Here is a 57,671-nt window from a genome sequence, read left to right on the forward strand (position 1 = left end):
GGTCAGTTCCCCGCTGCTGTTATGGCTGGCGTGGAGTCTGGCGAAACCGGCGCGTAAGCTGAAAAACGCCGCCGACGAAGTGGCGCAGGGTAACCTGCGACAGCACCCTGAGCTGGAAGCCGGACCGCAGGAGTTTCTTGCCGCCGGGGCCAGTTTCAACCAGATGATCACCGCTCTTGAGCGCATGATGACCACACAGCAGCGGCTGCTGTCGGATATCTCGCACGAACTGCGTACGCCACTCACGCGACTCCAGCTTGGCACCGCACTGCTGCGTCGCCGCAGCGGTGAGAGCAAAGAGCTGGAACGTATCGAAACCGAAGCCCAGCGTCTGGACAGCATGATCAACGATCTGCTGGTGATGTCGCGCAATCAGCAGAAAAACGCGCTGGTGAGCGAAACGGTGAAAGCCAATCAGCTGTGGCATGAAGTGTTAGACAACGCGGCGTTCGAAGCGGAACAGATGGGTAAATCGTTCACCGTCAACTTCCCGCCGGGGCCATGGCCGCTGTACGGTAACCCAAACACGCTGGAGAGCGCGCTGGAGAATATCGTGCGTAACGCCCTGCGCTATTCGCATACGAAGATTGAGGTGGCCTTCTCGGTGGATAAAGACGGTATCACCATCATTGTGGATGACGATGGTCCAGGCGTAAGCCCGGAAGATCGCGAACAGATTTTCCGTCCGTTCTACCGCACCGACGAGGCGCGGGACCGTGAATCTGGCGGTACCGGGCTGGGTCTGGCGATTGTTGAAACCGCTATGCAGCAGCATCGCGGCTGGGTGAAAGCCGACGACAGTCCGTTGGGCGGGCTGCGGTTAACGCTGTGGCTGCCGTTGTATAAGCGTTCGTAGTTTCCCTCTGGCACTGTATTGTAGGCCCGGTAAGCGCAGCGCCACCGGGCAATAACAGGCGCAGAGGCAAAAATGCCGGGTGGCGGCTTCGCCTTACCCGGCCTACTCTCTACGGGGACTATTTTCCCCACAATCTCCGCGAACTACTCTCGATCTTCCCGCTATTACGCCGCTTCTGCATCGTTCTTGTCCAGCTGGTGGATAACCCTGCCGCCGACAGCAGCCGATGATATTGCTCGTCATCAAACGGCATATGCCAGGCAATGGCACAAGCGTCATACACCGACACATCGCTCAGGCGCGACACCAGCTCCAGCGGCGCATCCGCAGACACCTGCCCCGCCAGCACCACCCGGTACAGCCAGCCGGTTTTGCCCGCGCTCTGCAGCCGTGCGGACATGTCGTTAATGCCGAAATGGAAGTTAAGCTTGAAGCATGGCGAGCGCGGTTGCGTTACCTGAATCAGGGCATCACCCCAGCGGAAAATATCACCGATGAAGACGTTCTTCTCCGTCAGCCCTTCGGTGGAGAGATTCTCACCGAACGCGGGGGCGACGAACAGGTCCGCCTGTTCAGGGAATTCGGTTATCCAGTATTGATAATGCTCGCGCGGATAGTGGCACAGCGCGCGTTCGGGCCCGCCGTGGATTTTCTTCTCGGCCTGCTCGTCGCCCGCAAGCCCGAGCTCGGTTAACGTCAGCTCTCCGTCGACCTGCATTTTGGCGATGGCGCTCGGGCGGCTGCCGTCGTATTCCCTTACCTTGCCTGTAAACACATTCACCGGGTAATGCATCTCTACTCCTTCAGATACAAAAAAAGCGAGTCAACAGACTCGCTTCTCACAGGCGTCAATGCAACCTTATTTTTTCGCGGCGAAACGCGCTGCAGCTTCGTCCCAGTTCACCACATCCCAGAAGGCTTTGATGTAGTCCGGGCGACGGTTCTGGAACTTCAGGTAGTAAGCATGTTCCCACACGTCCAGACCCAGAATTGGGAAACCGGATGCGCCAGAGATCGCTTCACCCATCAGCGGGGAGTCCTGGTTTGCGGTAGAAACGACCGCCAGTTTGTCACCTTTCAGAACCAGCCACGCCCAGCCAGAGCCGAAACGGGTCGCAGCCGCTTTTTCGAATTCCGCTTTGAAGTTATCAACAGAACCGAAGTCGCGCTCGATAGCCGCTTTCAGGTCGCCCTGCAGGGTGGTACCGGTTTTCAGGCCTTTCCAGAACAGGCTGTGGTTTGCGTGGCCGCCCGCGTTGTTACGCAGTACGGTTTTCTTGTCCGCTGGCAGCTGGTCCAGTTTGGTGATCAGCTCTTCAACAGGCAGGTTAGCGAACTCTGGCAGGCTTTCCAGCGCAGCATTCGCGTTGTTCACATAGGTCTGGTGGTGTTTAGTGTGATGGATTTCCATCGTCTGCTTGTCGAAATGCGGTTCCAGTGCGTCATAGGCATACGGCAGGGATGGCAGTGTATAACTCATAATCCTCTCCATTAGTGTCGGGCGGCACAGCTGTTAATGCCGCGTAAGCAGTTGGTTCATTATAGTTAATTAAATGATATTGAAAATGATTATCAATGCCGTAGTTTTTATAAGGTTATTCGGGTTTTGCCAAATGACAAAATTGTGAGTCTGCTCACCCGGTTAACGTGCTGATTGCCATCCAGAACCAAAGTGCGGCAACCTTCTGAAGGTTCCTGAACCGCCTAATTTTTACACTCATCAAGTCGGGGGGAAGCCACCGGCTATAAAAACGATGAGGACGTAAAAATGAATCATGCGATTACGATGGGTATCTTCTGGCATTTGATAGGCGCAGCCAGTGCAGCCTGTTTCTATGCCCCGTTCAAAAAGGTGAAAGGGTGGTCGTGGGAAACCATGTGGTCGGTTGGCGGTACCGTCTCCTGGCTGATTTTGCCCTGGACCATTAGCGCCATGCTGCTCCCGGATTTCTGGGGCTACTTCACCTCCTTCAGTGCCTCCACCCTGCTGCCGGTGTTTCTGTTCGGTGCGATGTGGGGCATCGGCAACATCAACTATGGCCTGACCATGCGCTACCTCGGGATGTCGATGGGTATCGGCATCGCAATTGGCATTACCCTGATCGTCGGCACGCTGATGACGCCCATTCTTAACGGCAATGTCGATGTGTTGCTCAACACCAAAGGCGGGCAGATGACGCTGCTGGGCGTGCTTGTCGCGGTGATCGGCGTGGGTATCGTCACCCGTGCGGGTCAGCTGAAAGAGCGCAAGATGGGCATCAAAGCCGAGGACTTTAACCTGAAGAAAGGGCTGCTGCTGGCAGTGATGTGCGGCATCTTCTCGGCGGGCATGTCGTTCGCCATGAACGCCGCAAAACCTATGCACGAAGCGGCCGCCGCGCTGGGCGTCGACCCGCTGTACGTGGCGCTGCCAAGCTACGTGGTGATCATGGGCGGCGGCGCGCTGGTAAACCTCGGCTTCTGCTTCATTCGTCTGGCAAAAGTGAAGGATCTGTCGGTAAAAGCCGATTTCTCACTGGCAAAATCCTTAATCATCACCAATGTGCTGCTGTCGATGCTGGGCGGCCTCATGTGGTATCTGCAGTTCTTTTTCTACGCCTGGGGTCACGCCAGCATTCCACCGCAGTACGACTACATAAGCTGGATGCTGCACATGAGCTTCTACGTACTGTGTGGCGGACTGGTTGGGCTGGTACTGAAGGAGTGGAATAACGCCGGGCGTCGTCCGGTGGGCGTCCTGAGCCTGGGCTGCGTGGTGATCATCATTGCCGCTAACATTGTCGGCCTCGGCATGGCGAACTGATTACGCTGCCTTTCGACTGCGATGACGCCACTGAACCGGCGTCATCCCCACCTCGCGGTTAAACACCACCGAAAAGTAATTACTGTCCTCAAACCCGCAGCGCATCGCCACCTCACTGACCATCAGCTCCGTATGCTGCAACAGATACTGGGCGTGGCAGATGCGCAGCTGGCGCAGGTAGTGGTTCACCGTCATCCCCGTCTGGGTGCGGAACTGCTGGCGCAGCGCGCGCTCGCTGCACTGCTCCTGCTTGCAGAACTTTTCCAGCACAAAACTTTTGTTCAGGCTGCCCGCAAGCCGGGCGATCAGCTTGTCCAGCAGCGCTTCCTGAACGGTCGCGGAGGGGTTATCGGTAGCGTAACGATGGCGTTTGAGGGTCATGACCAGCTGGGCGAACAGCAGTTCCGCCATCGGGTTTGCCACCGGATCGTGCTTCTGGCTCTCCTGCTCCAGCTGGGAGATCGTCTGGCGCACCTGTGCCATGCCGCTGCTGCTCAAGCGCCAGTGGGGTTCGCCTCTGGCATTGAGAAAACCGGGGATATGGGCCGCCCAGTCGACGTTCAGTTTGAGCCTGTCCGGGCAGTAGATCACGTTCTGCAACACCAGATCGTTAACCGAGGCGTAGGCGTGTTTGTCTTCGGCGCGGATATAAAACAGATCGCCACGCGTAATGCGGTAGGGCCTGTCATTGAGGATGTGTAAGCCGTTGCCGCGCCACACCAGCACCAGCTCGCAAAATTCATGGGTATGCTCGGCAAAGACATTTTGCGGGTAGCGGTCGGCCACCGCGACGGCCTGACTCGCGGAGGCAAAAAAATCATCTTTGCGAAGAATTAACTGAGCGGCCACACCACAACCTCTACGGTGAATAACCGGACATTATTAGCCTTTTTGCGGCAATAAAACGGTGATTGCCTTCGCGTTACTGGAGTGAAGCATCCTTCCCCTGACGGATATCGCGCGGCGACCAGCTAAACTCGCGGCGAAAAAGGGTCGAAAAGTGATTACTGTCGCCGAAACCGCAGCGATAGGCGATATCCGTGACGCTTTCATCGGTATGACGTAAAAGATGACGCGCTTTAATCAGGCGCAGGCGATTGAGGTAGCGCTGGGGCGTCAGCCCGGTGTGTTGCTTGAGCTGACGATGGAGCGTGCGTAACGACAGCGAAAACTCATCCGCCAGCGTTTCCCAGCACACATCCTCGGCGAAATGGTCCTCCAGCCAGGCCATCAGTTGGTTCAGCCGCGCGTCGTTATTTGCCAGCCCTTCCACCAGAGAGCTGCGACGCAGCAGCACCAGCAGCTGCATAAACAGCAGCTCGCGGGTGGCAATGGCATGGGTCTCCTGCCCGTCCTCGCTCTGCTCCAGTTGATTCACCAGCTGGCGCACCTGCTGCAGCGTGGACTGATTCACCCGCCAGTGAGACGGGTAGTGCCCATCCTGCTCCTGAGGCAGGAGCTTATTCAACCCCGACAGAAACTGGAACGCGTCCGGCGAACGATAGAGCACGTTGGTCAGACACAGGTTGTCGGTGTGTTCATACAAATGCCTGTCGTGATCGCGCACGAAGCACACCATACCGCCGCTGATGGTGTACGGCTGACCGTTAAAGACATGAATGCCTGTCCCATGCTCGACAATCACAATTTCATGAAAATCATGATGATGTTCAGGAAACGCAGCCTGCGGGAGCCGTGGCTCAATCGCGACCGGAGACGTTCCCGACGGGAAAAAATCGACGCTGTGCAGTACGGTCATAACGGCCCCCACCAATGAGAAAAGTTCTCAAAATAGTAATTAAGGCCTTCCACACTCACCTTAAATTTTTGACAGCAAACGTCGCAAAAGCTGTCCATTTTTCAAGAAACAGACGGAAAAATCGGGAAATGCGGTCAGCGTCACATTGCCCGAAAACCCCGCCCTGACTGGAAATTGTGAACTCCCTCACGTTCATCTTTGCTTTCTTGCCAGCGCGAGATTCGGGCTGTCAGTGACGAGAAGGTGGTCTTTTCTTCCCTTTTTTACACTCAACACCAATGACTTAAGAAGGGACCTGACCATGACTTTTCGCCATTGTGTGGCTGTCGATTTAGGCGCATCCAGCGGCCGCGTAATGCTCGCCACCTGGGACTGCGGCCAGCACACACTTACGCTTCGCGAAATGCACCGTTTCGCCAACTGCCTGCAAAAACAGGACGGTTTTGATACCTGGGATATTGATGCCCTGGAAGCGGAGATCCGCACCGGGCTGAACAACGTCTGCAATGACGGGATACGCATCGACAGCATCGGCATTGATACCTGGGGGGTGGACTACGTTTTGCTCGACAGCCACGGCGACCGCGTCGGCCTGCCCGTCTCGTATCGCGACAGCCGCACCGACGGGCTGATGGCACACGCCATCGCGCAGCTTGGCAAGGACAACATCTATGGCCGCAGCGGCATTCAGTTTCTGCCCTTTAACACCCTGTATCAGCTGCGCGCGCTGGTTGAGCAGCAGCCGGAGCTGGTCAAAAAGGTGGCGCACGCGCTGCTGATCCCGGACTACTTAAGCTACCGGCTGACCGGCAACATGAACTGGGAATACACCAACGCCACCACCACGCAACTGGTCAACATCAACACCGACAGCTGGGATGAAACCCTGCTGGCCTGGACAGGCGCCTCATCTTCCTGGTTCGGCACGCCTACCCATCCGGGTAACGTGATCGGTTACTGGATTTGCCCACAGGGAAATGAAATCCCGGTGGTCGCTGTCGCCAGTCACGACACCGCCAGCGCGGTGATTGCCTCCCCGCTGGTCAGCAAAGATGCGGCTTACCTCTCTTCCGGCACCTGGTCGCTGATGGGCTTTGAGAGCAAAACGCCCTACACCAGCGACGCGGCAATGGCGGCGAACATCACTAACGAAGGCGGTGCCGAAGGCCGCTACCGCGTGCTGAAGAACATCATGGGCCTGTGGCTGCTCCAGCGAATGCTGAAAGAGCAGCACATTTCCGACCTGCCGGCGCTTATCGCAGAAACCGAAAAGCTGAAGGCCTGTACGTTCCTGATCAACCCGAACGACGACCGCTTTATTAATCCGGTGCATATGAGCGCTGAAATCCAGGCCGCCTGTTTTGAAGCCGGGCAGCCGGTGCCGTCCAGTCCTGCCGAGCTGGCGCGCTGCATTTTTGACAGCCTGGCCCTGCTCTACGCGGATGTTCTGAGCGAGCTGGCGAGCCTTCGCGGCAAACCGTTCAGCCAGCTGCATATCGTGGGCGGCGGCTGCCAGAACCAGCTGCTGAACCAGCTCTGCGCCGATGCCTGCGGCATCACCGTGGTGGCGGGTCCGGTGGAGGCCTCAACGCTCGGCAACATCGGTATTCAACTGATGACTCTGGACGAACTTTCAGACGTCGACGAATTCCGTTCGGTGGTCACCGCGAATACCCGCCTGACCACCTTTACCCCTAATCCCTGCCATGAAATTGCCCGCTACCGGGCGCAGTTTCAGCAAAAACGACTGACTAAGGAGCTTTGCGCATGACCACTCAACTTGAACAAGCCTGGGACCTGGCTAAACAGCGTTTCGCCGCCGTCGGCGTGGATGTCGACGCGGCGCTGCGCCAGCTCGACCGTCTGCCTGTCTCCATGCACTGCTGGCAGGGCGATGACGTCGCCGGCTTCGAGAACCCGGGCGGTTCTCTGACGGGTGGCATTCAGGCGACGGGTAACTACCCGGGCAAAGCGCGCAACGCCACCGAACTTCGTGCGGATCTGGAACTGGCGCTGAGCCTGATCCCGGGGCCAAAACGCCTGAACCTGCACGCGATCTATCTGGAGTCCGACGAGCCGGTAGCGCGCAACGCAATCAAACCGGAGCACTTTAAAAACTGGGTGGAATGGGCCAAAGCCAACAAGCTGGGTCTGGACTTTAACCCGTCCTGCTTCTCGCACCCGCTGAGCGCAGACGGGTTTACCCTTGCGCATGCCAACGACGAGATCCGTCAGTTCTGGATCGACCACGTTAAAGCCTGCCGGCGCGTCTCGGCCTGGTTTGGCGAGCAGCTTGGCACGCCGTCGGTGATGAACATCTGGATCCCGGACGGCATGAAAGACATCACCGTCGACCGTCTCGCCCCGCGTCAGCGCCTGCTGGCCGCGCTGGATGAGGCCATCAGCGAAAAACTCAACCCGGCGCACCACATCGACGCGGTGGAGAGCAAGCTGTTCGGCATTGGCGCGGAGAGCTACACCGTCGGCTCGAACGAGTTCTACATGGGTTACGCCACCAGCCGTCAGACCGCGTTGTGCCTGGACGCCGGTCACTTCCACCCCACAGAAGTGATCTCCGACAAAATCTCCGCCGCCATGCTCTTCGTGCCGCGCCTGCTGCTGCACGTCAGCCGTCCGGTGCGCTGGGACAGCGACCACGTGGTGCTGCTGGATGACGAAACCCAGGCGATTGCCAGCGAAATCATCCGTCATGACCTCTTCGACCGCGTGCACATTGGCCTCGACTTCTTCGATGCCTCTATCAACCGCATCGCGGCATGGGTGATCGGCACCCGCAATATGAAAAAAGCCCTGCTGCGCGCGCTGCTGGAGCCAACCGCAGCGCTGAAACAGCTGGAAGCAAACGGTGACTACACCGCGCGCCTGGCGCTACTGGAAGAGCAGAAATCCCTGCCGTGGCAGGCCGTGTGGGAGATGTACTGCCAGCGTAACGACACGCCGGCAGGCAGCCAGTGGCTGGAAAACGTGCGGGCGTATGAGAAAGACGTGCTGAGTCAGCGCGGGTAACTGCCCCCTCACCCCTGCCCTCTCCCCAAAGGGGAGAGGGAGCAAACCATCCCCTCTCCCCTTTGGGGAGAGGGTTAGGGTGAGGGGTTCAACCTCACCGCGATAACTGGAAAAGAAAACTATGCAGACCATCACCACCTCCTGGTTCGTCCAGGGCATGATCAAAGCCACCTCCGATGCCTGGCTGAAGGGCTGGGACGAGCGTAACGGCGGCAACCTGACGCTGCGCCTGGACGACGCGGATATCGAACCCTACACCGCCGATTTCCACCAGAAGCCGCGCTATATTGCCCTGAGCCAGCCCATGCCGCTGCTCGCCAACACGCCGTTTATCGTCACTGGCTCCGGCAAGTTCTTCCGTAACGTCCAGCTTGATCCTGAGGCCAACCTTGGCGTGGTGAAAGTGGACAGCGACGGCGCGGGCTACCACATCCTGTGGGGCCTGACCGATGAGGCGGTACCCACATCTGAACTGCCGGCACACTTCCTCTCCCACTGCGAGCGCATCAGGGCGACTGACGGCAAAGACCGCGTGATCATGCACTGCCACGCCACCAACCTGATCGCCCTGACCTATGTGCTGGAAAACAGCTCTGACTTCATCACCCGCAAGCTGTGGGAAGGCAGCACCGAGTGTCTGGTGGTCTTCCCGGACGGGGTCGGCATTCTGCCGTGGATGGTACCGGGCACCGACGAAATCGGCCAGGCGACCGCCAGAGATATGCAAAAACATTCGCTGGTGCTGTGGCCGTTCCACGGCGTCTTCGGCAGCGGCCCTACGCTTGATGAAACCTTCGGCCTGATCGACACCGCCGAGAAATCCGCTGAAGTGCTGGTAAAGGTTTATTCCATGGGCGGTATGAAGCAAACCATTACCCGCGAAGAACTTATTGCGCTCGGCAAGCGCTTCGGCGTAACCCCGCTCCGTTCAGCGCTGGAAATATATGCATAAACCCTCGCTGACCGGACGGTCCGGGCGATAGTTAAGGAGAATTATCATGAGCTTTATGTTGGCACTGCCAAAAATCAGCCTGCACGGCGCAGGCGCTATTGGCGACATGGTCAAGCTGGTGGCGAACAAACGGTGGGGCAAAGCGTTGATTGTCACCGACGGCCAGCTGGTGAAGCTGGGCCTGCTGGACAGTCTGTTTACCGCGCTGGATGCGCACCAGATGTCATATCAGCTGTTTGACGCGGTCTTTCCCAACCCGACGGAAGCGCTGGTGCAAAAAGGCTATGCAGCATACCGGGACGCGGAATGTGATTATCTTATCGCCTTTGGTGGCGGCAGCCCGATTGATACCGCCAAAGCGATTAAAATCCTCACCGCCAATCCGGGTCCGTCCACCGATTATTCCGGCGTCGGCAAGGTGAAAAACCCGGGCGTGCCGCTGGTGGCGATCAACACCACCGCAGGCACGGCGGCGGAGATGACCAGCAACGCGGTGATTATTGACTCCGCGCGTCAGGTGAAAGAGGTGATCATCGACCCGAACATCATTCCGGATATCGCCGTGGATGATGCCAGCGTGATGCTGGATATTCCTGCGTCCGTCACTGCCGCAACGGGAATGGATGCGTTAACGCACGCCATTGAAGCCTATGTGTCCGTTGGCGCGCACCCGCTGACCGATGCCAACGCGCTGGAAGCAATTCGCCTGATTAACCTCTGGCTGCCCAAAGCGGTCGACGACGGTCATAACCTGGAAGCACGCGAGCAGATGGCGTTTGGTCAGTATCTGGCGGGCATGGCGTTTAACAGTGCTGGCCTCGGCCTCGTACATGCCCTGGCGCACCAGCCGGGTGCGACGCACAATCTGCCGCACGGCGTGTGTAACGCCATCCTGCTGCCGATCATCGAAAACTTTAACCGCCCGAACGCCGTAGCACGGTTTGCTCGCGTGGCGCAGGCGATGGGCGTCGACACGCGCGGCATGAGCGACGAAGCGGCCAGTCTGTCAGCGATTCAGGCGATTCGCGACCTGAGCGCCCGCGTCGGCATTCCGTCCGGCTTCAGCCAGCTTGGTGTCACCAAAGCCGATATCGAAGGCTGGCTGGATAAAGCCCTCGCCGACCCGTGCGCGCCATGCAACCCGCGCACCGCCAGCCGCGACGAGGTGCGTGAGCTGTATCTGGAGGCATTATGATCCGCAAAGCCTTTGTGATGCAGGTAAACCCGGACGCGCACGAGGAGTACGCGCGTCGCCACAACCCCATCTGGCCCGAACTGGAAGCGGTGCTGAAGGACCACGGCGCGCACCACTACGCCATTTATCTCGACCGGGAACGTAACCTGCTGTTTGCCACCGTAGAGATTGAATCGGAGGAGCGCTGGAACGCGGTCGCGAATACCGATGTCTGCCAGCGCTGGTGGAAACACATGCGTGATGTAATGCCGTCGAACCCGGACAACAGCCCGGTGAGTACCGGGCTGGAAGAGGTGTTTTATCTGGACTGACTGGTTAACGCTGCCGCGCCCGCGGCAGCGGCTATCTCCTGCCTGCTGCTCAGCGTAAACGCCGACACCATCGTGATCGCCAGCACGAAGCAGCCCAGCATCAGATACGTCTCCTGGAAGCCGATCCGGTCATACATATTTCCGGCAAAGGCGGAGAGGAAAATGGCCGCTGATTGTTTGGCAAACTGAAAGCCAATCAGATAGATAGTGGCCGAGAGTCGCGTATCAAACACGCCGGTGATGTACTTGAATGCCCCCACCAGCAGGAACGGGACTTCCAGCGCGTGCAGCATTTTCAGGGCGATGACCTCCACGGCGGTGGTGGCAAACGACGAGCCGATGATGCGAGTCGCCATAATCAACCCGGCGATCAGCAGCGTATTTTTCGCGCCAATACGGTTAATGATCCACGGCGAGCAGAACATAATGATGGCGTTACAGATCTCCCCCGCCGTCGTCGCGAAACCAAAGGCGCGAGTGCCCTCCTGCGGCGTGGCGAAGAAGGTTTTGAAGAAGGTGGCGAACTGCTGATCAAAAACGTCATAGACGCAGGCCACGCCAATCACGTACAGAATAAACATCCACATTCTGCGCTGACGGAACAGGTTAAAGACCGTTTTCGCGGTGATCTGCGGCTGGTTGGCCCCCAGGGCATTCATCACCTGTGCCGTCTGATTGGGCTTCGGCTTTGCGACCACCAGCAGCAGCATCAGCAACAGCGCCGCCGCCGAGCCCATCCAGAAAACATACGACGGATCGATGCCAAACAGGATGCCCCCCGTTGAGGCGCACAATCCCCAGCCGAGGCAGCCGAACATGCGCGCCTTGCCGTATTCAAAGGCGCTGTTGCGGCTCACGCGTTCGATATAGGCCTCGATCGCCCCGGACCCGGCCGAGAAAACAAAGCCGATATACAGCCCGCCGCTCAGCGCACCCAGCCAGATGTTGGTTTTCAGCAGCGGCGCGAAGACGTACAGGAAGAAAGGCGCGAACAGAAACAGCAGTACAGAGATAATCCACAGCAGATGCTTTTTCAGCCCCAGCTTGTCCGAAATCACCCCCAGCACCGGCTGGAAGGCGATAGCCGACAGCGAAATGCAGGAGAAAACAATGCCGGTATGGGTTTTGTTCAGGCCGATGATGTCCGACAGCCAGATAGGCAGGAACGGAAAGCAGGTGGCCATGATGAAGAAGTAGAGAAAGAAGAACAGCCCGAAGATCCAGAAGTTAGGGTTGTCTTTGTGGGTACAGGTTGTTGTGTTCATTATTTTTATCCTCAACGGAGGGCCAGTTTCCCGGCCCGTCACCCTTACACGCGTTCCACACCAATCAGAATGGCGGTTTCCGGATCGAGAATCGGCAGCGCAATACCCGCCTGCATCAGCCACTCACCGTTCACCGTTTGCGGTGTCTCCATCCATGCCGGCAGCTTGCGCATGGTGTGCCCGCCCTCTCCCGTAATCTGAATATTCGGGTGATCGAGCAGCGAGATACGGTACTGCGCGCTGGCCTCCAGCCCCGGCATGCGCAGCGGCATCATCAGGGTATAATCCGGCATCGCGAGCTGGCTGACGATAAACAGTCCCTGCGACTTGTCTTCGCTCACGATCCCCTGTGCCAGCGTGGTGGCGTCCGGCATATCCACGCGCCACTGGGTGCCGTGGTGGATCACCTCGCGCCACTGCTTGTGCAGCGCAGCGTAATGGTGATAACCTTCGCGCTCTTTCTCATCGACGGTGAGCGGATCCAGCTCCAGCCCCATATGGCCAAACAGCGCCGTCAGGCCGCGGAAGGCAATGCTGTGCTGGCGGAACGTCGCGTGGCATTTATGATGACCGATATGCGCGCCCATCACCTCCGGCGGGAAGAAGTAGCTCATGCCGCGCTGAATAGCGTTGCGCTCCAGCGCGTCGTTGTTGTCGGACGCCCAAAAGCGATGGCAGCGGGTCAGCACCTCGTAATCGATTCGTCCGCCACCGGAGGAGCAGGATTCAAATTCAATATGCGGGAAACGCTCGCCCAGCACATCTAAAAGTCGATAAAACTGGCGGGTCTGCGCGTCGGCGGCGGCTCTGCCGTTATGGCCAGGCTGCACCAGCTCGCGGTTCATATCCCATTTCACATAATCAACCGCATGCTCGCCCAGCAGCCAGCTCATGCGCTCCACCAGGTAATCAAACGCTTGCGGGATGTTCAGGTTGAGCACCAACTGGTGTCGTCCGGTCGCCTGCGCGTATCCCGGCAGCGCCAGAACCCAGTCAGGATGCGCGCGGTAGAGATCGGAATCCGGGTTGATCATCTCCGGTTCAATCCAGATGCCGAACTCCATCCCGAGGTTTTTGACGTGGTCGATCACTGGCCGCAGGCCGTTCGGGTATTTTTTCTCATCCAGATACCAGTCGCCCAACGCAGCATGGTCGTCGTTGCGCCCTTTAAACCAGCCGTCGTCGATGATAAAGCGTTCCACACCCAGCGCGGCCGCCTCGTCAGCCATACGCATGATGTAGTTCGGATCATGGTTGAAGTAGATCCCCTCCCAGGTGTTGAGATGGACCGGACGCGGTTTGTTTTCCGGGAAACGGATGATGTTGTCGCGCAGGTAGCGGTGAAACTGCTGGCTCATGCCGTTCAGCCCGTGCGCGGAGTAGCTCGCATAAAGGCGTGGCGTCCAGAGCGTTTGTCCCTCTTCCAGCGCCATCTCTCCTGGCAGGTAGAGCGCTTCCGCTTGCAGATAGCGACGGCCATCGGTTTTGGCTTCAGCGCGAAGGCGATGGTTGCCGCTCCAGCCCAGATGAACACCCCAGACATCGCCGTGCATTTCGCTGAACGACGGCGTGCCTGAAATGAGCGCCGGGAAGTGTTCGTGAGACGTTCTACCCCGGCGGTTCTCAATCACAAAGCTGTCATGCTCCAGCATGACGCGGTGCGGCTGGAATTCACGGATCCAGCGGCCATGAAACGCCATCACCTCCCGGGCGCGCTCCGCCACGGGCAGCGTGACGGCAAAACGGTCCACCTGCCACGCCTGCGATTTCAGGTTGGTTACGCCGTGCCGCACGACCAGCACGCCGCTGGCGTCCAGCGCCAGCTCGCTGGTCAGGCGCAGGCCCGCATGTTCATCTTCTGCCGTTATCGTCAGGGTTTGTCCCTGCTGCTGCACGTCCGTGGTGCTGAAAACCGGGGAACCATCCAGCCCCTGCCGGTGCCCCTCAATGCCGGGTGAACCAAACAGGCCGTGTCCAGGTTCAGCCATCAGCGTAACCGGGGAATCCACGTCGAGCCTGCCGTTAGCCACCGGGCGTTCGAGCGTAGCGGCATCCTGCGGCGAAAAGTGCTGAAGGTGCGGCCCCCAGTAAAGAATTTCGGCAAACGGGTGCGTTTTTATCACCACGTCCACCGTGTTGCTTACGAGTCGAAAAACGGAATCTTGCATCAGACATCTCCAGTCATCGGGATGTCCTGAGTGTTGATCCGAAACGTTTCGGATACAAACCAAAACGTTTCGGATCTGTGATCGGCTTTGGAATTTTGCGTGGTTTACGCCGTCTGGCCTGGGGAGAATTCCGGCTGCCAGAGCACCTGAAGAGTGTCGATGTCGTCGCCGTTAATCAGCTGGCGCACCATATCGGCAATCTGTTTCCCGACGCCCTGACGGGTAGACTGGATCACCGCCGCCACGTCGATATCGACGATGCTGTCCTGGGGCAAACCGTCGTAGACCACCAGCGATACGGCATTCTCGCCGGTTAAACGGCCAAGCTGTGCCAGCGCCATTGCCGCACCGTCGCCGTGGGTGTTGCAGTCGGTGATGATGGCCGTGGGGGGTTGCGGCAGAGAGAGCAGCTCTTTTGTTGTGGCGTAGCCGACCCGGCGGGAAGGCGGCATGGCGCGCAGCCACTCGCTGGACAGCCCGGCTTCACGCAGCGCATCCAGATACCCCTGGCGACGCTGGGTGATGAACGCCTGGTTGTTACTTTCGCCGAGCAAAGCAATACGCTGATGGCCTTTTTCGATCAGCCAGCGGGTGGCCTGATACGTACCGGCGTAGTTGTCAAAATCAAACCATGCATAGGGCTGCGGCAGCTGACTGCGTCCGAGAGCCAGAAAGGGGAACCCGGCAGCCTGAAGCTGCTCCAGGCGCGGATCGTGATCCAGCGTGTGCGCCACAATCAGCGCATCCACGCGACGGCTTTGCACCATGCGCATATAGCTGTGTTTATCGGCCAGATCGTCATCGGCAATCAGCAGGAGATCGATTTCATGTCGCGCAAGTTCGTGGCTAATTTCGCCGACCATGTCCATAAATACGCTGTTATTGAGCGGAACAGGATGTACCGGGAAAACCAGCCCAACCGCGTCGATCTTGCCCATCTTCAGACGACGGGCAAAGGTATTAGGACGATAGCCGCGTCGCTGGGCTTCCGCTTCCACGCGGGCGCGCGTCTCGCTGGAGACGTCGTCATATCCGTTGAGGGCACGACTGACGGTGGTAACCGAAAGCCCCAGTTCTTTGGCGATAGCTTTAAGCGACATGCGTTTCCGTTTCCTGGTTAATTTTGTTCCGCCACCAGTAGCGCGTAGGTGTCTGGCTCCAGGGCCTTGAAGATATGCGGTTCGTCGGCGGGATAGCAAATGTAATCCCCTGCCTCCAGCACCTCCGCGGCATCAAGCAGACCGACCAGCGCCCGGCCCTGGGTCACAATAATATGTTCAACTGACCCCGGTGAATGGGGCTGGGAAATACGATCGGCACCTGGCTGGGTGATGAGCAGGTAGACATCGCGCCGTGCGCCCGGGGGGCATGCCGCCAGCAGAATGGCTTCGTAATTGGCCTGCCCGGCGACCACTTTTGTGCCTTCACCGCGGCGGATCACCTGCGTGGTCGGCTGCTGGGGCTCCAGCAACCGTGCAAAGGGAATATCCAGCGCCACACAAAGCGACCACAGCGTCTCAAGGCTGGGATTGCCATTGCCGGACTCCAGCTGCGAAAGTGTGGATTTGGCGATACCGGCACGGCGGGCAATTTCCGCCAGTGAAAGTCCGGTTCGCAGGCGTTCTCGCACCAGACTTTTGGCGATCACGCTGATTGGCTGCGTCATAAACGGCCTCTTGTTCTATAAATCGAACGATTCGTTCATCTTGTAAACCGAATCTGATCCGTTCATTATAATGGATACACGTTCGATATGGCTAAAATTGTATGAAACGTTCTCTCTCTTGCCTGAAAGGCGACACCATCAAAGCAATTATCCTCGTTTGCCTCGCCGTTGGCGTGGTGGGGATGTCATACGGCTCGCTGGCGATGGCCTACGGTTTTCCGCTGTGGGTACCGTTTGTACTGTCTATTACCGTGCTGGCGGGGGCCTCGGAGTTTATGTTTATCGGTATCGTGGCGAGCGGGGGTAACCCACTGGCGGCGGCCGCGGCCGGGCTGCTGGTGAACGCCCGCCATGTGCCGTTTGGCGTTACGGTGCGCGAGCTGGTGGGTAAACGCGGTTTAAGTTTTTTGGGCTGCCACATCATGAACGACGAAAGCGTGGTGTTTGGGCTGTCGCAAAAAACCCCGGAGCAGCGCAAAACGGCCTACTGGCTGTGCGGCCTGGGCGTTGCCATTCTCTGGCCGCTGGGTACCCTGCTGGGTGCCATGGTCGGAAAACTGTTGCCGGCCCCGGAAACCATCGGGCTGGACGCGGTATTTCCGGCCATTTTGCTGGCCTTAGTGGTTCCGGCGTTTAAAAACCGCACCACGCTTATCCGCGCCTGCAGCGGCGCCGCCCTGTCGCTGGCCGCTGTACCGTTCGCTCCGGTGGGCTTACCGGTACTGCTCTCTTTACTCGGTCTCGCCGCGAGGAAAAAATAATGGAAAACATGACCCTCTTTATCCTCGGTATCGCCATTCTGTCAGCAGGGACCTATCTGATGCGTCTTGGCGGGGCGAAACTGGGTAGCCGACTGGCGCTGTCCGAGCGATCTCAGGCACTGCTGTCGGATGCGGCAACGGTGTTGCTGTTTTCCGTGGCGCTGGCGACCACCTTCTATGAAGGGGAACATTTCGCCGGGATGGCGCGGGTGCTGGGCGTGGCGTTTGCGGTGTTTCTGGCCTGGCGAAAAATGCCGTTAATTGTGGTGATCGTGGCGGCGGCGGTCGTTACGGCGCTGCTGCGTCTGGCGGGCATGGCATAAAAAAGCCCGACAGCACGCGTCCGTCGGGCAAGGCGGCGTTTACTGCGCCGCGAGGGTAACGTAATTCACCGTCAGCATTTCTTCGAGTTCCGCCGTGTTGCCGGTCCTGAACGCGTTATCGTTCAGATAAGTGACCACCGAGAGCGTAACAACCAGCTGTTTGCCCGCCACCTCGCTGCCGTTCACCGCCACAAGCGACGTATCCGGTGGCAGCGTAACCTCCGCTGCACCCGCGGTGACCTGCGCCGCGCCACGCGGCACGGCCGCCAACTGCACGGCACCATTATCCATGCGGGCCTCTTTCGCCGTGATTTTCAGCACACCGTTGTCGCTAAAGCGATACGCTTTATTTCCACGGGCCGGGCCGTCCACCTGCAGACGGATCTTGCGCGCGTCCGGGCAGATCACCGACACCTGGATCTCACGTTCTGACGAGGCATAACCCCGGTACGTTTTTCCGGCAATATCCGTGCTGACCTCGCGCATCGCCTCCCGACGCAGCAGACCATTATTGATACTCTTTACTGACGAAACCACCTGACACTCTTCTTCTGCCAGGACGAAGGGAGCATGGCTGAGGGCGACGCAGGCCAGCAGCAGTAAACACGTGCGACGAATAATCAGAGACATTTTCCGTTTATCTCCTCGTAGAATTGAGTGGGATCCGCTTCCGGCAAGGTGAAACTCAGCGTGCAACGGCCAGTATCCTGCTTCGCATACAGCGTCTGGCTGGCGGAAATATCATTCAGGAAAATGATGCCGTCTTCCGGTGCAGAGGTGATGTATTCCCCTTTCCCGTTCACGACAGAGACGCCTTTCGGTAACGGCGTGCCGTCCGCGCGCGTAATGTTCAGCAGCACGCGGCGCTGGCTCAGCGTGGTGAACTTCCAGTGAGCAAATGCTCCGTGGGAGGCCTTCAGCGACGCATGACCGTTGCTGACGTCCACATTGCCCGGCAGGCTTTGGGTATCTATTTCAACCGTACTTTCGCTGAACGGTGTCAGGGCGGGCACAACCGCTCTGCCCCATTTGTCCGTCCAGACGTTACCGCGCGGGGTACCTATCGCCACCCCGGCAACGGGCTTGTCCAGCGCCACTACCGCATAGGTATCTGTTATCGGATAAGGTGAGAAGGTGACGCCATCACCGTGCGCGACAATGCCGCCGCTCAGCGCGATCGAGGAGTTACGGTTACTTTCATTGTCACCGCCAATCCCCAACGCGAGCGTGGTGTAGTGCAGGTTACTGTTCAGCGAACCATCCCAGTTGGTTACGCTGTCATCGTGATCCTGAGAGACGCCCACCGTGTAAGTGTTTTCATCGTTAAAAGACCCCATGGCGCGGGTCCCGTAAGAAGCTTTACCCTCGTTTTCACGGTACCAGCTGTTGGTGGACACGCCGGTGCGGCCCAGCGGCACAGAGACGTTCACATAAAACATATCGCTGTCGCTGGTGTACTTATCACCGTGGCTGATGTCTGATTCCCAGTTTACGCTGACGTTAAAATAGCGGAACGACCGCGACCATGACGAAATGATGCGGCGGCTGTCGTATTCGCTGTTCCAGGTCTGGTTGTTGTAATAGCTCAGAGAGAAACGGCCCAGCGTCGGGTTCGACCAGCTCACGCCAACGTTGGTGTCGTATTTTGTGGTCGAGTAGTCATCGTCATCGCTGTATAACTCCTGCATTTCACGATACTTCGGCGTACCGTAGCTCCCGCCAAGGGACAGGCCGAGCCCCCACGGTAAGGCGTAGCCGAGATCCAGCGTGGTTTTGTTACCGTCGGTTTGCGAGAGGTTATCAATGGAGCCGAGAAAACCCAGCGAGGCATACATATGCTGCATCGGCACGGTGTCAATGTTGGCGGAGAAACCGTAATAGTGATTATCTGCCATCACCATGCCGGCGAGAAAGTTCATCCGGTTGTTAATGGACCAGCCGTTTGATGCGGCGACAATCCACGGCTGCGTAAAGTTTGTCTCCATGTCCTCTGCACGCCCGACGGCCAGTGAAAACCCCGGCGCACGGCCCACGTGGTTGCTACGGAAGGTGCTGGCGGAAACCGTAAAATGGCTTTCGCTGCCGTCGGTTTCTGTCACCGTGACCTTTAAATCCGTGTTCAGGTTAGCAACCGGCACATCGCTTAAGGTGAACGGCCCGGCTGGCACCAGCGTGGAGAAGATCAGCTGTCCACCCTGGCGAATGTCCACGCGCGCCTGGGCGTTGCGGGCAATACCGCTCACCTCAATACCGCTGCTGTAGCCCGGCAGGAGAGCGTTATCCGGCATCATCTGTACGCCATAGATGCCGGGGATACTGAAGCGGCTGTTGGCGATGTTAATTTGCCCCCCCTGCACCATCACGCCGTAGTCGGTAAAGGTGCGCTGTGCATAGGTGTAGAGCGAGTCGCTCTCGAACGACATGCCGCTGCCGTCGCTGATAAACTGCGAACTGCGCACAATCCAGTCGCCTGCGTTAAAGCCAAATTCAAACGAAGACTGAAAGCGATCGGACTTATCATCATCAAAGTCGTAATGGGTGCCAAACATGGAGTAGTTCAGCATAGCCGCGCGTCCGCCACGCACGTCAGCCACCTGGCGGCCACTTTCAGGGTTAATGGCCTCCGGCGGAACAACCAGTGAAATTTCGTCTACGTCTGGAGAAGTGACGACCGTTGCGTTTTTCCAGTACTGGTGAATTGAAGGGCACGTTTCACGCTTGAGTTTTTTATATAACCCGGCGGCGTCCAGAAATTCCCCATCAATACACGGAAGACCTTCATCATTAAATTTCACGGGCATAATGCCGCGCTTTTTGCCGTTAATCAGCACGGTGACATTATGGTAACCCGGCATAAATCGCGGGGCGACGGCATAATAGTCAGCAATAGCCGGATCGAGGCCATTTTCTTTTAACGCCTGGGTATCGAAAAACGCTCTTGCCAGCTCCATAGTGGGCGCTGCCGTTGGCAGAATCTCTGCACGAATTCCGAATGCCACCGCGCTCAGGCAAAATGCCAGCACGCCTGTTTTACAGGGGGAAATTTTCATGGCCACTCCGTCGGGTATTATTATTTTACTTCAGCAACATAAGAACTGGCTTTATAGCCAAAGCGGGTAGCAGGGTACATTTCTACTTTGTTATTCTGCCCGGATATTTTGTTTTCTGACGTCGCTATCATCGTCTGGCCGGGAAGAATATAGCTTTTGTCAAATTTGACCTTAATTCCCGATGGTAATAACGTGGCGTTTTGCTCCATACGCACCACATAAGGCGTATCGTTTACCACCGTCAGGCTGCCGTTTTGAATCTGCCAGCGCAGATCTTTCCACGGCTCCATATTCACGTCGAGACCCGCCGGGTGAATAATGACCGGGAGATTCTGGCTGAACACCATTTTCACTTTATTCTGCTCTCGTTGCGGAATAGTGGAAAAAATGACGCGTTTTAAGTGTTCTGTTTTTAATTTTTCCGCGCTGTCTTTTAAGACAAAGCGGACACGCTGCGTTTTACCGGCATTTACACGCACCACCGGTTGAGTGACAATAACACCGGGTGTGGGATCGTCCGGTAAATCGACAATGCGGGTATAAAGAAGCTGGGCGGTATCGTCGCTATTTTTCACATCCATGCTCGCTCCCCGCTCGTCTTCGTTAATTAACAGCAGGGAAGTATCTGGCACCATACCGGCGGCAAATGTCTGCAACGACGAAAACAGGCAAACGCAGAGCAACGTTTTTTTAGAGAGAATCATAATATTAGTCCGTTAATATTGATGGAGACTGCTCCCCTAATCAGAGGAGCAGTGAATTATCAGCACTGTGATAATCAGAGGTAAACCAGCTCAACGTTGGTTAAACCGTCCAGCGTCACCTCATCCGTGACGTTTAAATCGTTGGTTGGGTTAATTGTGGCGCTTACAGCAACTTTGAAGTTGATCTTGCTTTGAGCAGAAAGCTCGGTACCCGATCTCTCCGTACTAAATCCATATATTTCAGAGTTATTGCTGGTAATTTGCGTATAGTCGACACCTTTAGTGCCCCAGATTTTACCAGCGTCTACGCTCACCATTGGGTAAAGTGAGTCGCCATTAGCGTTGGTGTTAACACCTTGCGTGCGGGATATCGCTAATGTATAGGCACCAATTTTTTTATCATTATACAATCCCAGGCCAAACACATAAGCTGGCGAACCGGCAAAACCATTACCCACGTTGATACTTTCTGTTGGGGAAGAGTCGTCACGCGAATCGGTAAACTTCACCGCAACACGCGTGGCTTCCTCACAGGTAATGGTAACGGGAATTTCTTTCATATCCGCCAGCGGGGTTACACTTGTCGAATTGAGAGAAGAAACTTTCATGGTACCGAAGTCAGCCACACCGCCACCGCTTGGGAAGGCTGGGGTACATGATGATGGAAGGATTTTACCTGTTACTTTAATATCAATGCGTTGTGCAGCCATAGCTGTATTAACCGACAGGGCTAACGCTGTAACCAGCATTCCTTTTTTGATCAGTGCGTTCATTCAATTTCCTTATTAAGGTGAAATACAAAAGAAAGCCAAATGCCGACATTTGGCCGAGGGTATCGATAAGCAATGTTAATTGCCGGAAAATACCAGCATCAATAACCGCTATCAATTGTCTGACCCATCTTTAGGATTTAGACCTGAGGAATTCCTTAACTATTAAGATCAATTATTTGGAATATGAATGTAAATAGCGCCAGCGGCTTAAAAGCATTGAAGGGAATTATGTTATCGACAGTCTTATCAGACAAATTATTTAAGAGGGTTATTTAACGATAAGCGTTAAACAGGAATAACAATTGAGAAGAGGGGGGAAGTATCGCCTTTGCAAGCGAGAAGCAGGATGGCTTTATGTTTACACCTGTCCCCGCTCCGAAGAGCAAGGGACAGTGGCAACACAACTTATTTGTTCAGTTCCGCAGTCATATGTACGCGGTTACCAGAGAATGCCTGAGTAATTTTGTAAGAGGACGCGCCCGCTTCCTGAGCCTGAGCGGCGATTTTCGCTTCTGCGCCATCCAGCGTGGAGGCGGAGGCGGTGACAGTCTGTGCAGCGAAAGAACCGAATGAAGCAGCCAGAGCGATTACAGCGACAAAAGTTTTGATGCTTTTCATGATATAAACCCTTTCGTTAAGTTGTTTTGGTAAGGCACCGTGCCTTGATGAGATAAATACTAGACCTCATGACCGACAACTAAAAGCGGAAGGATTTGCTATTATCATTCAAAATTACTGATCAACAATTAAACGCTGAGGATGCGTGTAAACGGTAGCCCTTCCCGGTTTGCAGAAGCCGACCAGCGTCAGGTTACAACGCTCTGCCACCTCTACCGCCAGCGTCGTCGCCGCCGAGACCGCAAACAGGATTTCGACGCCGCACATCGCAGACTTTTGCACCATCTCGTAGCTGGCGCGGCTGGAAACCAGCGCTGCGCCCTGCTGCCAGAGATCGCTCTCCCGCGCCCGACGCCCCATCAGTTTATCCAGTGCCACGTGACGTCCCACGTCTTCATGCCCACCGGCGATCTCGCCTGATGGCAGAACCCATGCCGCCGCATGCGTACAGCCGCTCAACTGGCCGATGGGCTGCACGTCGTTGAGGTGGGCAAGCGCGTGGTCGAGGTTGGCCAGATTGAAGGTCTGCGTAAAGGGCAGCGGCGCGACAGGTTTGCCGATATCGTTCAGTTGCTCAACGCCACAGACGCCGCACCCTGTTCGCCCGGCCAACGCGCGACGACGCTCCTTCAGCCCCATAAAGCGACGACTGGAGAGTTCGATCTGCACTTCCAGACCGTTGCAGGCCTGAATCACATCCATGCCGTAAATGTCCTGCGGATGCGCAATGATGCCTTCCGAGAGCGAAAACCCGATGGCGAACAGTTCAAGATCTTTTGGCGACGCCATCATCACAACGTGCGAGATACCGTTGTACACCAGGGCGACGGGGACTTCTTCCGCCAGAAAATCGGGCGTGGCGTGGGTAATGTGAGGGGGTCGATGTACCGACAGCTCCACAATGCCTGCTGGCAGCGGTGACGAGTGGGTAGCACGGTTTTGTTTAGACACAACGGTTTTCCTGAACAACCACGGAGGTGAGCCTGCTATTGCAGCATAAACCGCAGGCCTTACGCATAGTATGGATCAACTTTTCAGCACCCAACCGCCTCAAGTTTACCTACTCATTCTGGAGAGGTGCAACCGGCGCCATGCTACACCCCTGTAACATGCGGGGTTAATAATGTGATTGATATCACACTTTATAATCAACACGGTGATAATACGTTCACTTTGTATTAACGCCATTGGAACAGGCGTACCGACATTGTGGTATTCTGGTGATATCCCCCGGAGAAATGAGGGATTAACGCAAATTTTTCTCCTTTGCGGTCATTATTCAACCGCGAAGTCAAAACTACATATGTAAGCAATGTCGAAACAAGGAGTGACCCATGCAGGTCAGCAGAAGGCAGTTCTTTAAGATCTGCGCTGGCGGTATGGCAGGCACCACGGCAGCGGCACTGGGCTTTGCGCCTGGCGTAGCGCTGGCGGAAACGCGGCAGTATAAACTGCTGCGCACCCGTGAAACCCGTAATACCTGTACGTACTGCTCTGTCGGTTGCGGGCTGTTAATGTATAGCCTCGGCGACGGTGCTAAAAACGCCAAAGCGTCTATCTTCCACATCGAAGGCGACCCGGACCACCCGGTCAACCGCGGCGCGCTGTGCCCGAAAGGGGCCGGTCTGGTGGACTTTATCCACTCCGAAAGCCGTCTGAAATTCCCGGAATATCGCGCGCCTGGCTCTGATAAATGGCAGCAAATCAGCTGGGAAGAAGCATTTGACCGCATCGCTAAACTGATTAAAGAAGACCGCGATGCCAACTTTATTGCGAAGAACGCCGACGGCGTGACGGTCAACCGCTGGCTCTCCACCGGGATGCTCTGTGCATCAGCTTCCAGTAACGAAACCGGCTATTTAACCCAGAAATTCACGCGCGCACTCGGTATGCTCGCGGTCGACAACCAGGCGCGTGTCTGACACGGACCAACGGTAGCAAGTCTTGCTCCAACATTTGGTCGCGGTGCGATGACCAACCACTGGGTCGACATCAAGAACGCCAACCTCATTGTGGTGATGGGCGGTAACGCCGCTGAAGCGCACCCTGTCGGGTTCCGCTGGGCGATGGAAGCCAAAATCCACAACGGTGCGAAACTGATTGTGATCGATCCCCGCTTTACGCGTACGGCGTCAGTGGCGGATTTCTACACCCCTATTCGTTCAGGTACTGACATCACTTTCCTGTCAGGCGTATTGCTGTACCTGATGACCAACGAAAAATATAACCGCGAATACACCGAAGCCTATACCAACGCCAGCCTGATCGTGCGTGAGGATTACCACTTCGAAGATGGCCTGTTCAGCGGTTACGACGCCGAAAAACGCAAGTACGACAAAACCAGCTGGAACTACGAGCTGGACGAGAAAGGCTTTGCGAAGCGCGACACCACCCTGCAACACCCGCGCTGCGTGTGGAACCTGCTGAAAGAGCACGTTTCTCGCTATACGCCGGACGTTGTTGAGAACATCTGTGGTACGCCAAAGGCTGACTTCCTGAAGGTCTGCGAGCTTATCGCCGAAACCAGCGCGAAAGACAAAACCGCGTCGTTCCTGTATGCCCTCGGCTGGACGCAACACTCCATTGGTGCGCAGAACATCCGTACCATGGCGATGGTTCAGCTGCTGCTCGGCAACATGGGGATGGCAGGCGGCGGCGTGAACGCCCTGCGCGGTCACTCCAACATTCAGGGTCTGACCGACCTCGGCCTGCTGTCACAAAGCCTGACAGGTTATATGAACCTGCCAAGCGAGAAACAACCGGACCTGCAAACCTACCTGACAGCCAGCACGCCAAAACCGCTGCTTGAAGGCCAGGTGAACTACTGGGGCAACTATCCGAAGTTCTTCGTCTCGCTGATGAAAGCCTTCTACGGCGACAAAGCGACGGCGGAAAACAGCTGGGGCTTTGACTGGCTGCCGAAGTGGGACAAAGGTTACGACGTGCTGCAGTACTTCGAGATGATGCACCAGGGTCAGGTCAACGGCTACATTTGCCAGGGCTTTAACCCGGTCGCCTCGTTCCCGAACAAGAACAAGGTTGTCGAGTCTCTGTCGAAACTGAAGTTCCTGATTACCATCGACCCGCTCAACACCGAGACCTCGACCTTCTGGCAGAACCACGGTGAATCGAACGACGTCGATCCGTCAAAAATTCAGACCGAAGTATTCCGTCTGCCATCAACCTGCTTCGCGGAAGAGAACGGTTCTATCGTCAACTCTGGCCGCTGGTTGCAGTGGCACTGGAAAGGTGCGGACGCCCCGGGCATCGCCATGAACGACGGCGAGATCCTGGCCGGTATCTTCTTACGCCTGCGTAAGATGTACGCGGCAGAAGGCGGCGCGAACCCGGAACCGGTTCTGAACATGACCTGGAACTACTCGACGCCGGAGAATCCATCCCCGGAAGAAGTGGCGATGGAGAGCAACGGTAAGGCGCTGGCGGACGTTATCGACCCGGCCACCGGTACCGTGCTGGCGAAGAAAGGCGATCAGCTCAGCACTTTCGCGCACCTGCGTGATGACGGCACCACCTCAAGCGGTTGCTGGATCTTTACCGGTAGCTGGACGCCGAAAGGCAACCAGATGGCCAACCGCGATAACGCTGACCCATCGGGCCTTGGCAATACGCTGGGCTGGGCTTGGGCATGGCCGCTGAACCGCCGCATTCTCTATAACCGTGCCTCCGCTGACCCGCAGGGCAACCCGTGGGATCCGAAGCGTCAGCTTCTGAAATGGGACGGCGCGAAATGGGGCGGCGTGGATATTCCGGACTACAGCACTGCCGCACCAGGCAGCGATGTCGGGCCGTTTATCATGCAGCCTGAAGGCATGGGACGCCTGTTTGCCATCGATAAAATGGCGGAAGGGCCGTTCCCGGAACACTACGAGCCGTTTGAAACGCCGCTGGGTACTAACCCGCTGCACCCGAACGTGGTCTCTAACCCGGCTGCCCGTATCTTTAAGGGCGACTTTGAAGCGCTGGGTAAAAAAGACAAGTTCCCGTATGTGGGCACCACTTACCGTCTGACCGAGCACTTCCACTACTGGACCAAGCACGCGCTACTTAACGCCATCGCGCAGCCGGAACAGTTTGTGGAGATCGGCGAGAAGCTGGCGAACAAGCTCGGCATTGCCCATGGCGATACCGTGAAGGTCTCCTCCAACCGTGGCTATATCAAGGCCAAGGCGGTAGTGACCAAGCGTATTCGCACGCTGAACGTTCACGGTCAGCAGGTGGATACCATCGGTATTCCGATTCACTGGGGTTATGAGGGCGTGGCGAAGAAAGGGTTCATTGCGAACACCCTGACGCCATTCGTCGGTGATGCGAACACGCAGACGCCGGAGTTTAAGGCCTTCCTCGTGAACGTGGAAAAGGTGTAACGGAGACGACTTATGGCTTATCAATCTCAGGACATTATCCGTCGTTCCGCGACTAACGGTTTCACGCCCGCGCCTCAGGCGCGGGACCACCAGCAGGAAGTGGCGAAACTTATCGACGTGACCACCTGTATCGGCTGTAAAGCCTGTCAGGTGGCCTGTTCAGAGTGGAACGACATCCGTGACGAAGTGGGTCACAACGTCGGGGTGTACGACAACCCGGCAGACCTGACCGCCAAGTCCTGGACGGTGATGCGTTTCTCTGAAGTGGAGCAGAACGACAAACTGGAATGGCTTATCCGCAAAGACGGCTGTATGCACTGTGCGGATCCGGGCTGCCTGAAGGCGTGTCCGTCAGAAGGGGCTATCATTCAGTATGCCAACGGCATTGTCGACTTCCAGTCCGAGCAGTGCATCGGCTGCGGCTACTGCATCGCGGGCTGCCCGTTTGACGTGCCGCGACTGAACCCGGAAGACAACCGCGTCTACAAATGTACGCTGTGCGTTGACCGCGTGAACGTTGGCCAGGAGCCAGCCTGCGTGAAAACCTGTCCAACCGGCGCCATCCACTTTGGCTCCAAAGAGGATATGAAAACGCTGGCGGCCGAACGCGTGGGTGAACTGAAAACCCGTGGTTACGATAACGCTGGCCTGTACGATCCGGCTGGTGTGGGCGGTACGCACGTGATGTACGTGTTGCACCATGCCGACAAGCCGAATCTGTATCACGGCCTGCCGGAGAACCCGGAAATCAGCGCCACCGTGAAGTTCTGGAAAGGCATCTGGAAACCGCTGGCAGCGGTAGGCTTTGCTGCCACCTTCGCAGCGAGCATCTTCCACTACGTCGGCGTCGGTCCGAACCGCGCGGAAGAGGAAGACGACAACCTGCATGAAGAGAAAGACGAGGTGCGCAAATGAAAAAACGTGACACCATCGTGCGCTACACCGCGCCGGAACGCATCAACCACTGGGTCACCGCCTTCTGCTTTATGCTGGCGGCGATAAGCGGGCTGGGGTTCTTCTTCCCGTCCTTCAACTGGCTGATGCAGATACTGGGTACGCCACAGCTGGCGCGCATCCTTCACCCGTTCGTGGGTGTGGTGATGTTTGCCTCGTTTATCATCATGTTTTTCCGTTACTGGCACCATAACCTAATCAATCGGGATGATATCTTTTGGGCGAAGAATATTCGTAAGATCGTCGTCAACGAGGAAGTGGGTGACACCGGGCGTTATAACTTCGGCCAGAAGTGCGTATTCTGGGCGGCGATTATCTTCCTGGTCCTGTTGCTGGTGAGCGGCGTGATCATCTGGCGTCCGTACTTTGCGCCAGCTTTCTCAATCCCGGTGATCCGATTCGCGCTGATGCTGCATTCATTTGCCGCAGTGGCGTTAATTGTGGTTATCATGGTGCATATTTACGCCGCCCTCTGGGTGAAAGGCACCATTACCGCGATGGTGGAAGGATGGGTAACCAAAACGTGGGCGAAGAAACATCACCCGCGCTGGTACCGTGAAGTCCGCCAGAAACAGGAAAAGTCATCTGAATGAGTATTCGCATAATCCCGCAAGATGAGCTGGGGTCGAGCGAGAAACGCACGGCGGAATATATTCCGCCGTTGTTATTCCCCAGACTCAAGAACCTCTACAACCGCCGTGCAGAGCGCCTGCGCGAGCTGGCAGAGAACAACCCGCTGGGCGATTTTCTGCGTTTTGCCGCGCTGGTTGCCCATGCGCAGGAAGTGGTGCTGTACGACCACCCGCTGCAAATGAATCTGACTGCGCGCATCAAAGAAGCCAGTGAGCAGGGCAAGCCGCCGCTGGATATTCACGTCCTGCCGCGTGACAAGCACTGGCATAAGCTGCTGCATTCTCTGATTGCCGAGCTGAAGCCCGAGATGAGCGGCACCGCGCTGGCGGTCATTGAGAACCTGGAAAAAGCCTCCGATCAGGAGCTGGAAGAGATGGCGAGCGCGCTGTTTGCCTCTGACTTCTCGCTGGTCAGCAGCGATAAAGCGCCGTTTATCTGGGCTGCGCTGTCGCTCTACTGGGCCCAAATGGCCAGCCTGATCCCCGGTAAAGCGCGCGCCGAATACGGCGAAGCGCGCCAGTTCTGTCCGGTGTGTGGCTCAATGCCGGTCTCCAGCATGGTACAGATCGGCACCACCCAGGGGCTGCGCTACCTGCATTGCAACCTGTGTGAAACCGAGTGGCATGTGGTGCGCGTGAAGTGCAGCAACTGCGAGCAGACCCGCGATCTGAACTACTGGTCGCTGGAAAATGAAGACGCGGCGGTGAAGGCCGAAAGCTGCGGCGACTGCGGGACCTACCTGAAGATTCTGTATCAGGAAAAAGACCCGAAAGTCGAAGCGGTGGCCGACGATCTCGCCTCGTTGATTCTGGACGCCAAAATGGAGCAAGAGGGCTTTGCCCGTAGCTCTATCAACCCGTTCCTGTTCCCGGGTGAAGGGGAGTAATCTCCGGTAATAGTGCCGGGCGGCGCAAGCTTGCCCGGCCTACAGTTGATAAGGCGTAACGACCTCATCAATACCCGAAAAATCTTTCGTATTTCGAGAAATCAACGGACATTTTCTGCTCTGGGCTGTGGCCAGAATGATGGCATCAGGCAGTTTCATTCCATGCTTTTCACGCAGTAAAACGCTTCTTTCCGCGATATCCCGAGACACATCAATAATTTCGAAAGCGCCCATCACGGCTGCCGTTTTCGCTTCATGACCATGCCTGCGTGCGCCCACCATCACCTCCATCCAGGTAATTAAGCTAACGGCTCGATGTGACGCGGCATGATCAATCGCATCCGCAGCTTCGACACGGTTGTTGAAGAGATCAATGAGAATATTGGTATCAAACACGGCCATATTATTCATGATCACCATTCCTCACGCAGCTTACGTTCATACTCCAGTCCGTCTTCTTTCTTGTCTCCCCACAAGCCAAGCGCAGCGCGGATAACAGACGAACTCTGCTGGTCGAGATACAGCTCTATCGCCTCCCGTAGCAGCTCAGCGCGCGGCTGATTTCGCAGTTGCTTGAGGTTATCCAGCCGTTGAATCACGTCATCAGATAAATCGATCAGTATTCTGCCCATATCCAGTTCCGCCAAAACACTCATATATCACCTTAGTATATCATCTGCGGTTAATTTTCAGGCAAAATACACCTTATCAATTTAGGGTTAAAGGGCATTTTTTCGAGAGTAATCAATTTTGCGAGCCGCTTTCCATATCGTTCGCATCCTCAGATTTCGCTGTTTTCATCTGCACTAAATCAGGCTATAAATCTGTATATACATACAGCAAAAGGACATCACCATGGCACTGGAAAAGGGTATTGATAAGCTTGTGCAGGATTTTATCGCTGCAGGCCGACCTGGCGCGCGTAAGCAGAGTATTGATGACCGGAGAGCCGGATATGTAGCCAGCACTGTACTTGCCGGCGAGACCGAAACCCGCGTGCAGGTTGAAACGCTTGTCATTGATGGCCTTACCTTTCGGGTATTCTCGCCTCTCAATGTCTCTGAAACGTTACCTTGTGCCCTCTACTACCATGGCGGTTGTTTTGTCAGCGGTGGGTTTGCAACCCATGACAATCAGCTCCGCCAGCTGGCGTTTTACGGTCAGTGTCGGGTGATTGCGGTTCAGTACAGGCTGGCACCGGAGCATACCTTCCCCGCTGCGCATGACGATGCAGAGAGAGCGGCGGAGCTTGTCTGGCAACATGCAGAAAAAGTCGGCGTGGATAAAAACCGCATCACGCTTTGTGGTGACAGTGCAGGCGGCCATCTGGCGCTGGTCACCGCGCTGCGGCTCAAGGCTAAAACACAGTGGAATCCGGCCCAGCTTATCCTTATCTACCCCATGCTCGACGCCACAGCCAGCTTTGCAAGCTACACCCATAATGGGCAGGACTACGTTATCACGCGCGATACGCTGCTGAGTGGTTATGACATGTACCTGGCAGAGACAGACCGCCGGGACCCTGAAGCCAGCCCACTCTGGCGGGATGATTTCAACGGCCTGCCGCCGGTACATATTATTACCGCCGAGTACGATCCGCTATGCGACGAGGGTCAGGCACTTTATCAACATATGACAGAACAAGGGGTTATTTGCACAGCGCAGCATTGGCTGGGTGTCATCCACGGCTTCTTCCAGCTTGCCGGCGTCAGTCCATCAGCACGAGACGTTCTTCGGGACATCGCCTGGCGGATCAACTCCGCCCGGCGATAACAACGGGGAACCTTACTCCTCTTCGTTCCCGCCCTCTTCATACGCGCCAAACGGCTTCGCAGGCAGAACGATATAGGTGCCTTCAAACACCGCGCCTGGGGTTTCATCGCCAAAGAGTTCAACCTGCATCTGTACACGGGCTTTGCGGCCGCGCGCCAGGCGGTCGAGATCGCCCCCCAAAGAGCCGAGATCGGCCACGGCGCTCGGCTTGCCGCTTATGGGTGCGCTGTAGCGAATATGGGCATCAGCCAGAATGATCGTGCCGCCAAGGTGGCGTTCACGCAGCATCAGCCAGATAAGCCCCCAGCCGGTGAGCGTGGCGAGCGAAAACAGGCTGCCGGCAAATAGCGTGTGGTGTGGGTTCTGATTGCCGGTTTCCGGCATGGTGGTAATGAATTTTTGCCCGGTGTACTGCTGAATACGCACCCCCATCTTTTCACTGAGAGGGATGTGCTGATACCAGGCCTGCTGAAGCTGTCCGCACCAGTCCGCGCGGTGGAGAATATCATCCAGCGTGGCGATGGGTTTAATCATTAAAAAGTGGCGAATCGGCGTGGTTTGCGGGGTCGTAATTTCCCCCTGATTAACAAAACCGAGTTTGGCGAAGAACTCAACGGCATCTTCGCGGGCGCTACAGGTCACGCGCTTAACGCCTTCCTGACGGGCCACTGACTCCAGGGTCATGGCCATCAACGTACCTAACCCTTTGTCCTGCACGGAGGGATGGACCGCCATAAAACGAATAGAGGCTTCGTTATCGGCATTAATATACAGACGCCCGACGGCAACGAGGTTACCCTCTTCGTCCATCACCATCTGATGATGTGCCATGGCGTCCCAGGCGTCGCGTTCAGACCCTTTAGGCTGATGTAATGGCTTGCGCAGCATTTCCCAGCGGAACTGGTAATAGGCTTCTAACTCTTCTTCCGTTTGCGGTACTCGAAGGTGATACATAGCTGTACTCTCTCTTGTTACCCGCGGCCACGCCGCCAGTTGGCTCATACCTGGAGCCAGAATGTAACGGGGCCATCGTTCACCAGCGATACCTGCATATCTGCAGCAAATCGTCCGGTTTGCGTATTCATTTCCTGTTGGCGACAACGCTCAACAAAGTACTCGCAAAGCGCTTCTGCCCGATCCGGGGCCGCACCTTTTGAGAAACTCGGGCGCATGCCGCGTTCGGTATCGGCGGCCAGCGTAAACTGTGAAACCACCAGCACGCTTCCGCCCGATTGCTGGACGTTAAGGTTCATCTTGCCTTCCGCATCACTGAAGATACGGTAGCCCAGCACGCGTTCACATAAGCGGTTGGCTTTTTGTTCGTCGTCATCCTTTTCGACACCTAACAACACTAAAAGTCCTGGGCCAATTTCACCCGTCACCTCTCCCTCCACGGTGACGCTGGCACGGGTTACGCGCTGTATCAATGCAATCATGGTTGGTCTGCTTCTTGTTGTTTTTCAGCTTCTGCTGCTTTTTTAAGTTCGCGGTATACGCCGAGAGTGACAGTTATTTCCGCACCAAGCAAGACGATACACCAGGTCCAGTAAACCCAGACAAACAAAATGGGGATCACCGCCAGTACGCCGTAAATGAGCTGATAGGAGGGGAACATGGTGATGTAAAGGGCAAACCCTTTTTTGCCCAGTTCGAAGAGTACCGCTGCTACCAGTGCGCCAACAACCGCATCACGGTTCGGCACGCGCGTGGTCGGCACCACACTGTAGAGCAGCCAGAAAGAGAGCCACGATAAAATCAGCGGGAAGATACGCAACACGTTATCAATGGCACCGTTGAGATCGCTGGCCCAGCGCAGGGAGAGCAGATAGGAGCTAATCGCCAGGCTCGCCCCCGCCAGCAGCGGGCCGAGAGTTAAAATCATCCAGTAAACAGCAAAGGAATAGACCTTCGGGCGGACTTTTTTACTCCGCCAGATCGTATTAAGCGCACTGTCGATGGAGTACATCAGCAGCAGCGCGGTGACGATAAGCCCGCACGCCCCCACTGCCGTCATCTTGCTGGAGTTTGCGACAAACTGTTCAATGTAGTTCTGGATCACATCACCAGTGGCAGGAATAAAATTCGCAAAGACGAAGTGGCGCAGCTGCAGGCTGACCTCTGCAAACATGGGAAAAGCGGAAAAAAGGGCAAAAATAACCGCCACCAGCGGTACCAGGGAGAGCAACGACACGTAGGCGAGGTTACCCGCCAGCGTGGTCATGTTGTCCTCATCAATACGGTGCCAGAGGAGTTTTAGCCAGGCCCTGAGCGGGCGAGTATGGTGCGTGGCTTTTTGATGAACGGTTTTTAGCATAACTGCTTCGCAAAGTAGTTCGGTATCGTCTCTTTTCCGGTCACCAGAATTGACGTAATACCCAACTGGTTAGCTCCCTCTATATTATCGGCATTGTCATCGAAAAAGACCGCATCGGACGCGGAGAATCCTTCCGCTTGCAGTACCGCCTGATAAATTCGCGCTTCGGGTTTACGCATTCCCATCTCCTGCGAGAGGTAGATTTTATCTGCTGCGGCCTTAACTTCTGGGTATTCCTCTGGCCAGAACGTGGTGTGCAGGCGGTTGGTGTTCGACAGCACGACGACCCGGTGACCCTGCTCGCGAAGTTTATGCATGATGTCGATAACCTCAGGGCGGATAGCGACAAATACAGCCTGCCAGCCGTGGGAGAACTGTTCGTAGCTTAACGGCAGATCCATTTCATGGCACAGACGTTCAGCAAACACTTCGTCGCTGATCTCACCCCGTTCATGCTGATGGAATGTCTCGCCCATGGCGAAACTCTGTTTTAACGTCGCCAGCGGGACACGGCTAAAATCGCTCCATGCGCCCAGCACCCGATTGAAATCGATATCGACGATTACATTTCCTAAGTCAAAGATATAAAGCATGTTTATCTCCTGCTCGCCGTGGAAAAGTAACTGTAGCGGGAAAGATAAGGTTTGGCTATGCGCCAGATTCAGCTTAAAGAAAGGAACGGCCCGAAGGGATTTTCGGGCCGTCAGAGAGGTTATCCAGCCTGCTGCTCGTCGCCTGTGCTGACTTCGACAACTTCTACCTTGCTGAATTTGAGATGGTTATGTAGCGCAGAGCCGGGCAGTTCATCGGTAAAGAGCGCCGTTGCCTGCGCCACGTTGCCAATTTCCACGGCGGCAGAGGCGGTGTATTTCGTATGATCGGCCGCCAGTAAAATATGTCTGGCATGAGCCATCATCGCTTTCACCACGCTGGCTTCATTGACGTCAAACTCCATCATCGCGCCGTCGTGTTCAATCGCCCCCACGCTGGTCACCAGATAATCCGCCCGAAAGCCAGACACGAACGCCGTCGCCGCCGGACCGATAATGCCGCCGTTATGTGGACGCAGCGTACCGCCGGGCACCATCACCTCAAAACGCGGATTTTTATAGAGGATGTGTGCCACCCGCAGACTGTTAGTGATGATACGCAGATGGTTATGATTGAGCAGCGCACGGGCCACGTGCTCCACGGTCGTGCCAATAGTGATGAAAATAGTCGAACCATCAGGAATATAGTCTGCAATCGCTTCGGCAATCGCCCGCTTCTCTTCAGTCAGCGACACTTCGCGCTGCTCAAAGGCCGTGTTCACCACGCTGGATGCCCTGCCCGCACCGCCATGATGTCGCGTAATCAGTCCCTGTTCGCTCAACTTGCGGATATCCCGGCGCACGGTTTGCGTCGAGACGTCCAGCAGCTGCGCCAGTTCATCAATGTTCATATATCCGCGATCGGCTATCAGCGTCAGCAGCTGATCGTGACGCGGGTTGCCGGTCAGTTCGGTAAGGCTCATGGGCTGTCCTCTGAAAACCATCACGCCCCGCATTTTATACAAAAAGTGACAAAAAAGAGCGGGTTTGATCACAGTCGGGTATACCTGCGCGACCGCCGGGCTGAGTACATTTCAGCGCGGCGACGGCGCTGGCGAAGCGCACGGCTTGCGCTGGAGATAACCGTTGCGCCAGGCTGACCGCCAGGGCACCGTGGAAAACATCCCCCGCCCCGGTGGTATCAACCACCTCGACCTCAAAACCCGGCTGATGGCACAGGGCATCGTTCTCCAGCCAAAAGCAGCCTTCCCGGCCCTGCGTGACATAGACGTGTCCATTTGTGAGCGTTTGTGCTTTTTTAAGCGCACCTTCCGTTTCCTCAAGATGGCTTACCCGACGCAGCCCCGGCGCGGAAAAGGCAGCATGATCGCTGAGGGCGATAAGTTCCGCGATGTCCTGAGGGGTTGTATCCGCATCGAGCAACGTTGTGACGCCTTGCTGACGGGCAAGGGTAAACGCCTGCTTCGCCCCTTCATGCCAGCGCACATCGGCTAAAACAATGTCCCATTGCGAGAAGTCGATGCCCTGCAGCCAGTCTGCCGCAGCGGGAAGATCGGGGCTGGGATAGTTCGCGATGATGCGTTCCCCGCTGCCGTCCACCAGCACCGCCGATTGTGACGAGCGGGCATCTTTCACTATGCGCGTGTAGCGGGTGTTCACCCCCAGGGATTCCAGCTCCGCAAGCAGCCTTCTGCCGGTATCGTCGTCACCCACCCGGCCAATAAAATCCACGGATGCCCCCAGTTTTGCCGCCGCCACCGCCGCAGTTGCCGCCGGGCCGCCGCCCACTTCCGTATAGTCTTTTGCGACATATTTCCCACCTTCTTTCGGTAAATCATCGAGATACCAGATGCGATCCAGCACGGTTATGCCGACACAAACGATGCGAGTCATGGTGCTTCCTTCTGCAATTCTGATGCCTTCATTTTAATTTCATCAAATGTTTAAAAAGTGACCCCTGTCAATTTTTTGACTATAAATTACAAATACGATCAAAAACAGACAACATAAACGCGCAAAAATTGACACGATATGACAGGAGAGAGGCATGTCAGCAATCGCATTTATCGGTTTAGGGCAGATGGGCGCGCCAATGGCGAAGAATCTGTTGAAGCAAGGTCACCAGCTTCAGGTCTTTGATGTGAACCCGCTGGCGGTGCAGGTCCTGGTGGAGAGCGGCGCGAAGGCGGCGGCAACGCCCGCGCAGGCCGCAACGGATGCCGAGTTCATCATTACCATGCTGCCCAACGGCGACCTGGTGCGCAGCGTGTTGTTTGGCGAACAAGACGTTTGCGAAGGCTTATCTCGCGACGCGCTGGTGATCGATATGTCGACCATTCATCCCCTGCAAACCGACGCGTTGATCCGCGACATGGCCGGGCGTGGCTTCAGCCTGATGGACGTACCTGTCGGGCGCACCTCAGACCATGCCATCGCCGGCACGCTGCTCCTGCTGGCAGGCGGCACGGCGGAGCAGGTTGAGCGCGCCACCCCCGTGTTAATGGCGATGGGCAATGAGCTGATTAACGCCGGCGGGCCGGGCATGGGCATCCGCGTGAAGCTTATCAATAACTACATGAGCATTGCGCTAAACGCCTTGTCCGCCGAGGCGGCCGTGCTGTGTGAAGCGCTCGGTCTCTCCTTTGAGGTGGCGCTCAAGGTCATGAGCGGCACGCCTGCAGGTAAAGGCCATTTCACCACCTCCTGGCCGAACAAGGTGCTGAAAGGGGATCTTTCACCCGCCTTCATGATCGATCTTGCACATAAAGATCTGGGGATCGCCCTGGACGTGGCCAACCAGCTCCACGTTCCGATGCCGCTGGGCGCGGCTTCCCGCGAAGTTTACAACCAGGCACGCGCCGCCGGGCGCGGGCGCGAAGACTGGACAGCCATTCTTGAACAGGTTCGCGCATCTGCCGGGCTGAAAAAATCACACTGATACGAAAGGACTGAGGAATGACGATGTACACCCTGAAAGATATCACCCGACCTTCCGGCGGTTTTGCGATGCTGGCCGTCGATCAGCGCGAAGCGATGCGCCTGATGTTTGCCGCAGCAGGTGCGCCGGTGCCGGTCACGGACCAGCATCTGACGGATTTTAAGGTCAATGCGGCGAAAATTCTGTCGCCGTACGCCTCTGCCATTCTCGTCGACCAGCAGTTCTGCTATCGCCAGATTGTGGAGCAGCAGGCCGTGGCTAAAAGCTGCGCGCTGATTGTGGCGGCCGACGAGTTTATTCCAGGGAACGGTATTCCCGTCGACAGCGTAACGATCGACAAGAACGTCGACGCGCAGGCGGTCAAACGCGATGGCGGCAAGGCGCTGAAATTACTGGTGCTGTGGCGTAGCGATGAAGACGCGCAGCAGCGTCTTGAGATGGTGAAGACATTTAACTCGCTGTGCCACGACAACGGCCTGCTGAGCATTATCGAGCCGGTGGTGCGTCCACCGCGTCGCGGCGCCGGGTTTAACCGCGAACAGGCGATTATCGATGCGGCCAAAGAGCTGGGTGACAGCGGTGCAGACCTCTACAAAGTGGAGATGCCGCTGTTGGGTAAAGGCACGCAGCAGGAACTGCTGGCGGCCTCGCAGAAGCTGAACGAGCACATCGCCATGCCGTGGGTGATCCTCTCCTCCGGCGTGGACGAAAAATTATTCCCGCGCGCCGTGAGCGTTGCCATGCAGGCGGGGGCATCAGGCTTTTTAGCCGGTCGCGCCGTCTGGTCATCGGTGATTGGCTTGCCGGACACCGGGCTCATGCTTCGCGATATTTCCGTACCTAAACTGCAGCGTCTGGGTGAGATCGTCGACGAAATGATGGCTCGCCGTTGAGAAAGGACCCGAACATGAAATGGTTTAACACCCTGAGCCATAACCGCTGGCTCGAACAAGAGACCGACCGCATTCTTGATTTCGGTAAAAACGCAGCCGTACCGACCGGCTTCGGCTGGCTGGGCAATAACGGGCAGGTTCGCAGCGATATGGGCACGCATCTGTGGATCACCGCCCGTATGCTGCACGTTTACGCGGTGGCGGCAAACATGGGGCGGCCCGGCGCGTACGCCCTGGTTGAGCACGGCATCAATGCCCTCAACGGCCCGCTGCGCGACAAACAGCACGGCGGCTGGTACGCCTGCGTTAACGATGAAGGCGTGGTGGATGCCTCCAAGCAGGGCTATCAGCACTTCTTCGTGCTGCTGGGCGCGGCGAGCGCCGTCACCACCGGACACCCGCAGGCGCGCAGGTTGCTGGACGACGCCATTGAGGTGATTGAGCGCTACTTCTGGAGCGAACAGGAGCAGATGTGCCTGGAATCCTGGGATGAAGCGTTCAGCAAAACGGAAGATTACCGCGGCGGTAACGCTAACATGCACGCTGTGGAAGCCTTCCTCATCGTGTATGACGTAACCCACGATCGTAAATGGCTCGACCGCGCCCTGCGCATCGCCTCGGTGATTATTCACGACGTGGCGCGCAAAGGTGAGTATCGCGTTAACGAGCATTTCGATACCAACTGGAACCCGATCCGCGACTACAACATCGATAATCCCGCCCACCGTTTTCGCGCCTACGGCGGCACACCAGGGCACTGGATTGAGTGGGGCCGCCTGATGCTGCACCTGCGTGCCGCGCTGGAAGCCCGCTTCGAAACCCCACCGGCGTGGCTGCTGGAAGACGCAAAAGGACTGTTCCACGCCACCATCCGCGATGCCTGGGCGCCAGACGGAGCCGATGGGTTCGTCTACTCCGTTGGCTGGGACGGCAAGCCTATCGTGCGCGAACGCGTGCGCTGGCCGATCGTCGAGGCGATGGGCACAGCGTATGCGCTCTACACCGTAACTGGCGAGGCGCAGTACGAAGCCTGGTATCAGAAATGGTGGGATTACTGCATCAAATACCTGATGGATTACGAGAACGGATCCTGGTGGCAGGAGCTGGACACCAACAACGAAGTGACCACCAAAGTCTGGGACGGCAAGCAGGATATTTACCACCTGCTGCACTGCCTGGTGATCCCCCGCCTGCCGCTGGCCCCGGGCTTAGCCCCTGCCGTAGCCGCCGGATTACTGGATAGCCAGGCCAAATAATAAAGACGGAGTTTTCTATGCGTACCCTACACAATATTGATCTGAAAAATAACGAACATGGCTTCACCCTGCGCTGGCAGGACCGTCTGATTTTATCCCACTCCACCGATGAACCTTGCCTGTGGATCGGCGCGGGCATTGCCGATATCGAAATGTTTCGCGGCAACTTCAGCATCAAAGACAAGCTCAACGAAAAAATCGCCCTGACGGACGCGACCGTTACACAGCAAAGCGCAGGCTGGGCGATCCGCTTTACCCGTGGCGATGCGGTGAGCGCGACGCTGCTGGTGGGTATGGATGCGGAAGGCCGTCTGGAACTGAAGCTGAAAAATGATGCCACCTGTCACAACCGCATCTGGCTGCGGCTGGCGGCCCAGCCTGAAGATCATATCTACGGCTGCGGCGAGCAGTTCTCGTACTTTGATCTGCGCGGAAAGCCGTTCCCGCTGTGGACCAGCGAACAGGGGGTGGGCCGCAATAAGCAGACCTACGTGACCTGGCAGGCCGACTGCAAAGAGAATGCGGGCGGCGATTATTACTGGACCTTCTTCCCCCAGCCTACCTTCGTGAGCACCCAGAAGTACTACTGCCACGTGGATAACAGCTGCTACATGAACTTCGACTTCAGCGCGCCGGATTTCCACGAACTGGCGTTCTGGGAAGATAACGCCACGCTGCGCTTTGAATGTGCAGAAACCTACGTCGATCTGCTGGAAAAACTCACCGGCCTGCTGGGGCGTCAGCCGGAGCTGCCGGACTGGGTTTACGACGGCGTGACGCTGGGTATTCAGGGCGGCACCGGGGTGTGTCAGCACAAGCTCGACGTCATGCGTCAGGGCGGGGTGAAGGTGAACGGCATCTGGGCGCAGGACTGGTCCGGCATCCGCATGACCTCCTTTGGCAAACGCGTGATGTGGAACTGGAAGTGGAACAGCGAGCTGTATCCGCAGCTTAATGAGCGTATTGCACAGTGGAAACAGGAAGGCGTGCAGTTCCTCTCCTATATCAACCCGTACGTCGCCAGCGACAAAGATCTCTGTGAAGAGGCGGCAAAACGCGGCTATCTGACCAAAAATGCCGACGGCAAGGACTACCACGTCGAGTTTGGCGAGTTTTACGCGGGCGTCATCGACCTGACCAACCCGGAAGCCTACGGCTGGTACAAAGAGGTGATCAAAAAGAACCTGATCGAACTGGGTTGCGGCGGCTGGATGGCCGATTTTGGCGAATATCTGCCAACCGATACCTTCCTGCACAACGGCGTCAGCGCGGAGATCATGCATAACGCCTGGCCTGCCCTGTGGGCTAAATGTAACTACGAGGCGCTGGAAGAGACCGGCAAGCTCGGCGAGATCCTGTTCTTCATGCGCGCGGGTTATACCGGCAGCCAGAAGCACTCGGTAATGATGTGGGCGGGAGATCAGAACGTCGACTGGAGCCTGGACGACGGTCTGGCGTCCGTCGTACCTGCTGCGCTGTCTCTGGCGATGACCGGTCACGGGCTACACCACAGCGACATCGGCGGCTATACCACCCTGTTCGAGATGAAACGCACCAAAGAGTTGTTGCTGCGCTGGTGCGACTTCAGCGCCTTTACGCCGATGATGCGTACCCACGAAGGTAACCGCCCGGGTGACAACTGGCAGTTCGACGGTGACGCCGAAACCATCGCGCACTTTGCACGTATGACCACCGTGTTCACCACCCTGAAGCCGTACATCAAAGCTGCGGTTGCGCAGAACGCGAAAAGTGGCCTGCCGGTGATGCGCCCGTTGTTCCTGCATTATGAAGACGACGCGCGCGCCTACACGCTGAAATACCAGTACCTGTTTGGCCGCGATCTGCTGGTGGCACCGGTTCATGAAGAGGGCCGCCACGACTGGACGCTCTATCTTCCGCAGGACAACTGGGTAAATGTGTGGACGGGTGAAACCTGCCAGGGCGGTGAGGTGACCGTTGCTGCCCCGCTCGGCAAACCGCCGGTCTTCTATCGCCAGCAAAGCGAATGGGCAGATCTGTTTAACACCTTACGTCATATCTGATAAGGCTCGCCCGCGGGGAAACCTGCGGGCAGACGGAGAACAATAATGAGTCAACATACTTCTGATCCGGCAACCCTACGCCTGCCGTTTAAAGAAAAACTCGCCTACGGGATGGGCGATCTCGGCTCTAACATCCTGCTGGATATCGGCACGCTGTATCTGCTGAAGTTTTATACCGACGTGCTGGGCCTGCCGGGTACCTACGGCGGGATCATCTTCCTGATTGCCAAATTCTTTACCGCCTTCACCGATATGGGTACCGGGATCATGCTCGACTCCCGGCGCAACATCGGCCCGAAAGGGAAATTCCGCCCGTTCGTGCTGTATGCCGCCTTCCCGGTGACCTTGCTGGCGATTGCCAACTTCGTCGGTACGCCGTTTGAAATCACCGGTAAAACGGTGATGGCAACGGTGCTGTTCATGCTGTACGGCCTGTTCTTCAGCATGATGAACTGTTCTTACGGCGCGATGGTGCCCGCCATTACCAAAAACCCGGACGAACGCGCCTCGCTGGCCGCCTGGCGTCAGGGCGGCGCCACGCTTGGCCTGCTGCTCTGTACCGTCGGTTTTGTCCCGGTAATGAACCTGATTGAGGGCAACGATCAGCTTGGCTATATCTTTGCCGCCACGCTTTTCTCTCTGTTCGGGCTGTTCTTTATGTGGTGGTGCTACAAGGGCGTGACCGAGCGTTACGTCGAGACGCAGCCTGCTCATCCGGCGCAAAAACCGGGGCTGTTGCAGTCGTTTCGCGCCATTGCCGGAAACCGTCCGCTGTTTATCCTGTGCATCGCCAACCTCTGCACGCTGGGTGCCTTTAACGTCAAACTCGCCATCCAGGTTTACTACACGCAGTACGTACTGAACGACCCGATCCTGCTGTCGTACATGGGTTTCTTCAGCATGGGCTGTATTTTTATCGGCGTCTTTATGATGCCCGGCGCGGTGCGGCGCTTCGGCAAGAAAAAAGTCTATATCGGCGGGCTGATGGTTTGGGTGGCGGGCGATCTGCTCAACTACTTCTTCGGCGGCGGCTCGGTGAGCTTTGTGGCGTTCTCCTGCCTGGCCTTCTTCGGCTCCGCATTCGTGAACAGCCTGAACTGGGCGCTGGTATCCGATACCGTGGAATACGGCGAGTGGCGCACCGGCGTGCGATCTGAAGGAACGGTTTACACCGGCTTTACCTTCTTCAGGAAGGTATCCCAGGCACTGGCGGGCTTCTTCCCGGGGATCATGCTCACGCAAATTGGCTATGTGCCCAATGTGGTGCAATCCGCCGGAACGGTTGAAGGACTGCGGCAGCTGATTTTTATCTATCCGAGCCTGCTGGCGGTCATCACCATTGTGGCGATGGGCTGTTTCTACAATCTCAACGAGAAGATGTATGTGCGCATCGTGGAAGAGATCGAACTGCGTAAACGTACGGCATAAATGACGAGATAGAGCGCCCTGCGGGCGCTCTGAGGATCGACCATGACATATAACACTGATCCGTTAACCCTGAAATTGAGCCTGCGAGAGAAGTGCGCCTACGGGATGGGCGATTTTGGCTCGAATCTGATGCTGTGTATTGGCACGCTGTATCTGCTGAAGTTTTACACCGACGAACTGGGCATGCCCGCCTTCTATGGCGGCATTATTTTCCTGGTAGCGAAGTTTTTTACCGCGTTCACCGACATGCTGACCGGCGTGCTGCTGGACTCCCGGCGTAACATCGGCGCGAAGGGAAAATTCCGGCCATTCATTCTTTATGCCTCCGTCCCGGTGGCGCTGGTCGCGACGGCGCAGTTTATGGCCAACGACTTTAGCCTGACGGTGAAAACGGCGCTCGCCACCGTGCTCTTCATGATGTTTGGCCTCTGCTATAGCCTGATGAATTGCGCCTACGGTGCGATGGTCCCGGCCATCACCAAAAACCCGAACGAGCGCGCACAGCTTGCGGCGTGGCGTCAGGGCGGCGCAACCGTGGGGCTGTTGCTCTGCACCGTCGGCTTTATGCCCATTCAGGCGCTGTTCGTCAGCCAGCCCTCCCTCGGCTATCTGGTGGCGGCGCTGGTGTTCGTCACCGGTGGCCTGGTCTGCATGTGGTGGTGCTACAGCGGCGTGAAAGAGCGCTACGTGGAGCTTACGCCCGATCACCATAAGCCCGGCATTCTGAAATCATTCTGCGCGATTTTCCGCAATCCGCCGCTACTGGTGCTGTGTATCGCCAACCTGTGTACCCTTGCCGCGTTTAACATCAAGCTGGCGATTCAGGTCTATTACACCCAGTACGTGCTAAACGATCTGCATTTGCTGTCGTGGATGGGCTTTTTCAGCATGGGCTGCATTCTGATTGGCGTGTTTCTGGTGCCCGGCGCGGTGAAGCGCTTTGGCAAAAAACCGGTTTATCTGGGTGGGCTGGCGCTGTGGGCGGTGGGCGACGTGCTGAACTTCTTCTGGGGGACCAGTTCCCTGCTGTTCGTGCTGTTTTCCTGCATGGCGTTTTTCGGCACGGCGTTTGTGAACAGCCTGAACTGGGCGCTGGTACCGGATACCGTTGATTACGGCGAGTGGAAAACGGGCATTCGTGCTGAAGGGTCGGTTTATACCGGCTATACCTTCTCACGCAAAATCTCTGCCGCCCTCGCCGGTTTTCTGCCTGGCATCATGCTGACCCAGATTGGCTACGTTCCCCATGCGGTGCAGAGCGCTGGCACGCTACTTGGCCTGCGTCAGCTTATTTTCCTCTGGCCGTGCGGCCTGGCCGTCGTTGCCGCCGTGACCATGGGGCTGTTTTATAAACTCAACGAAGCGCGCTTCGCCTTTATTATCGAGGAGATTGGAAAACGGAAAAAACAAACCGCGAATACCCCTGAGATAACCACCAACAATAAAGCGTCAGCAGTCACTTTATAACAATAAAACCGGCCACTATGTCCTTCCTGTTCATCAGGAGGGAGGCCTTTCTGTACCTGATACATGGACAAATTATGAAAAGAATCATTACTGTACTGATCGTGTCGTCTGTGTCCTGCCCGGTATTTGCCGGGGCTTATGTCGAAACCCGCGAAGCATACAATACGGCCTCTGAGCTCCACGAGGTGATCCTGCGTGCAGGCTATAACTTCGATATGGGCGCGGGGCTGATGTTCACCAATGCCTATAACGTGGGGAAATGGGATGAGCTTAAGCACAGCTATAACGAAATAGAGGGGTGGTATCCGCTCTTTAAACCCACCGACAAGCTCACCTTCCAGCCCGGCGGATTGATTAACGACAGCAGCGCAGGATCAGGTGGTGCGGTCTATTTAGATACCAATTATAAATTTACGGACGGGTTCAACCTGACGTTCCGCTATCGCTATAACCATAACAATTACGATACGCCGGACTATAACGGACAGATGGATAAGAACGATACGCACGAGTTTGCTAACTACTGGAATTTCAAAGTGACGGATGCGTTTTTTTATACCTTTGAACCGCACTTTTTCCAGCGGGTGAATGATTACCACAGCAAAAATGGCAAAGATCATCACTGGGAAATTACCAATAAATTCAGCTACAAGATCGACAAAAACTGGCTGCCATATCTTGAACTGCAGTGGCTGGACAGATGGAATGATTACAACCGGGAGCAGTACCGGATTCGCCTGGGTTTGCGGTATTCGTTCTAATAAAAAAAGCCGCTGAGCAATCAGCGGCTTTTTACTGCCGGGCGGCGCATGCGCTTACCCGGCTAACGGAATGACCGTATTACTCTTCTTTCGCACCGCGCATTGCACGTTTACGATCGTTCTCGGTCAGGTGACGTTTACGGATACGGATAGACAGTGGAGTCACTTCTACCAGTTCGTCGTCATCGATGAATTCCAGAGCCTGCTCCAGCGTCATCTTGATCGGTGGAACCAGAACCGTTGCTTCGTCAGTACCGGACGCACGCATGTTGGTCAGTTTCTTACCGGTCAGGCAGTTTACCGTCAGGTCGTTAGAACGACTGTGAATACCGATGATCTGGCCTTCATACACTTCAGCACCGTGACCCAGGAACAGCTTACCGCGATCCTGCAGACCGAACAGCGCAAACGCAACCGCTTTACCCTGACCGTTAGAGATCAGCACGCCGTTGTTACGCTGGCCCACTTCACCCGGACGTACGTCGTCGTAGTGGCTGAAGGTGGAGTACAGCAGACCGGTACCGGAAGTCATGGTCATGAACTCAGAACGGAAGCCGATCAGGCCACGGCTTGGGATCACGTAGTCGAGACGTACGCGGCCTTTGCCATCTGGATTCATGTTTTTCAGGTCGCCTTTACGCTCACCCAGAGCCTGCATCACAGAACCCTGGTGCTGCTCTTCAACGTCCAGCGTTACGTTTTCGAACGGCTCTTGTTTACGGCCGTCGATTTCGCGGAAGATAACTTTCGGACGGGAAACCGCCATCTCGAAACCTTCACGACGCATGTTTTCGATCAGAACAGACAGGTGCAGTTCACCACGACCGGATACGCGGAAGGCATCAGCGTCTTCCGTTTCTTCAACGCGCAGCGCAACGTTGTGCACCAGCTCTTTGTTCAGGCGGTCAAGGATCTGACGAGAGGTAACGAATTTACCTTCTTTACCACAGAACGGAGAGGTGTTGACGTTGAAGAACATGGTTACCGTTGGTTCATCAACAGACAGGGCTGGCAGCGCTTCCACGTTCTGCGGGTCGCAGATGGTGTCAGAGATGTTCAGCTCGCCCAGACCGGTGATCGCGATGATATCGCCCGCTTCAGCCAGATCGCTGTCGATACGCTCCAGACCCAGGTGAGTCAGCACTTTGCCCACTTTACCGTTACGGGTTTTGCCTTCGCTATCGATGATAGTAACCTGCTGGTTCGGCTTCACTTTACCGCGTTTGATGCGGCCGATACCGATAACGCCAACGTAGTTGTTGTAGTCCAGCTGGGAGATCTGCATCTGCAGAGGACCATCAAGATCAACATCCGGAGCCGGTACGTGATCGACAATCGCCTGATACAGCGGGGTCATGTCTTCCGCCATATCTTCGTGATCCAGACCCGCAATACCATTCAGCGCCGAAGCGTAGATGATAGGGAAGTCCAGCTGCTCGTCGGTCGCGTCAAGGTTAACGAACAGGTCGAACACCTGATCAACAACCCAGTCAGGACGTGCGCCAGGACGGTCAACCTTGTTGATAACAACAATAGGCTTCAGGCCATGGGCAAATGCTTTTTTGGTCACGAAACGCGTTTGCGGCATTGGGCCGTCAAAGGCGTCAACCACCAGCAGCACGGAATCCACCATGGACATCACGCGCTCAACTTCACCACCGAAGTCGGCGTGCCCTGGGGTATCAACGATGTTGATACGGTAGTCATTCCATTTGATAGCGGTGTTTTTCGCGAGGATGGTAATCCCACGCTCTTTCTCCAAATCGTTGGAGTCCATCACACGCTCTTGAGTTTCGGCACGTGCATCAAACGTACCGGATTGCTGCAGCAGCTTATCAACCAGGGTAGTTTTACCATGGTCAACGTGCGCGATGATGGCGATGTTACGCAAATTTTCGATCACAACTTTGCCTCAGGCATTAGAAATAGCGCGTTATTGTACACGGATTAATCGCACTACAAAACAGGATCACAAACATCCCCCGCAAACAAGTATTGCAGAGATGCTTTGTGATCGCTTTCACGGAGCGTAAAAAGGGCACTTTAACGAAAATTGCACCAATATGGTGCTCAGTGTTCACACTGAAGCACTATACTGGTGCAACATAACCATTGTGGTGCAGCACTTTTGCACTATGGTGTGCATGATAACGCCTTTTTGGGGTGTTTTAAAAGTTGGCACAGATTTCGCTTTATAAAAATACGGCAAAAAGATGGCCTCATAGCCACCTTGATAGAAGTTGAAGACCTCGTTACCACGACGACAATGACCAATCTGGAGAGTTAAGTATGTCCGCTGAACACGTTTTGACGATGCTGAACGAACATGAAGTGAAGTTTGTTGATCTGCGCTTCACCGATACTAAAGGTAAAGAACAGCACGTCACAATTCCTGCTCATCAGGTAAACGCCGAATTCTTTGAAGAAGGCAAAATGTTTGACGGCTCCTCCATTGGTGGCTGGAAAGGCATTAACGAATCTGACATGGTTCTGATGCCAGACGCGACCACGGCGGTCATTGATCCGTTCTTCGAAGAGCCAACCCTGATCATCCGTTGCGATATCCTCGAGCCAGGCACGCTGCAGGGCTACGACCGTGACCCACGCTCCATCGCTAAACGTGCAGAAGAGTACCTGCGTTCTACCGGCATCGCAGACACCGTTCTGTTCGGGCCAGAGCCAGAATTCTTCCTGTTCGATGACATTCGTTTCGGTGCCTCTATCTCTGGCTCCCACGTGGCTATCGACGACATCGAAGGTGCATGGAACTCCTCCACCAAATACGAAGGTGGTAACAAAGGTCACCGTCCTGGCGTGAAAGGCGGTTACTTCCCGGTTCCTCCGGTCGATTCTTCACAGGACATCCGTTCCACCATGTGTCTGGTGATGGAAGAGATGGGCCTGGTAGTTGAAGCTCACCACCACGAAGTGGCGACTGCTGGTCAGAACGAAGTGGCAACCCGCTTCAACACCATGACCAAAAAAGCGGACGAAATTCAGATCTACAAATACGTTGTGCACAACGTTGCACACCGTTTCGGTAAAACCGCGACCTTCATGCCAAAACCAATGTTTGGCGACAACGGTTCCGGTATGCACTGCCACATGTCCCTGTCCAAGAACGGTACCAACCTGTTCTCTGGTGACAAATATGCAGGTCTGTCTGAGCAGGCGCTGTACTACATTGGCGGCGTAATCAAACACGCTAAAGCGATCAACGCCCTGGCGAACCCAACCACCAACTCTTACAAGCGTCTGGTCCCAGGCTACGAAGCACCTGTTATGCTGGCTTACTCAGCGCGTAACCGTTCTGCTTCTATCCGTATCCCGGTGGTGGCTTCTCCTAAAGCGCGTCGTATCGAAGTGCGCTTCCCGGATCCAGCAGCTAACCCATACCTGTGCTTCGCAGCACTGCTGATGGCCGGTCTGGACGGTATCAAGAACAAGATCCACCCAGGCGAAGCAATGGACAAAAACCTGTATGACCTGCCGCCAGAAGAAGCGAAAGAGATCCCACAGGTTGCAGGCTCTCTGGAAGAAGCCCTGCAGGCACTGGACGCTGACCGCGAGTTCCTGACTGCGGGTGGCGTGTTCACTGACGACGCTATCGATGCTTACATCGCCCTGCGTACTGAAGAGAACGACCGCGTGCGCATGACTCCGCATCCGGTTGAATTCGAACTGTACTACAGCGTTTAAGTTACAACGGGTTTCGCGCCACCCATCAGGCGCGGCCCCGAAAGCTTTTTTTGTTGCCGTGGAAACTTTCAGCCCATCTCCGGATGGGCTTTTTTCTCCACCAACAACCTGATCTCACGCGCTTTTTACGACGAAAAAGCTATACTGCACTAAATTAGTGCAACCAACTCCAGGAGACTGCTGAATGGCAACTGGCACGCTGCCCGATGCTGGGCAGATCCTCAATTCGTTAATTAACAGCATTTTGCTGGTCGACGACGAGCTGGCTGTTCATTACGCCAACCCGGCGGCGCAGCAACTGCTCGCCCAAAGCGCACGCAAACTGTTTGGCACTCCGCTGCCAGAATTATTGAGCTATTTTTCGCTGAACATTGGCCTGATGCAGGAAAGTCTGCAGGCCGGTCAGGGGTTCACCGATAACGAAGTGACGCTGGTGATCGACGGGCGCTCGCATATTTTGTCGCTTACCGCGCAACGTCTTCCTGAAGGGCTGATCCTGCTCGAAATGGCGCCGATGGACAATCAGCGCCGACTGAGCCAGGAGCAACTTCAGCATGCGCAGCAAATTGCTGCCCGCGATCTGGTGCGGGGCCTGGCGCATGAAATCAAAAACCCACTGGGCGGATTACGCGGGGCGGCGCAGCTGTTAACCAAAGCGCTGCCGGACCCTGCGCTGGCGGAGTATACCAACGTCATCATTGAGCAGGCCGACCGTCTGCGTAACCTGGTTGACCGCCTGCTCGGGCCGCAACAGCCGGGTATGCATGTCACCGAAAGCATTCATAAAGTGGCTGAACGGGTGGTGAAGCTCGTCTCAATGGAGCTGCCGGAGAACGTTACGCTGGTGCGTGATTATGACCCCAGCCTGCCGGAACTGGCGCACGATCCGGACCAGATTGAGCAGGTCCTGCTGAATATTGTGCGTAATGCGCTGCAGGCTCTGGGACCGGAAGGCGGCGAAATCATTTTGCGTACCCGTACCGCATTCCAGCTCACCTTGCATGGCGTGCGCTATCGGCTGGCGGCACGCATCGACGTTGAGGATAACGGGCCGGGGATCCCATCTCATCTGCAGGACACCCTGTTCTACCCGATGGTCAGCGGTCGCGAAGGCGGTACCGGGCTGGGATTATCCATTGCCCGCAGTTTGATCGATCAACACTCTGGAAAAATTGAATTTACCAGTTGGCCGGGACATACCGAGTTTTCGGTTTTCCTGCCGATTAAAAAATAAAGGTGACGTTTATGCAACGAGGGATAGTCTGGGTAGTCGATGACGATAGCTCCATCCGTTGGGTGCTTGAACGCGCGCTCACAGGGGCGGGATTAAGCTGCACGACGTTTGAGAGCGGCAGCGAAGTGCTCGACGCACTCACCACCAAAACGCCGGATGTTCTGCTGTCGGATATTCGTATGCCGGGTATGGACGGGCTGGCGCTTTTAAAGCAGATCAAACAACGCCACCCTATGCTTCCGGTCATCATAATGACGGCACACTCCGATCTGGATGCCGCCGTTAGCGCCTATCAGCAAGGGGCATTCGACTACCTGCCCAAGCCATTTGATATCGACGAAGCGGTCGCGCTGGTTGAGCGCGCCATTAGCCATTACCAGGAGCAGCAACAGCCGCGTAATGCGCCCGATTTCGGCCCTACCACGGACATCATTGGCGAAGCACCGGCGATGCAGGATGTGTTTCGCATTATTGGCCGTCTGTCGCGTTCGTCCATCAGCGTATTGATTAATGGCGAATCGGGCACCGGTAAAGAGCTGGTCGCGCACGCCTTACATCGCCATAGCCCGCGGGCAAAAGCGCCGTTTATCGCCCTGAATATGGCGGCTATCCCGAAAGATTTGATTGAATCCGAACTGTTCGGCCACGAAAAAGGCGCCTTTACCGGGGCAAATACCATTCGTCAGGGCCGCTTCGAACAGGCTGACGGGGGGACATTATTCCTGGATGAAATTGGCGATATGCCGCTGGATGTTCAGACCCGTCTTCTGCGCGTGCTGGCCGACGGACAGTTTTATCGCGTAGGCGGTTATGCGCCGGTGAAAGTGGATGTACGCATTATTGCCGCGACGCACCAGAACCTGGAGCAACGCGTGCAGGAGGGAAAATTCCGTGAGGATTTATTCCATCGCCTGAACGTCATCCGCGTCCATCTGCCGCCGCTACGTGAACGTCGCGAAGATATCCCTCGCCTGGCGCGTCACTTCCTGCAGGTCGCCGCGCGTGAACTGGGTGTCGAAGCCAAACAGCTTCACCCGGAAACCGATGCCGCCCTCACCCGCCTGGCCTGGCCGGGTAACGTGCGTCAGCTGGAAAATACCTGTCGCTGGCTCACCGTCATGGCCGCCGGACAGGAGGTCTTGATTCAGGATCTGCCGGCCGAGCTGTTTGAAGCGACCGCCCCTGAAAGCAGTACGGGCCATGCGCTGCCGGACAGCTGGGCGACGCTGCTGGCGCAGTGGGCCGATCGCGCGCTGCGTTCCGGTCATCAAAATTTGCTCTCTGAGGCGCAGCCGGAGATGGAACGCACGCTGTTAACCACCGCGCTTCGTCATACGCAGGGCCATAAACAGGAAGCAGCCCGCCTGCTGGGGTGGGGACGTAATACCCTGACGCGTAAGCTTAAAGAGCTGGGAATGGAGTAATCTTCACCGCTGTGTAAAGATTACTAATTGAGCGCAAATTGCCGTTATTTTGCGCTTTACTGTGTCGATGAGTTTTGTATGATCGTGCCCGGAAATTGGGGGTGAACATCATGCTGGAAACATTAGTACATATGCTCTCTAGCGGAGCCGCAGAAAGCCACACGCCGCAAACCGCAGTTGCTGCAGTGTTGTGTGCGGCGCTGGTTGGTCTGTTTAGCTAGCGGGTAAAAATGTAAAAGCCGGGTGGCGGCTTCGCCTTACCCGGCCTACGTTTCATGCTTTTGCGGCTTAAATCACCCGCGAGAACTGCTGCATACGCGCTTTCTGCCGAAGGTAAGCGTCAAAGCACATGCAGATATTACGAATCAATAAACGTCCTTTCGGCGTGACCTCAATCGCATTCTCCGACACATCCACCAGCCCGTCCTTCGCCAGCGGCGCCAGCAGCTTCAGGTCTTCTGCAAAATAATCGCTAAAGTGCAGATCCCACTGCGACTCAACGTCGCTGAAATCGAGACGGAAGTTGCAGATAAGCGCCTTAATCACATCACGACGAATGCAGTCGTCACGTGTTAACGCGATGCCGCGCCACAGCGCGTTGCCCTTTTCATCCACCTGCTGATAGTAGAGCTTCAACTCTTTCTGGTTTTGCGCGTAGCAATCGCCAATCATGCTGATGGCGGAAACGCCCATCCCCAGCAAATCGGTATCGCCCTGGGTGGTATAGCCCTGGAAATTACGGTGCAGTACCCCTTCGCGCTGAGCAACAGCCAGCTCGTCATCCGGACGGGCAAAGTGATCCATACCGATAAACTGATAGCCGGTCTCGGTCAGCGAGGTAATGGTTTCCTGGAGAATATCCAGTTTCTGTTGAGCAGAAGGCAGATCGGCATCTTTGATTTTGCGCTGCGCGGCAAAGAGCGTCGGCAGATGCGCATAGTTAAACACGCTCAGGCGGTCCGGGTTGAGTTCAGCTACACGTTTCAGCGTAAAGGCAAAGCTCTCCGGTGTCTGCTTTGGCAGGCCGTAAATCAGATCGATATTGGTTGAGGTGAAACCAATTTCACGCGCATGGTTGAGTAAGGCAAAGATAAATTCTTCGTCCTGCTCGCGGTTCACCAGACGCTGAACCTCTTTATTGAAGTCCTGAACGCCCATACTCAGGCGATTGAAGCCTTCGGCACGTAAATGATCCAGCACATCCAACTCAATTTCACGCGGATCGACCTCGATCGAGATTTCGGCGTCGTCATTAAAATGAAAATTGCCGCGAAGAAGCGCCATCAAACGGCTGATCTGCGCTTTATTCAGATAGGTTGGCGTACCGCCGCCCCAGTGAAGCTGGCTGACGTGACGGCCAGTAAACAACGGCGCGCGATGCAAAATTTCCTGCTCCAGCGCATCCAGATACTGATCGGCTTTATGCTGCTGACGGGTGACAATTTTATTGCAGCCGCAGAAGTAGCAGAGCTTATGGCAGAACGGAATATGGACGTAGAGCGACAGCGGGCGTTCTGGATAGCGCGCGACGGCCTGCTGAAAATCACCCTCACCGAAGGCATCGGAGAACTCCAGCGCGGTGGGGTATGAGGTATAACGCGGCCCGGAATAGTTATATTTCTGGATCAGGGCCAAATCCCAGTCGATAGATGGTACAGACATGCTCACTCCTTCCGTTGGTGTCGCGTTCGTATACGGCGGCCCGTTCTGGCCCCATTGCGGACCATCATTCGGGTGCGCAGCCACTTCTGTCGCCGCGACAACCGCCGTAGTTTAACGAATAACCACACCAGATAACATATAACCGGAAGGGTTATAAGCAGGACTATCGTTCCTGCCGGGTGCAAATGTTAGTTTCCACCCTTCAGAAGACGCATCATATCTTCCTGCTTTTCATCTTCTTCTTCATCTTCGTCATCGTCGTATGACAGGCCCAACTTCTGCATCAGTTCGTCGATGCGATCCAGTTTGGCATCCACCCAGGACTGCTCTTCAGCGGTCAGGGTTTCACCCTCTTCAAGACGTTCCAGCAGCGCGTCCAGGCGCTCATCGTTCTCCAGCAAATCCAGCTCAGCCTGCGGTGAAAGCATAGGTTTCTCGCTCTTTGGTTTGTGCTGCTTAGTGACCGGGGTGTCTGTCACGCCCAGTGGAATGGGAGTTTTACTGCCGATACGTGGATCTTTCTGCGGCTTATTTTTAGCAGAAGCGCCAGATGCACCGCCACCGTTTGCACGGCTACCCGCAGCATGACCGCGATGTTTTTTTTCGCGTTTGCGATCGCGCGCTTCCTGGTTCAGTTCTTCGCGCGTTTTGCGGCGTGCTTTGGCAGGGCGTTTCGCGCCCGCTGCGGAGGTCGGTTTTTTCATGATGTTTTATCTTTAAGTCGTTTTCTTCAGTATAGAATTGCGGCGAAATCTAGCAGAAAGCAAGCAAAGAAAAAAGGCGACAGAGCAATCTGTCGCCTTTTTTCCTGACTCATAACCCTTAACGGGTCAGACATTCCGTGTTTGCCTACAACAAACCCTGTTTATCCGTTGGCTGATACCGTCCGTGATACGGTTCCTTTTCCTGTTAAAACGCCTCCAGGCGCTGGTCATCCTGACAATCCTGCGTCTTCGCCTCCTGGCGCTCCTGACCCTTATCCCTAAGTCATTATCCTGTTGGCATCCCCGCCTTGACGCACACTTTACCTTGTTCATTTAAACTAACAAGCAACGAAAGGGTACAAAAACGGATTTTCAGATAATCACTCAATATTAATCTTATGATTTAAAACAGTTTGTATTTTTTTACACCTGCGATTTCTCTGAAATTTCTCATAATATCTATAGCCGATGTCTCACATCGGCCAGGGCTTAAGCCTACAGACCAGGTGCAATCAAAAAAGCCTTTTGCCTGCATTCAGGTATAATCCCTCGCAGATTACGATTTTTGGAGACGACCACGTGACTACCTGGAACTACCAACAGACGCATTTTGTCACCAGTGCGCCCGATATTCGCCACCTGCCCTCTGATACCGGCATCGAAGTGGCCTTTGCTGGCCGCTCGAATGCGGGGAAATCCAGCGCACTGAATACGCTGACCAATCAGAAGAACCTGGCGCGTACCTCAAAAACACCTGGCCGTACCCAGCTGATTAACCTGTTTGAAGTGGCCGAAGGAAAACGCCTGGTCGATTTACCGGGGTACGGTTACGCGCAGGTACCGGAAGAGATGAAGATCAAGTGGCAGCGCGCGCTGGGTGAATACCTGGAAAAGCGCATGTGCCTGAAAGGCCTGGTGGTGCTGATGGATATTCGCCACCCGCTGAAAGACCTTGATCAGCAGATGATCGACTGGGCTGTGGCAAGCGATATTGCCGTTCTGGTGCTGCTGACAAAAGCGGATAAGCTGGCGAGCGGCGCGCGTAAAGCGCAGGTGAATATGGTTCGTGAAGCGGTACTGGCATTCAACGGAGATGTGCAGGTTGAAGCTTTCTCCTCGCTGAAAAAGCAGGGTGTGGATAAGCTGCGTCAGAAGCTCGACAGCTGGTTCAGTGAGCTGGAGCCCGCAACAGAAGCGGAAGAAGAGTAATACCGTGCGCGGCCATGGCCGCGCTTTTTTTTGTCCGAAATTTTCTTTGCCGCAATAAAAAACGCCCCAGTCATTACTGACTGGGGCGGCTAAAATATTCAGCCAAATCCGATTACGTGAAGTAAAAGGTCTGAAAGATAGAACATCTTACCTCTGTACCCTACGCCGCTAACTCTACCCCTTTTTTTGCTGCAGAAAAAGCACTTTTTGTAGTTTTTTTTCATTCTTTACATAGGGAATTCTAATGATCGTCACAAAACGCACGTCGTTATGTTGCTAACTTACATAAAAAGCGCGTTATTCGCCGAACCATTAGTGAGCCTGATCCCAGTTTTCACCACTTCCCACTTCCACCAGCAACGGCACATCGAGTTTCATGCTGTTTTCCATCAGTTCGTGGATCGTCTTCGACACGCTATCGAGATCGTCTTTGTGCACTTCGAACACCAGTTCATCGTGTACCTGCATGATCATTTTCACGCGCGGTTTCTCTTTTTCCAGCCAGGCATCCACGGCGATCATCGCGCGCTTGATGATGTCAGCTGCGGTTCCCTGCATCGGGGCGTTGATTGCAGCACGTTCTGCCCCGGCACGGCGCGCCGCGTTGCTGGATTTAATGTCGGGTAAGTAGAGACGACGACCGTCCAGGGTTTCAACGTAGCCTTTTTCCTTCGCCTGCGCGCGGGTGCGTTCCATATATTCCAGTACGCCCGGATATCGCTCGAAGTAGAGATCCATATACTTCTGCGACTCTTTACGCGGAATATTGAGCTGGCGTGAAAGACCAAAGGCGCTCATGCCGTAAATCAGGCCGAAGTTGATTGCTTTCGCGCTGCGGCGTTGCTCGTTTGTCACGCTGTCCAGCGGCAGACCAAAGACTTCCGCAGCGGTTGCCCGGTGGATGTCCTTCCCTTCGGCAAAGGCCGTCAACAGGCCCTTATCACGCGAGAGGTGCGCCATAATGCGCAGCTCGATTTGCGAGTAGTCAGCAGAAACAATCAGATAGTCATCAGGTGCAATAAACGCCTGACGAATGCGACGCCCTTCTTCATTTCGAACCGGAATGTTCTGCAGGTTTGGATCGGTCGAGGAGAGACGTCCGGTGGCCGCCACAGCCTGATGGTATGAAGTATGCACACGACCCGTTTTCGGGTTGATCATCAGCGGCAGCTTATCGGTGTAAGTCGATTTCAGCTTTGCCAGACCACGGTACTCCAGAATGACTTTGGGTAGTGGATAATCCAGCGCCAGCTCCTCCAGCACCTCTTCAGAGGTGGACGGTGCGCCGCCAGGGGTTTTCTTCAGCGGTTTGATCCCCTGCTTTTCAAACAGGATGGTTTGCAGCTGTTTTGGCGATGAGAGGTTAAACGGCTCACCGGCAAGCTCATGCGCCTTTTGCTCCAGTTCGGTCAGACGCTGGGCGAGTTCGCCCGAGTGGTTATGCAGTACCGTCGGATCGATTTTTACGCCATTGCGCTCAATGCGTGAAAGAACAGGTACCAGCGGCATTTCAATGTTCTGAAACACATTCAGCGGCCCTTCGTGCTTCTGCAGTTTTGGCCACATTTTCAGATGCAGCTGCAGCGTGACGTCGGCATCTTCTGCCGCATAGCGTCCCGCCTCTTCCAGCGCTATCTGGTTAAAGGTGAGCTGATTTTTGCCCTTACCGGCAATCTCTTCAAACGTGATGGTTTTGTGCTTCAACCAGCGGTCAGACAGGGAGTCCATATCATGACGACCTGCTACGCTGTCCAGAATGTAGGATTCCAGCATGGTATCAAACGCGATACCGCGCAGCTCAATACCGTAGTTTTGCAGAATACCGCGATCGTATTTGAGGTTTTGCCCCACCTTCAACGCGTTGTCGTCTTCCAGAATCGGCTTCAGCAGTTCCAGTACGCGTTCGCGAGAGAGTTGCTCCGGTGCGTCCAGGTAATCGTGCGCGACAGGAACATAGGCAGCGATACCCGGCTCTGTCGCAAAGGACAGGCCCACCATATTGGCGGTAATGTTATCCAGACTGTCGGTTTCCGTGTCGAAAGCAAACACCGGTGCTTTTTTCAGTTTCTCGATCCAGGCAACCAGCTGTGACTCTTCAAGAATGGTTTCGTAGTGCTCAAAAGAGAGCGCTGCGGCTTCTTCTTCAGCCTGATCGTCGGCATCAATGACAATCGTCTCTTTTGGCTTCGCAGCCGGTTTGGCGCCTTTTGCCTGCAGCCATTTACCGGCTTCCACGTCGGTGGTCCAGCGCTTAAATTCGTATTTCTTAAACAGGCTCAGCAGGTCATCCGCAGATGGTTGTTGTACCTCAAGCTGCTCACATCCCAGTTCCAGCTCAACATCGGTTTTAATCGTCGCCAGCTTATAGGAGAGATAAGCCACCTCTTTATTCTCTTCCAGCTTCCCGGCCATGGTTTTTGCGCCACGGAAGGAGAGCCCGGCGATTTTGTCAGACTCTGCATACAGCGTATCCAGCCCACCCAGTCCCTGAAGGAGTGCCTGTGCCGTTTTTTCGCCAACGCCTGGCACGCCTGGGATGTTATCCGATGAGTCGCCCATCAACGCGAGGAAATCGATAATCAACTCTGGCGGCACGCCATATTTTGCGACCACCTCTTCAGGGCCGAGGATGGTGTTGGTCATGGTGTTAATCAGGGTGATCCCTGGCGTCACCAGCTGCGCCATATCTTTATCACCAGTACTGACGAGAACCGGACGGCCCATTTTTTCGGCTTCACGCGCCAGGGTGCCAATGACGTCATCCGCTTCAACACCAGAAACCGCCAGCAGTGGCAGCCCCATCGCTTTCACCATCGCGTGCAGCGGCTCAATCTGCGCACGCAGATCGTCAGGCATTGGCGGACGGTGGGATTTGTAATGCTCAAATAACTCGTCGCGGAAAGTTTTGCCTTTCGCATCAAAAACGACTGCCGCATGGGTTGGCTGATACTGAAGGATCAGGCTACGCAGCATGTTAAGTACACCGTACATCGCGCCGGTGGGTTCCCCTGCGCTATTGGTCAGAGGAGGAAACGCATGATACGCCCGATACAGGTAAGAAGAGCCGTCGACGAGAATAAGAGGGTTTTCTGGGATCTGAACCATAATGTCCGTGCCTTTAATCAATTTATGACTAAAGGATGCCACAGAAGGATGAAAACATCAGTTATTAGCGCCTGATACTGGAAAAGATTTTACGATCGTGAGGATCGCTCGCAAAATTTAAA

General features: G+C 55.8%; 53 protein-coding genes (1 of these 53 only partly in view). 26 read left to right on the forward strand and 27 right to left on the reverse strand.

The genetic code is table 11. The features are described 5' to 3' along the window. Positions 1-856, forward strand: the 3' portion of a protein-coding gene (gene cpxA, locus PUZ33_RS13770) for an envelope stress sensor histidine kinase CpxA (protein WP_047023906.1). It extends 518 nt beyond the left edge of the window; 856 of the gene's 1,374 nt are visible here — the last part of the coding sequence; the start codon falls outside the window, past its left edge; its stop codon occupies positions 854-856. 118 nt (positions 857-974) lie between these two features. On the opposite strand, the gene yiiM is transcribed toward cpxA, so the two are convergent. Together yiiM and sodA are read right to left on the reverse strand one after the other, a co-directional pair. Next, complete coding sequence (gene yiiM, locus PUZ33_RS13775; RefSeq protein ID WP_058680501.1) at positions 975-1,649, reverse strand: 6-hydroxyaminopurine reductase; 675 nt, start codon at positions 1,647-1,649, stop codon at positions 975-977. Between the two features lie 66 nt (positions 1,650-1,715). Then, a complete protein-coding gene (gene sodA, locus PUZ33_RS13780; protein WP_003861999.1) occupies positions 1,716-2,336 on the reverse strand; it encodes a superoxide dismutase [Mn] in 621 nt (206 codons plus the stop codon). A 288-nt stretch (positions 2,337-2,624) separates the two neighbouring features. Between sodA and rhaT the strand changes: the two genes are divergently transcribed. Further along, positions 2,625-3,659: an L-rhamnose/proton symporter RhaT gene (gene rhaT, locus PUZ33_RS13785; RefSeq protein WP_013099333.1), complete on the forward strand. Its 1,035-nt coding sequence runs from the start codon at positions 2,625-2,627 to the stop codon at positions 3,657-3,659. Here rhaT and rhaR read toward each other — a convergent pair whose 3' ends face one another. Together rhaR and rhaS are read right to left on the reverse strand one after the other, a co-directional pair. Next, a complete protein-coding gene (gene rhaR / locus PUZ33_RS13790; RefSeq protein WP_058680500.1) occupies positions 3,660-4,508 on the reverse strand; it encodes an HTH-type transcriptional activator RhaR in 849 nt (282 codons plus the stop codon). A 73-nt stretch (positions 4,509-4,581) separates the two neighbouring features. Then, positions 4,582-5,418: an HTH-type transcriptional activator RhaS gene (rhaS, locus tag PUZ33_RS13795; protein ID WP_023621836.1), complete on the reverse strand. Its 837-nt coding sequence runs from the start codon at positions 5,416-5,418 to the stop codon at positions 4,582-4,584. 301 nt (positions 5,419-5,719) lie between these two features. Between rhaS and rhaB the strand changes: the two genes are divergently transcribed. From rhaB to rhaM, 5 genes are all read left to right on the forward strand, one after another. Continuing rightward, entirely contained in the window at positions 5,720-7,189 is a 1,470-nt protein-coding gene (gene rhaB, locus PUZ33_RS13800; RefSeq protein WP_058680499.1) for a rhamnulokinase, read from the forward strand. Continuing rightward, a complete protein-coding gene (gene rhaA, locus PUZ33_RS13805) occupies positions 7,186-8,445 on the forward strand; it encodes an L-rhamnose isomerase (RefSeq protein WP_029882335.1) in 1,260 nt (419 codons plus the stop codon). The genes rhaB and rhaA overlap by 4 nt, the downstream gene beginning before the upstream one ends. 121 nt (positions 8,446-8,566) lie before the next feature. Continuing rightward, positions 8,567-9,397, forward strand: coding sequence for a rhamnulose-1-phosphate aldolase (gene rhaD, locus PUZ33_RS13810; protein ID WP_023620510.1), 831 nt, complete (start codon positions 8,567-8,569; stop codon positions 9,395-9,397). Positions 9,398-9,443: 46 nt separating this feature from the next. Continuing rightward, the gene (fucO, locus tag PUZ33_RS13815; protein ID WP_058680498.1) at positions 9,444-10,592 is read left to right on the forward strand and encodes a lactaldehyde reductase; all 1,149 of its coding nucleotides are present in this window, start codon (positions 9,444-9,446) and stop codon (positions 10,590-10,592) included. Continuing rightward, positions 10,589-10,903, forward strand: a complete 315-nt coding sequence (rhaM, locus tag PUZ33_RS13820; protein WP_013099341.1) for an L-rhamnose mutarotase — start codon at positions 10,589-10,591, stop codon at positions 10,901-10,903. The genes fucO and rhaM overlap by 4 nt, the downstream gene beginning before the upstream one ends. Here rhaM and PUZ33_RS13825 read toward each other — a convergent pair. The 4 genes from PUZ33_RS13825 to PUZ33_RS13840 form a co-directional block, all read right to left on the reverse strand. Next, positions 10,891-12,168, reverse strand: coding sequence for an MFS transporter (locus PUZ33_RS13825; protein ID WP_020686894.1), 1,278 nt, complete (start codon positions 12,166-12,168; stop codon positions 10,891-10,893). The genes rhaM and PUZ33_RS13825 overlap by 13 nt on opposite strands. 44 nt (positions 12,169-12,212) lie before the next feature. Next, on the reverse strand, positions 12,213-14,336 hold the full coding sequence (locus tag PUZ33_RS13830) for an alpha-galactosidase (protein ID WP_058680497.1): 2,124 nt from the start codon (positions 14,334-14,336) through the stop codon (positions 12,213-12,215). Between the two features lie 104 nt (positions 14,337-14,440). Continuing rightward, positions 14,441-15,535, reverse strand: a complete 1,095-nt coding sequence (locus PUZ33_RS13835) for a LacI family DNA-binding transcriptional regulator (protein WP_255250413.1) — start codon at positions 15,533-15,535, stop codon at positions 14,441-14,443. Further along, positions 15,454-16,002, reverse strand: coding sequence for a helix-turn-helix domain-containing protein (locus PUZ33_RS13840; RefSeq protein WP_013099345.1), 549 nt, complete (start codon positions 16,000-16,002; stop codon positions 15,454-15,456). Before PUZ33_RS13840 ends, PUZ33_RS13835 begins: the two co-directional genes overlap by 82 nt. Before the next feature lie 101 nt (positions 16,003-16,103). On the opposite strand from PUZ33_RS13840, the gene PUZ33_RS13845 reads away from it, so the two are divergent. Further along, the gene (locus tag PUZ33_RS13845; RefSeq protein ID WP_013099346.1) at positions 16,104-16,763 is read left to right on the forward strand and encodes an AzlC family ABC transporter permease; all 660 of its coding nucleotides are present in this window, start codon (positions 16,104-16,106) and stop codon (positions 16,761-16,763) included. Further along, positions 16,763-17,086: an AzlD domain-containing protein gene (locus tag PUZ33_RS13850; RefSeq protein WP_020686891.1), complete on the forward strand. Its 324-nt coding sequence runs from the start codon at positions 16,763-16,765 to the stop codon at positions 17,084-17,086. Before PUZ33_RS13845 ends, PUZ33_RS13850 begins: the two co-directional genes overlap by 1 nt. A gap of 39 nt (positions 17,087-17,125) precedes the next feature. Here PUZ33_RS13850 and PUZ33_RS13855 read toward each other — a convergent pair whose 3' ends face one another. The 6 genes from PUZ33_RS13855 to fdhD form a co-directional block, all read right to left on the reverse strand. After that, a complete protein-coding gene (locus PUZ33_RS13855) occupies positions 17,126-17,716 on the reverse strand; it encodes a hypothetical protein (RefSeq protein WP_058682055.1) in 591 nt (196 codons plus the stop codon). Then, positions 17,707-20,136, reverse strand: coding sequence for a fimbrial biogenesis outer membrane usher protein (locus tag PUZ33_RS13860; RefSeq protein ID WP_058680496.1), 2,430 nt, complete (start codon positions 20,134-20,136; stop codon positions 17,707-17,709). The genes PUZ33_RS13855 and PUZ33_RS13860 overlap by 10 nt, the downstream gene beginning before the upstream one ends. 20 nt (positions 20,137-20,156) lie before the next feature. Then, a complete protein-coding gene (locus tag PUZ33_RS13865) occupies positions 20,157-20,840 on the reverse strand; it encodes a fimbria/pilus chaperone family protein (protein WP_058680495.1) in 684 nt (227 codons plus the stop codon). Positions 20,841-20,914: 74 nt separating this feature from the next. Further along, positions 20,915-21,613: a DUF1120 domain-containing protein gene (locus PUZ33_RS13870; RefSeq protein WP_252107754.1), complete on the reverse strand. Its 699-nt coding sequence runs from the start codon at positions 21,611-21,613 to the stop codon at positions 20,915-20,917. Positions 21,614-22,018: 405 nt separating this feature from the next. Beyond that, positions 22,019-22,231: a DUF1471 domain-containing protein gene (locus PUZ33_RS13875; RefSeq protein ID WP_013099352.1), complete on the reverse strand. Its 213-nt coding sequence runs from the start codon at positions 22,229-22,231 to the stop codon at positions 22,019-22,021. A 114-nt stretch (positions 22,232-22,345) separates the two neighbouring features. Then, the gene (gene fdhD / locus PUZ33_RS13880; protein ID WP_058680493.1) at positions 22,346-23,182 is read right to left on the reverse strand and encodes a formate dehydrogenase accessory sulfurtransferase FdhD; all 837 of its coding nucleotides are present in this window, start codon (positions 23,180-23,182) and stop codon (positions 22,346-22,348) included. Positions 23,183-23,565: 383 nt separating this feature from the next. Between fdhD and fdnG the strand changes: the two genes are divergently transcribed. From fdnG to fdhE, 4 genes are read left to right on the forward strand one after another with little or no spacing between them, the layout of a single operon-like run. Further along, positions 23,566-26,616 (forward strand): formate dehydrogenase-N subunit alpha, encoded by a 3,051-nt coding sequence (fdnG, locus tag PUZ33_RS13885; protein ID WP_114078608.1) that lies wholly within the window; start codon positions 23,566-23,568, stop codon positions 26,614-26,616. Positions 26,617-26,628: 12 nt separating this feature from the next. Next, complete coding sequence (gene fdxH / locus PUZ33_RS13890; RefSeq protein WP_014072386.1) at positions 26,629-27,531, forward strand: formate dehydrogenase subunit beta; 903 nt, start codon at positions 26,629-26,631, stop codon at positions 27,529-27,531. Further along, the gene (gene fdoI / locus PUZ33_RS13895; protein ID WP_013099357.1) at positions 27,528-28,163 is read left to right on the forward strand and encodes a formate dehydrogenase cytochrome b556 subunit; all 636 of its coding nucleotides are present in this window, start codon (positions 27,528-27,530) and stop codon (positions 28,161-28,163) included. The genes fdxH and fdoI overlap by 4 nt, the downstream gene beginning before the upstream one ends. Further along, complete coding sequence (fdhE, locus tag PUZ33_RS13900; RefSeq protein WP_058680491.1) at positions 28,160-29,089, forward strand: formate dehydrogenase accessory protein FdhE; 930 nt, start codon at positions 28,160-28,162, stop codon at positions 29,087-29,089. The genes fdoI and fdhE overlap by 4 nt, the downstream gene beginning before the upstream one ends. 39 nt (positions 29,090-29,128) lie before the next feature. Here the strand turns inward: fdhE and PUZ33_RS13905 are convergent, their stop codons facing one another. Next, the gene (locus tag PUZ33_RS13905; RefSeq protein ID WP_080398893.1) at positions 29,129-29,500 is read right to left on the reverse strand and encodes a type II toxin-antitoxin system VapC family toxin; all 372 of its coding nucleotides are present in this window, start codon (positions 29,498-29,500) and stop codon (positions 29,129-29,131) included. A 2-nt stretch (positions 29,501-29,502) separates the two neighbouring features. Then, positions 29,503-29,745 (reverse strand): ribbon-helix-helix domain-containing protein, encoded by a 243-nt coding sequence (locus PUZ33_RS13910; RefSeq protein ID WP_020686881.1) that lies wholly within the window; start codon positions 29,743-29,745, stop codon positions 29,503-29,505. A 199-nt stretch (positions 29,746-29,944) separates the two neighbouring features. Here PUZ33_RS13910 and PUZ33_RS13915 point away from each other — a divergent pair, with 199 nt between their 5' ends. Beyond that, positions 29,945-30,862, forward strand: a complete 918-nt coding sequence (locus PUZ33_RS13915; protein WP_058680490.1) for an alpha/beta hydrolase — start codon at positions 29,945-29,947, stop codon at positions 30,860-30,862. Positions 30,863-30,874: 12 nt separating this feature from the next. On the opposite strand, the gene fabY is transcribed toward PUZ33_RS13915, so the two are convergent. From fabY to PUZ33_RS13945, 6 genes are all read right to left on the reverse strand, one after another. Continuing rightward, positions 30,875-31,816, reverse strand: a complete 942-nt coding sequence (gene fabY, locus PUZ33_RS13920) for a fatty acid biosynthesis protein FabY (protein WP_013099362.1) — start codon at positions 31,814-31,816, stop codon at positions 30,875-30,877. Positions 31,817-31,860: 44 nt separating this feature from the next. After that, positions 31,861-32,298, reverse strand: coding sequence for a D-aminoacyl-tRNA deacylase (dtd, locus tag PUZ33_RS13925; protein ID WP_058680489.1), 438 nt, complete (start codon positions 32,296-32,298; stop codon positions 31,861-31,863). Further along, positions 32,295-33,176 carry a virulence factor BrkB family protein gene (locus tag PUZ33_RS13930; RefSeq protein WP_013099364.1) on the reverse strand — a complete coding sequence of 294 codons (882 nt, stop codon included), beginning with the start codon at positions 33,174-33,176 and terminating at the stop codon, positions 32,295-32,297. Before PUZ33_RS13930 ends, dtd begins: the two co-directional genes overlap by 4 nt. Then, entirely contained in the window at positions 33,170-33,769 is a 600-nt protein-coding gene (gene yihX / locus PUZ33_RS13935) for a glucose-1-phosphatase (RefSeq protein WP_013099365.1), read from the reverse strand. The genes PUZ33_RS13930 and yihX overlap by 7 nt, the downstream gene beginning before the upstream one ends. Before the next feature lie 119 nt (positions 33,770-33,888). Continuing rightward, positions 33,889-34,689, reverse strand: a complete 801-nt coding sequence (locus PUZ33_RS13940; protein WP_058680488.1) for a DeoR/GlpR family DNA-binding transcription regulator — start codon at positions 34,687-34,689, stop codon at positions 33,889-33,891. A 34-nt stretch (positions 34,690-34,723) separates the two neighbouring features. Further along, entirely contained in the window at positions 34,724-35,620 is an 897-nt protein-coding gene (locus tag PUZ33_RS13945) for a sugar kinase (RefSeq protein WP_058680487.1), read from the reverse strand. A gap of 154 nt (positions 35,621-35,774) precedes the next feature. On the opposite strand from PUZ33_RS13945, the gene yihU reads away from it, so the two are divergent. The 7 genes from yihU (at position 35,775) to ompL (ending at position 44,512) form a co-directional block, all read left to right on the forward strand. Next, positions 35,775-36,665, forward strand: coding sequence for a sulfolactaldehyde 3-reductase (yihU, locus tag PUZ33_RS13950; protein WP_058680486.1), 891 nt, complete (start codon positions 35,775-35,777; stop codon positions 36,663-36,665). Between the two features lie 17 nt (positions 36,666-36,682). After that, positions 36,683-37,558: a sulfofructosephosphate aldolase gene (gene yihT, locus PUZ33_RS13955; RefSeq protein ID WP_058680485.1), complete on the forward strand. Its 876-nt coding sequence runs from the start codon at positions 36,683-36,685 to the stop codon at positions 37,556-37,558. A 14-nt stretch (positions 37,559-37,572) separates the two neighbouring features. Next, the gene (gene yihS / locus PUZ33_RS13960) at positions 37,573-38,814 is read left to right on the forward strand and encodes a sulfoquinovose isomerase (RefSeq protein ID WP_058680484.1); all 1,242 of its coding nucleotides are present in this window, start codon (positions 37,573-37,575) and stop codon (positions 38,812-38,814) included. A 17-nt stretch (positions 38,815-38,831) separates the two neighbouring features. After that, on the forward strand, positions 38,832-40,856 hold the full coding sequence (locus PUZ33_RS13965) for an alpha-glucosidase (RefSeq protein ID WP_058680483.1): 2,025 nt from the start codon (positions 38,832-38,834) through the stop codon (positions 40,854-40,856). 45 nt (positions 40,857-40,901) lie between these two features. Then, on the forward strand, positions 40,902-42,284 hold the full coding sequence (locus tag PUZ33_RS13970) for an MFS transporter (protein ID WP_013099372.1): 1,383 nt from the start codon (positions 40,902-40,904) through the stop codon (positions 42,282-42,284). A gap of 42 nt (positions 42,285-42,326) precedes the next feature. Beyond that, positions 42,327-43,751, forward strand: coding sequence for an MFS transporter (locus tag PUZ33_RS13975; RefSeq protein WP_058680482.1), 1,425 nt, complete (start codon positions 42,327-42,329; stop codon positions 43,749-43,751). 74 nt (positions 43,752-43,825) lie between these two features. Beyond that, the gene (gene ompL / locus PUZ33_RS13980; RefSeq protein ID WP_013099374.1) at positions 43,826-44,512 is read left to right on the forward strand and encodes a porin OmpL; all 687 of its coding nucleotides are present in this window, start codon (positions 43,826-43,828) and stop codon (positions 44,510-44,512) included. A gap of 79 nt (positions 44,513-44,591) precedes the next feature. Here the strand turns inward: ompL and typA are convergent, their stop codons facing one another. Further along, complete coding sequence (gene typA / locus PUZ33_RS13985) at positions 44,592-46,415, reverse strand: ribosome-dependent GTPase TypA (RefSeq protein WP_008501854.1); 1,824 nt, start codon at positions 46,413-46,415, stop codon at positions 44,592-44,594. Between the two features lie 386 nt (positions 46,416-46,801). Here typA and glnA point away from each other — a divergent pair, with 386 nt between their 5' ends. The 4 genes from glnA (at position 46,802) to PUZ33_RS14005 (ending at position 51,090) form a co-directional block, all read left to right on the forward strand. After that, positions 46,802-48,211 carry a glutamate--ammonia ligase gene (gene glnA / locus PUZ33_RS13990; RefSeq protein WP_013099376.1) on the forward strand — a complete coding sequence of 470 codons (1,410 nt, stop codon included), beginning with the start codon at positions 46,802-46,804 and terminating at the stop codon, positions 48,209-48,211. 184 nt (positions 48,212-48,395) lie between these two features. After that, positions 48,396-49,445, forward strand: coding sequence for a nitrogen regulation protein NR(II) (gene glnL, locus PUZ33_RS13995; RefSeq protein WP_008501857.1), 1,050 nt, complete (start codon positions 48,396-48,398; stop codon positions 49,443-49,445). Positions 49,446-49,456: 11 nt separating this feature from the next. Continuing rightward, positions 49,457-50,869, forward strand: coding sequence for a nitrogen regulation protein NR(I) (glnG, locus tag PUZ33_RS14000; protein WP_013099377.1), 1,413 nt, complete (start codon positions 49,457-49,459; stop codon positions 50,867-50,869). A 110-nt stretch (positions 50,870-50,979) separates the two neighbouring features. Then, positions 50,980-51,090, forward strand: coding sequence for a YshB family small membrane protein (locus PUZ33_RS14005; RefSeq protein WP_032618432.1), 111 nt, complete (start codon positions 50,980-50,982; stop codon positions 51,088-51,090). A 67-nt stretch (positions 51,091-51,157) separates the two neighbouring features. Here the strand turns inward: PUZ33_RS14005 and hemN are convergent, their stop codons facing one another. Together hemN and yihI are read right to left on the reverse strand one after the other, a co-directional pair. Further along, a complete protein-coding gene (gene hemN, locus PUZ33_RS14010; protein ID WP_020686871.1) occupies positions 51,158-52,531 on the reverse strand; it encodes an oxygen-independent coproporphyrinogen III oxidase in 1,374 nt (457 codons plus the stop codon). Positions 52,532-52,719: 188 nt separating this feature from the next. Next, positions 52,720-53,235 (reverse strand): Der GTPase-activating protein YihI, encoded by a 516-nt coding sequence (gene yihI / locus PUZ33_RS14015; RefSeq protein ID WP_013099380.1) that lies wholly within the window; start codon positions 53,233-53,235, stop codon positions 52,720-52,722. 579 nt (positions 53,236-53,814) lie between these two features. Here yihI and yihA point away from each other — a divergent pair. Then, positions 53,815-54,444 carry a ribosome biogenesis GTP-binding protein YihA/YsxC gene (gene yihA, locus PUZ33_RS14020; protein ID WP_020686870.1) on the forward strand — a complete coding sequence of 210 codons (630 nt, stop codon included), beginning with the start codon at positions 53,815-53,817 and terminating at the stop codon, positions 54,442-54,444. A gap of 98 nt (positions 54,445-54,542) precedes the next feature. Here yihA and PUZ33_RS25240 read toward each other — a convergent pair whose 3' ends face one another. Beyond that, on the reverse strand, positions 54,543-54,590 hold the full coding sequence (locus tag PUZ33_RS25240; protein ID WP_071892919.1) for a spot 42 RNA, inhibition of DNA synthesis: 48 nt from the start codon (positions 54,588-54,590) through the stop codon (positions 54,543-54,545). 166 nt (positions 54,591-54,756) lie between these two features. Further along, positions 54,757-57,549, reverse strand: a complete 2,793-nt coding sequence (gene polA, locus PUZ33_RS14025) for a DNA polymerase I (RefSeq protein WP_058680481.1) — start codon at positions 57,547-57,549, stop codon at positions 54,757-54,759. Positions 57,550-57,671 lie beyond the last annotated feature (122 nt).

Source organism: Enterobacter cloacae complex sp. 2022EL-00981, assembly GCF_028737495.1.
Lineage (GTDB): Bacteria > Pseudomonadota > Gammaproteobacteria > Enterobacterales > Enterobacteriaceae > Enterobacter > Enterobacter cloacae.

What these genes read in the sequence shown, in the direction of transcription:
- yiiM (WP_058680501.1), bottom strand. Translation starts at nt 1,649, where the DNA reads ATGCATTACCCGGTGAATGTGTTTACAGGCAAGGTAAGGGAATACGAC.
- sodA (WP_003861999.1), bottom strand. Translation starts at nt 2,336, where the DNA reads ATGAGTTATACACTGCCATCCCTGCCGTATGCCTATGACGCACTGGAA.
- rhaT (WP_013099333.1), top strand. Translation starts at nt 2,625, where the DNA reads ATGAATCATGCGATTACGATGGGTATCTTCTGGCATTTGATAGGCGCA.
- rhaS (WP_023621836.1), bottom strand. Translation starts at nt 5,418, where the DNA reads ATGACCGTACTGCACAGCGTCGATTTTTTCCCGTCGGGAACGTCTCCG.
- rhaB (WP_058680499.1), top strand. Translation starts at nt 5,720, where the DNA reads ATGACTTTTCGCCATTGTGTGGCTGTCGATTTAGGCGCATCCAGCGGC.
- rhaA (WP_029882335.1), top strand. Translation starts at nt 7,186, where the DNA reads ATGACCACTCAACTTGAACAAGCCTGGGACCTGGCTAAACAGCGTTTC.
- rhaD (WP_023620510.1), top strand. Translation starts at nt 8,567, where the DNA reads ATGCAGACCATCACCACCTCCTGGTTCGTCCAGGGCATGATCAAAGCC.
- fucO (WP_058680498.1), top strand. Translation starts at nt 9,444, where the DNA reads ATGAGCTTTATGTTGGCACTGCCAAAAATCAGCCTGCACGGCGCAGGC.
- rhaM (WP_013099341.1), top strand. Translation starts at nt 10,589, where the DNA reads ATGATCCGCAAAGCCTTTGTGATGCAGGTAAACCCGGACGCGCACGAG.
- PUZ33_RS13825 (WP_020686894.1), bottom strand. Translation starts at nt 12,168, where the DNA reads ATGAACACAACAACCTGTACCCACAAAGACAACCCTAACTTCTGGATC.
- PUZ33_RS13830 (WP_058680497.1), bottom strand. Translation starts at nt 14,336, where the DNA reads ATGCAAGATTCCGTTTTTCGACTCGTAAGCAACACGGTGGACGTGGTG.
- PUZ33_RS13840 (WP_013099345.1), bottom strand. Translation starts at nt 16,002, where the DNA reads ATGACGCAGCCAATCAGCGTGATCGCCAAAAGTCTGGTGCGAGAACGC.
- PUZ33_RS13845 (WP_013099346.1), top strand. Translation starts at nt 16,104, where the DNA reads ATGAAACGTTCTCTCTCTTGCCTGAAAGGCGACACCATCAAAGCAATT.
- PUZ33_RS13850 (WP_020686891.1), top strand. Translation starts at nt 16,763, where the DNA reads ATGGAAAACATGACCCTCTTTATCCTCGGTATCGCCATTCTGTCAGCA.
- PUZ33_RS13855 (WP_058682055.1), bottom strand. Translation starts at nt 17,716, where the DNA reads ATGTCTCTGATTATTCGTCGCACGTGTTTACTGCTGCTGGCCTGCGTC.
- PUZ33_RS13860 (WP_058680496.1), bottom strand. Translation starts at nt 20,136, where the DNA reads ATGAAAATTTCCCCCTGTAAAACAGGCGTGCTGGCATTTTGCCTGAGC.
- PUZ33_RS13865 (WP_058680495.1), bottom strand. Translation starts at nt 20,840, where the DNA reads ATGATTCTCTCTAAAAAAACGTTGCTCTGCGTTTGCCTGTTTTCGTCG.
- PUZ33_RS13870 (WP_252107754.1), bottom strand. Translation starts at nt 21,613, where the DNA reads ATGAACGCACTGATCAAAAAAGGAATGCTGGTTACAGCGTTAGCCCTG.
- PUZ33_RS13875 (WP_013099352.1), bottom strand. Translation starts at nt 22,231, where the DNA reads ATGAAAAGCATCAAAACTTTTGTCGCTGTAATCGCTCTGGCTGCTTCA.
- fdxH (WP_014072386.1), top strand. Translation starts at nt 26,629, where the DNA reads ATGGCTTATCAATCTCAGGACATTATCCGTCGTTCCGCGACTAACGGT.
- fdoI (WP_013099357.1), top strand. Translation starts at nt 27,528, where the DNA reads ATGAAAAAACGTGACACCATCGTGCGCTACACCGCGCCGGAACGCATC.
- fdhE (WP_058680491.1), top strand. Translation starts at nt 28,160, where the DNA reads ATGAGTATTCGCATAATCCCGCAAGATGAGCTGGGGTCGAGCGAGAAA.
- PUZ33_RS13905 (WP_080398893.1), bottom strand. Translation starts at nt 29,500, where the DNA reads ATGAATAATATGGCCGTGTTTGATACCAATATTCTCATTGATCTCTTC.
- PUZ33_RS13910 (WP_020686881.1), bottom strand. Translation starts at nt 29,745, where the DNA reads ATGAGTGTTTTGGCGGAACTGGATATGGGCAGAATACTGATCGATTTA.
- PUZ33_RS13915 (WP_058680490.1), top strand. Translation starts at nt 29,945, where the DNA reads ATGGCACTGGAAAAGGGTATTGATAAGCTTGTGCAGGATTTTATCGCT.
- fabY (WP_013099362.1), bottom strand. Translation starts at nt 31,816, where the DNA reads ATGTATCACCTTCGAGTACCGCAAACGGAAGAAGAGTTAGAAGCCTAT.
- dtd (WP_058680489.1), bottom strand. Translation starts at nt 32,298, where the DNA reads ATGATTGCATTGATACAGCGCGTAACCCGTGCCAGCGTCACCGTGGAG.
- PUZ33_RS13930 (WP_013099364.1), bottom strand. Translation starts at nt 33,176, where the DNA reads ATGCTAAAAACCGTTCATCAAAAAGCCACGCACCATACTCGCCCGCTC.
- yihX (WP_013099365.1), bottom strand. Translation starts at nt 33,769, where the DNA reads ATGCTTTATATCTTTGACTTAGGAAATGTAATCGTCGATATCGATTTC.
- PUZ33_RS13940 (WP_058680488.1), bottom strand. Translation starts at nt 34,689, where the DNA reads ATGAGCCTTACCGAACTGACCGGCAACCCGCGTCACGATCAGCTGCTG.
- PUZ33_RS13945 (WP_058680487.1), bottom strand. Translation starts at nt 35,620, where the DNA reads ATGACTCGCATCGTTTGTGTCGGCATAACCGTGCTGGATCGCATCTGG.
- yihU (WP_058680486.1), top strand. Translation starts at nt 35,775, where the DNA reads ATGTCAGCAATCGCATTTATCGGTTTAGGGCAGATGGGCGCGCCAATG.
- yihT (WP_058680485.1), top strand. Translation starts at nt 36,683, where the DNA reads ATGACGATGTACACCCTGAAAGATATCACCCGACCTTCCGGCGGTTTT.
- yihS (WP_058680484.1), top strand. Translation starts at nt 37,573, where the DNA reads ATGAAATGGTTTAACACCCTGAGCCATAACCGCTGGCTCGAACAAGAG.
- PUZ33_RS13965 (WP_058680483.1), top strand. Translation starts at nt 38,832, where the DNA reads ATGCGTACCCTACACAATATTGATCTGAAAAATAACGAACATGGCTTC.
- PUZ33_RS13970 (WP_013099372.1), top strand. Translation starts at nt 40,902, where the DNA reads ATGAGTCAACATACTTCTGATCCGGCAACCCTACGCCTGCCGTTTAAA.
- PUZ33_RS13975 (WP_058680482.1), top strand. Translation starts at nt 42,327, where the DNA reads ATGACATATAACACTGATCCGTTAACCCTGAAATTGAGCCTGCGAGAG.
- ompL (WP_013099374.1), top strand. Translation starts at nt 43,826, where the DNA reads ATGAAAAGAATCATTACTGTACTGATCGTGTCGTCTGTGTCCTGCCCG.
- glnA (WP_013099376.1), top strand. Translation starts at nt 46,802, where the DNA reads ATGTCCGCTGAACACGTTTTGACGATGCTGAACGAACATGAAGTGAAG.
- glnL (WP_008501857.1), top strand. Translation starts at nt 48,396, where the DNA reads ATGGCAACTGGCACGCTGCCCGATGCTGGGCAGATCCTCAATTCGTTA.
- glnG (WP_013099377.1), top strand. Translation starts at nt 49,457, where the DNA reads ATGCAACGAGGGATAGTCTGGGTAGTCGATGACGATAGCTCCATCCGT.
- PUZ33_RS14005 (WP_032618432.1), top strand. Translation starts at nt 50,980, where the DNA reads ATGCTGGAAACATTAGTACATATGCTCTCTAGCGGAGCCGCAGAAAGC.
- hemN (WP_020686871.1), bottom strand. Translation starts at nt 52,531, where the DNA reads ATGTCTGTACCATCTATCGACTGGGATTTGGCCCTGATCCAGAAATAT.
- yihI (WP_013099380.1), bottom strand. Translation starts at nt 53,235, where the DNA reads ATGAAAAAACCGACCTCCGCAGCGGGCGCGAAACGCCCTGCCAAAGCA.
- polA (WP_058680481.1), bottom strand. Translation starts at nt 57,549, where the DNA reads ATGGTTCAGATCCCAGAAAACCCTCTTATTCTCGTCGACGGCTCTTCT.